This is a genomic window from Sphingomonas sp. BT-65 (genome assembly GCF_026107375.2).
In the GTDB taxonomy this organism is placed as follows: domain Bacteria; phylum Pseudomonadota; class Alphaproteobacteria; order Sphingomonadales; family Sphingomonadaceae; genus Sphingomonas.
Map to the genome: position 1 here is coordinate 225486 of NZ_JAPCIA010000001.1, position 55911 is coordinate 281396.

The following is a 55911-nucleotide window of genomic DNA, read 5'->3' on the forward strand; positions in this document are numbered from 1 at the left end:
CCGGTCGATACCAGCGACCTGCGCGACCATGTCGTGCTGGTCGGCTTCGGCCGGGTCGGCAAGCTGATCGCGCGCGACCTGCTGGCGAAGCAGCGGCGCTTCATCCTGATCGAGGACCAGGCGGATATGGCGCGCGATGCTAAGGCCGAGGGGTTCGATGTGGTGCGCGGCAACGCGGTCGATCCCGAGGCGCTCAAGGCCGCCGGGGTCGAGCGCGCCGCCAGGCTGCTGATCGCGATCCCTGAAGGGTTCGAGGGCGGCGCGGTGGTGGAGGCGGCGCGCGCGATCAACCCCGGCATCGCCATCGTCGCGCGCGCGCATTCGGACGCCGAGGTCGAGCATCTCGAAGCCAAGGGCGCGGGCGAGGTGGTGATGGGCGAGCGCGAGATCGCCTCGCGCATGCTCAGCTTGTGTGCCGTGCCGGGCGCACGCCGACGCAGCAGGGCTGGGAAGCGATGAGCCGCAATTTCCGCAAGGAGATCGACCGCCGCATCGCCCTGCTCGAGCGAACCCGCGACACGCTCGACAATTGCATCGGCTGCGGTCGCCTGTCGCTGAAAAAAATGCGGACTGTTCAACCCGGGGACCGGCTGGGCGCCGAGGGGCCGGGACCGCGTCAGGTGCTCGGTCGCCTCTGATTGCATTGGATACTTTACGCGCACGCGTCGAGGCCCGATAGCCGGCGCATCGACACAAATATGAGCGGGTTGCGGGATGTGGAAAGCTGTGGTGGGTGGATTGGTGGCAATGGCGGGGGCGATGGCAATGCCGGCTGAGGCGCAACAGACCGCGCAGCCGCTCACGCTTGAACGCATCTTCGCCAGCCCCGACCTCGCCGGCACCACGCCACGCGCACTCAAGCTCTCGCCCGACGGCAAATATGTGACGGTGCTGCGCAACCGCACTGAGGACCGCGACCGGTTCGACCTGTGGGCGATGGACACCGCCAGCGGCGAATGGCGGATGCTGGTCGACAGCAAGAAGGTGGGCACCGGCGCCGAACTGTCCGAGGCCGAAAAGATGCAGCGCGAGCGCGCGCGGATCGGTGGCACGCGCGGGATCGTCGCTTATGACTGGGCGCCCGACGGCAGGTCGATCCTGGTGCCGCTCGACGGCGACCTTTATCTTGCCACGCTCGGCGGGGAGGTGCGCCGCCTGACGCAGAGCGAGGCTGGCGAGCTCAATCCCGAGATCAGTCCGCGCGGCGGTTTCGCGAGCTTCGTGCGCGACCAGAACCTCGTCGTGCTCGACCTCGCCACCGGCAAGGAGGCTAAGGCGACCAGCGAGGGCAAGGGCACCGCCTATTTCGGTGAAGCCGAGTTCGTCGCGCAGGAGGAGATGGGCCGCAAGACCGGTTATTGGTGGTCGCCCGAAGACAAGCGCATCGCCGTGCAGCGCTTCGACGAGGCGCCGGTCGGCATTGTGAGCCGCGCGGCGATCGGGGCGGAGGGCACCAAGGTCTACGACCAGCGCTACCCCAAGGCCGGCACCGCCAACGTGCTGGTCGAGCTCTATGTGATGAACCCCGACGGCAGCGGCCGGGTGAAGGCGGATCTCGGCAGCGAAACCGACATCTATCTCGCCCGCGTCGACTGGACGCCCGATGGGAAGACGCTGCTCATCCAGCGCCAGAACCGCGCGCAGACCGTGCTCGACATGCTCGCGGTCGATCCCGCGACTGGCAAGTCGCGCGTGCTGTTCAGCGAGAAATCGGGCGAGCGCAGCTGGATCAACCTCTCCGACGCCTATCGCCCGCTCAAGGACGGCAGCCTGATCTGGTGGTCCGAGCGTGACGGGCACGGCCATCTCTATCGCTTCCGCGACGGCAACTGGACCCAGCTGACCAAGGGCGACTGGGAAGTGGCCGAGCTGGTCGGGGTCGATGAGGCGAAGGGGCGGGTGACCTTCCTCGGCAACAAGGACGGCGTGCTCGAACGGCATCTCTACACGCTTGATCTCGACAAGCCGGGCGCGGTGACGCGGATCAGCGAGGCGGGCTATTGGTATGCCGCGAAGACCAACGACGCCGCGAACCGGATCGTCGTCACCCGCTCCAAGGGCGACCAGCCGCCGCAAGTGATGCTCACCGATGCGGCGGGCAAGCGCCTCGCCTGGATCGACGAGAATGCAGTGAAGGGCGATCATCCCTATGCGCCCTATCTCGCCAGCCATCGCGAGAAGCAGTTCGGCACGATCAAGGCAGCCGATGGCACGATCCTGCACTGGGAGATGATCACGCCGGCGCTGAGGCCGTCATATCGCTATCCGGTATTCTTCCATCACTATGGCGGCCCGCATTCGCAGCAGGTGAGCAAGGCGTGGGGCGGCGCGCTGCAGCAATATATCGTCGATCAGGGTTATATCTGGTTCGCACTCGACAATCGCGGCGCGGCCAATCGCGGCAAGGCGTTCGAGGATCATCTGTTCCAGGCGATGGGTGGAGTCGAGGTCGAGGACCAGATGGCCGGCGCGGCATATCTCAAGACGCTCGACTTCGTCGATCCCCTCAAGATCACCACCTATGGCTGGTCGTACGGCGGCTATATGACGCTCAAGCTGCTGGAAGCGGCGCCCGGGGTGTTCGCGGCCGGCGTCGCGGGTGCGCCGGTGAGCAAGTGGGAACTCTACGACACCCATTATACCGAGCGTTACATGGGCGACCCGCGCCAGGTGCAGGCGGCGTACGACAAGGCCAACACGGTCGCCGACGCGCTCAGGATCGCGGATCCGCTGCTGCTGATCCACGGCATGGCCGACGACAATGTCGTGCTCGAGCATTCGACCGTGATGATGGCGAAGCTCCAGGCCGGCGCGGTGCCGTTCGAAACGATGCTCTACCCCGGCCAGACCCACAAGGTCGGCGGACCCGGCGTCAGCGTCCATTTGTGGAAGACGATTATCGAGTTCCTCAATCGCAGCATTGCCGCGTCGGACATAGTCGCGCATTGAATTGACGGTGCGGGCGGCGAGGCCAACCTCGCACCGATAGGAGGGCAGGACGATGCGCAGGATGATCGTGGCGGCGGCATTGCTCGCCGGCTGGCCGGCCGCGGGGGAGGTGACCAAGTCCGAGCCGGGCGGGTTCGTCTCGACTCACAAGCTGGTCATCGCCGCGCCGCCCGAGAAGGTGTGGGACACGATCGTCCGGCCGTCGCTGTGGTGGAGCAAGGATCATAGTTACTCCGGCGACGCCGCCAACCTTTCGATCGATCCGCGGCCGGGCGGCTGCTGGTGCGAGAAGCTGACGGGCGGCACGATCGAGCATGCGCGAGTGCTCTATGCCGATCGCGGCAAGGTGCTGCGCATCGATGGCGCCTTTGGCCCGCTGCAGAGCGGCGCCGTGACCGGCAGGCTGACCTTTGCGCTCAAGCCGGAAGGGCAGGGGACGGTGGTGACCGTCACCTATATCGTCGGCGGCTGGCACCCCAGCGGCCTCGCCACCTTCGCGCAGCCGGTGGACGGCGTGTTCGCCGCGCAATGGCCCGCGCTCAAGAAGGCCGCCGAGCAGGGCGGTTGATCGTCATTCGCTTGGCCGCGCCCGCTGGATGGTGTATAGGGACCTAATGCGAAATCCCTTCGCCCCCGGTGCTTGACAGCCCGGGCGCGACTGCATATGTCGCGCATCTTCCGAAACCCGTCCGACCGGCAGCGCTCTCAAGCGTGTGCCGCGCGTATGCGTTTCGGGTCAACGCGACGAGATGGGGTTTGCTGCCATGCACGCCCCGTGGAGCTGGGAGAACAAGATTCATGGCACGTATTGCGGGCGTTAACCTGCCCACCAACAAGCGCGTTCTGATCGCGCTTCAGTATATCCACGGCATCGGCCCTGCGAAGGCCAAGGAAATCACGACCAAGCTGGGCATCGCCGCCGAGCGCCGCGTGCAGGACCTGACCGACCAGGAAGTGCTTCAGATCCGCGAGACCATCGACGGCGCCTACACCGTCGAGGGCGATCTTCGTCGCGAAACCGCGATGAACATCAAACGCCTGATGGACCTGGCCTGCTATCGCGGCCTGCGCCATCGCAAGGGGCTCCCCGTCCGCGGTCAGCGCACGCACACCAATGCGCGCACCCGCAAGGGCAAGGCAAAGCCGATCGCCGGCAAGAAGAAGTAAGCCGCTGGGCCGCCGACAAGCGGCCCGCCTGCTTCGCATTTCGAAGGATTACTGAACAATGGCACAAGCACCGCAGCGTCTTCGCCGTCGCGAACGCAAGAACATCACCGCCGGCGTCGCCCATGTGAACGCCAGCTTCAACAACACCATGATCACGATCACGGACGCGCAGGGCAATGCGATCAGCTGGTCGTCGGCCGGCATGATGGGCTTCAAGGGCTCGCGCAAGTCGACCCCGTATGCCGCGCAGGTCGCCGCCGAGGATGCGGGCCGCAAGGCTGCCGAGCACGGCGTGCGCACGCTCGAGGTCGAGGTCAAGGGTCCCGGTTCGGGCCGCGAGAGCGCTCTTCGTGCGCTTCAGGCGGTCGGTTTCCAGATCACCTCGATCCGCGACGTGACCTCGATCCCGCACAACGGCGTGCGTCCGTCAAAGCGTCGCCGCGTCTGATTTGCCTTTCCGCGTTGCCCGCGGGTCCGGGGTGCCGGGTCTGGGGCAGGGCGGCTCTATTTTCTGGCAGGATACCCCCCGTCCTGCCCAACCCAGGGGAAGCCCGTGTCTGTCAATGCAAAGAACTGGCAGGAACTGAAGAAGCCGAACGGCCTTGAGAAAAAGGGCGGTGACGGCAAGCGCAAGGCGACCTTCGTCGCCGAACCGCTGGAGCGCGGCTTCGGCCTGACGCTCGGCAACGCGCTGCGCCGCGTGCTGCTCTCGTCGCTCCAGGGCGCGGCGGTGACTTCGATCAAGATCGAGAACGTCCTTCACGAGTTCTCGAGCCTCGCCGGCGTGCGCGAGGACGTGACCGATCTCGTGCTCAACGTGAAGCAGATCGCGCTCAGGATGCAGGGCGAGGGCGCCAAGCGCCTCCAGCTCAGCGCCACCGGCCCGGCCGAGGTCAAGGCCGGCGACATCGCCGTGTCGGGCGACATCGAGGTGATGAACCCCGAGCTCGTCTTGTGCCACCTCGACGACGGCGCGACGCTCAACATGGAGCTGACCGCGGACACCGGCAAGGGCTATGTCCCCGCCGCCGCCAACCGTCCGGCCGATGCGCCGATCGGCCTGATCCCGGTCGACGCGCTCTACTCGCCGGTGCGGCAGGTCTCGTACAAGGTCGAGAACACCCGCGTCGGGCAGGAGCTCGATTACGACAAGCTCAGCCTGTCGATCGAGACCGATGGCACCGTGACCCCCGAGGATGCGCTCGCCTATGCCGCGCGCATCCTGCAGGACCAGCTGGCGCTGTTCGTCCACTTCGACGATTCGGCGATCACGCGTTCGGCGCCGATCGGCGTCGCCGCTCCGGCCGCTGCTGAAGCGGGTGCGGGCGACACCGCGACGATCAACCGCTATCTGCTCAAGAAGGTGGACGAGCTCGAGCTGTCGGTCCGTTCGGCCAACTGCCTCAAGAACGACAACATCATCTATATCGGCGATCTGGTCCAGAAGACCGAGGCCGAGATGCTGCGCACCCCGAACTTCGGCCGCAAGTCCTTGAACGAGATCAAGGAAGTGCTGTCGAGCATGGGCCTGCGCCTCGGCATGGAAATCCCGGGCTGGCCGCCTGAGAACATCGAGGAGATGGCCAAGAAGCTCGAGCAGGAGATCATGGGCTGAGCCCGGCGTCCGGGATTAGCGTGAGCTAATCCCGGGTTGATCGCCGGGCCCGGCCAGCGGGGCCGAAGGCTCCGACTGACGACGCGGCTTTGCCGCGGCGGCCATACCAAGGGTTATCGGCAGCCACCCCAAGCGCTGCCTGGTATGGGGTACCTTGCACGGCCCCCTAACGAACGAAGGACTAGAAATCATGCGCCATAAGTACGGCGGCCGTAAGCTTCAGCGTACCTCGGCCCATCGCGCCGCGCTGTTCCGCAACATGTCGGCCGCGCTGATCAAGCACGAGCAGATCACCACCACCGTCGCCAAGGCGAAGGAGCTTCGCCCCTATGTCGAGAAGCTGGTGACGCTGGCCAAGAAGGGCGGTCTCTCGAACCGCCGTCTCGCCCATGCCCGCTTACTCGACGACGCGCAGCTGGTGAAGCTGTTCGACGTGCTCGCGTCGCGCTATGCCGACCGCAACGGCGGCTATACCCGCATCATCAAGGCGGGCCCGCGCGCTTCGGACGCGTCGCCGATGGCGATCATCGAGTTCGTCGACCGCGACGTCTCGGCCAAGGGCCAGGATTCGGGTCCGGTGATGACCGACGAGGATTTCGACGAAGCCGCCTGATCGGCGCTCGTCGCGAGACAAGAGGAAAGGGCGGTCGCAGCGATGCGGCCGCCCTTTTTCTATTCGCAGCGTCCGGTGAGCCCCTTGCCGGCACGATACTGGACCTGGCGCGGCAGGTACTCGGGGAAGCGACAGGCGAACCAGTGGATGCGCCGCGCGCCGCGATAGATCGCCGGCGCCTCGCCGCCCGGCTTGAGGTCGTAGCTGCCGACCTGACCCTTGGCGCAGTCGAAGAACAGGTGCGTATCCCGCCGCGGCGGGCCGACGACGCACATATAGGCGACGACGCGGTAGTCGCAGCGGTTGCGCAGCGGGGCGACGATTGCACCGCCATCGGATGTCGGGACGACGCATGCATTTGCGTTCGCAGCGGATAGGGGCGCTGCCTGAAGGAGTGCCGGGATGATCAGGGCGAGCGGACCGGTCATGCCCGCATCCTGCACAATCCGCCGGATCGAAGCCAACGTTGCGAACCCGAAAGAATAACTGCGCTTTGGTGCGGGCCGCGGCTTCCCATCTTCACCTTCGAAACAAGATTCCGAGGACGAAATGAAGACGAACAGGCAATCCGGTGTGAGTGGCGCCGTGGCGATCGGCTTCGCCACGCTGCCGCTCGTCGTCATGGGCTGGGCGAGCTACGCGACGTCGGTGGGTCCGTTCGCCTGAGCGGGTAGCGTGAACGCTTGACCGCGCGCCGTGCCGCAATAGGGTGCGGCGCTTCCGTCTCAGGAGATACCAATGCGCCGCGCGCCGCTTCTCGCTCTCCCGCTGCTCTTCGCCGCCCCTGTTGTTCACGCCAGTCCGGAGTCGCCGACGACGATGCCTGCCCCGATCGCCTATCCCGAGACCAAGCGCGACGCCGTGACCGAGGAGGTGTTCGGACAGAAGGTCGCCGATCCGTTCCGCTGGCTCGAGAACGACGTGCGCAACGACAAGGAGGTCGCGGCCTGGGTCGAGGCGCAGAACAAGGTCACCGACGCCTATCTCGCGACGCTGCCCGGCCGCGATATCTTCAAGAACCGCATCAAGCAGCTGTTCGACTATGAGCGGTTCGGCGTGCCGACACGCAAGGGCGGCCGCTATTTCTACAGCCACAATACGGGCCTGCAGAACCAGGCGGTGCTGTGGGTGCGCGACAGCCTCGACGGCGCCGGCCGCGTGCTGATCGACCCGAACACATGGGCCAAGGACGGCGCCACCGCATTGTCTGAGTGGGTCCCGTCGGAGGACGGTAAGCTGCTCGTCTACGGCATCCAGGACGGCGGCACCGACTGGCGCACGGTCAAGGTGCTCGACGTCGCCACCGGCAAGACGCTGGACGACGAGGTCAAGTGGATCAAGTTCAGCAACCTCGCCTGGGCGAAGGACGGATCGGGCTTCTATTATTCGCGCTTCCCTGCGCCTGCCGAAGGCCAGGCGTTCCAGCAGCTTAACGAGAACCAGTCGGTCTATTTCCACAAGATCGGCACGCCGCAGAGCGCCGACACGCTGATCTACGCGACGCCCGAGACCCCCAAGCGCGGCCATTTCGCGCAGGTGACCGAGGACGGCAACTGGCTGGTCATCACCACGACCGAGGGCACCGACGACCGCTATGAGATCACTTTGCTCGACCTCAGGACCGCCGGCGCCAAGCCGCGCAAGCTGATCGCGGGACTCGAGAACAACTGGACCCTCGCCGGCAATGTCGGCACGCGCTTCTACTGGACGACCAACAAGGGCGCGCCGAAGATCAAATTGGTGACGATGGACGTCGCGCAAGCGAACCCGGTCGCGACCGACCTGATCCCCGAGGACGCCGCAACGCTCGAAGGCGCGGGCATCGTCGGCGGCCAGCTGTTCGTCAGCTATATGGTCGACGCCAAGGACGAGATGCGGCGCTACTCGATCGACGGCAAGCTGCTCGGCAAGGTTGCCACGCCGGGCATCGGCAGCGTCGCGGGCTTCAGCGGCGATCCGGACGAGAGCGAGGCGTTCTACGCCTTCACCAGCTTCAACATGCCCACCACCGTCTATCGCTATGACGTGAAGACCGGCGAGGCGAAGGCATGGGCGCAGCCCAAGGTGGCGTTCGATCCGGCGAAGTACAGCGTCGAGCAGCGCTTCTTCGCGTCGAAGGACGGCACCAGGGTGCCGATGTTCATCGTCAAGCGGAAGGACGTGACCGGCCCTGCGCCAACCCTGCTGTGGGGCTATGGCGGGTTCAACGTCAGCTACGGCCCGGCCTTCTCCTCGTCGCGGCTGGCGTGGATGGAGCAGGGCGGTGTGTTCGTGCTCGCCAACATCCGTGGCGGCGGTGAGTATGGCAAGGCGTGGCACGATGGCGGCCGCCTCGCCAACAAGCAGAACACGTTCGACGACTTCATCGGCGCGGGCGAGTATCTGATCGCGCAGGGCATCACGAAGAAGGACGGCCTTGCCATCCAGGGCGGATCGAACGGCGGCTTGCTCGTCGGCGCGGTGGTCAACCAGCGGCCCGACCTGTTCGCCGCGGCGTTGCCCGCGGTGGGCGTGATGGACATGCTGCGTTTCGACCGCTGGACCGCCGGCCGCTACTGGGTCGACGACTATGGCCACCCCTCCAAGGAAGCCGACTGGAAGATACTGCGCGCCTATTCGCCCTATCACAACATCGTGGCGGGCAAGGCCTATCCGGCGATCCTCGCCACCACCGCGGACACCGATGACCGCGTGGTGCCGGGTCACACCTTCAAATACACTGCGGCGCTGCAGGCGGCCGACATCGGGCCGAAGCCGCATCTGGTGCGGATCGAGACCCGCGCTGGTCACGGCACGGGCAAGCCGACCGACAAGGTGATCGAGGAAACCTCCGATCTCTGGGCGTTCGCCGCCAAGTGGACCGGGCTCGACGTCAAGCCGGTCAATTAAACCCGGCCTTGCACTGGGGCTGCCAGTCGATAGGTTCCGTTCACTCATCCGTGGACGGAGCCTTCGATGCGTTTGATCGGCCTGCCTTTTCTCGCCCTCGCCCTGGCGAGCTGCGCACCCACCGTCGCGCAGGAGACCGCTCCGGCGCCCTCGCTGCACCAGCGGCTGATGACGCTCGACACGCATCTCGACACGCCGGTGTGGTTCTCCAACCCGCACTGGAAGTTCGGCGACCGGCACGACTGGCGCACCGACCTGGCGCAGGTCGATCTCGGGCGGATGGAGACGGGCGCGCTCGATGGCGGGATGTTCGTCATCTACACCCGTCAAGGTCCGCTGACGCCGCAGGGCTTTGCCGACGCCAAGGCATTCGCGCTCAAGCGGCTCGATGAGATCCACCAGACGATCGCCGCCTATCCCAGCCGGATCGAACCGGTCACCACCGCCGACCAGGCGGTGCGCGCCAACAAGGCGGGGCTGCGCTTCGCCTTCATCAGCATCGAGAACAGCTATCCGCTGGGCGAGGACCTCTCGCTGCTGCAGAAATTCTACGATGGCGGCGTGCGCATGGCCGGGCCGGTGCATTCCAAGGACAACCAGTTCGCCGACAGCGCGACCGGGACGGCGACCTGGAAGGGCCTGTCGCCGCTCGGCCGGAAGTGGGTCGCCGAGATGAACCGGCTCGGCATGGTGATCGACGGCAGCCATTCCTCCGACGCGACGTTCGACCAGATGCTCGATCTCAGCAAGGTGCCGATCATCCTGTCGCATTCCGGGCCGAAGGCGATGTGGGATCACAACCGCAACATCGACGACGACCGCATCCGCAAGCTCGCGGCGAAGGGCGGGGCGGTGTGCATGAACAGCGTGTTCCTGACCAAGATGACTTATACCGCCGAGCGCAACCGCCTCTCCGATCTTGCCGACAACATCGCCACGCTCTCGGCGGCGGAGCAGGCCAAGCTCACCGCCGACATCCGCAAGCTCGACGAGACCGCGCCGGTGCAGGACACCGATTTCGAGACGTTCATGCGCAACCTGCTCCACCTGCTCAAGGTCGCGGGCCCCGACCATGTATGCATCGGCGCCGATTGGGACGGCGGCGGCGGTGTGCGCGGGTTCGAGGACATCACCGCATTGCCCAAGGTGACCGAGCGGCTGGTCGCCGCGGGCTATTCGGAGGCGGACATCGCCAAGATCTGGTCGGGCAATGTGCTGCGCATCCTGCGCGCCGCGGACGCGGCCAAGGGCGGGTGATCGGTATGCGAATCGCGCACGCCGCGCTCGCGGAAGCTGTCAAAGCTCACACTACGTACCCCCCGGTTTCCCCTGGGGACAGTATCTGCTGCCGACGATGAGAAAGAGCGGGCGCGTGCCAAGCCATGCTGGAACATATGCAGAACAAATCCAACATCGCAAGTATCAGCGTGATCAGGGCACGCGGCGTACGCTGAGGATCTTCACCTTGGGCTCGAGCATCTGGCCCTTCATCACGCCCTCGCCCTTGGTGGGCGAGGTGGGGGCGTCGAGGATCTTCCAGATCACGTCCATCCCCTCGACCACCTTGCCGAACGCGGCATAGCCGAGATTGTCGCCCGGCGCCGACGGATTGGCGTCGAGCGAGGTCTGGTCGCCGACGCTGATCGTGAACTCGCCGCGCGCCGTGCCGGGCGCGAGCCGTGCGGTCGAGATCGCGCCGTTGACGTGCTTGACGCCGGTCTTGGTGGTCGGCTCATGTGCGATCGGGGGCAAGGCGCGCTTGGGATTGCCCTCGATCCCGAACTGGACGAAGCCGAATTTGTCCGCGACCTTGACCGAGCGGTAGAAGGCGATGCCGTCGAGCCGTTTCTGGTCGGCATAGCGCAGGAAGTTGCGCGCGGTGATCGGCGCGCGCTCGGTCTCGAGCTCGAGCACGAAGCGGCCCATGTTGGTCTCGATCGCCACCTTCTGCGTCGCCGGCTTGGGCGCAACCGCTGGAGCGGGTGCAGTGGTAGGCGCTGGTGTCGATGTCGTCTGGGCGAGCGCGGCGACGGGGGCGAGGAGGGCGCCAAAGAGCAAGGGGGCGAGCAGGGTGCGGCGGATCATCATGCGGTCAGCTTCGCGCAAGCCGGGCTGGGCTTCAACCGGCTTTCGTCCACAACAGAATCGCTTTGCTGGCGCGGGGGCGACCGCCACCCATGTTGCGAAAGGCGATGCCGTTCCCCTAGATGCGGCATCGCTTGCTATTTGGGCCACAAGGCCCTGGGGCCAACAGGACGTAGAATGACCGCGACGCACTCGACCCGCATGCTGATCCTCGGTTCCGGTCCGGCCGGCCTCAGCGCCGCCATCTATGGTGCGCGCGCCGGGCTCGCGCCGATCGTGGTGCAGGGCATCCAGCCGGGCGGGCAGTTGATGACCACCACCGATGTCGAGAATTATCCCGGCTTCCGCGAGGTGATCCAGGGCCCGTGGCTGATGGAGGAGATGCAGGCCCAGGCCGAGCATGTCGGCGCGCAGATGATGTACGACACGATCGTCGAGGTCGACCTGACCCAGCGTCCGTTCCGCATGGTCGGTGACGGCGGCACCGTCTATCTCGGCGATACGCTGGTGATCGCGACGGGCGCGCAGGCCAAGTGGCTCGGCCTCGACAGCGAGGAGGCGATGAAGGGCAAGGGCGCGAGTGCCTGCGCGACCTGCGACGGCTTCTTCTACCGCGGCAAGAAGGTGGCGGTGATCGGCGGCGGCAACACCGCGGTCGAAGAGGCGCTCTACCTCACCAACCACAGCCATGACGTCACGCTGATCCACCGCCGCGACACGCTGCGCGCCGAGAAGATCCTGCAGCAGCGGTTGTTCGCCAACCCCAAGATCAAGACGCTGTGGAACAAGGAAGTCGTCGAGTTCGTCGGCGGCGGCGATCCAGAGGGGCTGGTCGGCCTCAAGCTCAAGGACACGGTGACCGGCGAGCTCTCCGACATCGATGTCGAGGGCGGCTTCGTCGCGATCGGCCATCACCCGGCGACCGAGCTGTTCCGCGGGCATCTGAAGCTCGACGCCGACAGCTATATCGAGGTCGAGACCGGCACCACGCGCACCAGCGTGCCGGGCGTGTTCGCGTGCGGCGACGTGATGGACAAGGTGTATCGCCAGGCGATCACCGCGGCGGGGACGGGTTGCATGGCGGCGCTGGATGCCGAGCGGTTCCTGGCCGAGGCCGATTTCGAGGCGGTCGCCGAAGCCGCGGAGTGAGCGGCCGAAGTTGACGAAGCTACGCGGAACGCCTGCCAAACTGTCACCTTTGTCGCTTGACGAAGTTGACAAGAATGCGGGGTTTGTAGCGATTGCGCCTGTGAAGCGACTGGATCGCGCCGGGTTTGAATCCGTCGCCCCACTCACGCGCCGCCGCTGTGCCGGTGGCGCGACAGGGTGCGGGTTGGGTTCGAGGAGTCCGATGATCCATCGACCAGGGTAGATCAGATGAAATCCAACATTGGAAGGGGGCGGGCTCAGCCGTTGAGGTATCCGCTAACGACCCCATTGCGGACGCCGAGATGGCCTTTAATTTGCGGCAGTGGAGACTTGGATGTCGCAAGCTGACCGTATGAACTCTGCGTCGAATTCTTGGGAAGCTGATCCGTGGGACGCTTCCGACATACTTGCCGACGCTCAACTCGCCGGTTTTCAGGAAAGAGCGACCAAACCGATTGAGTGGGCTTCGATACGAAAAGCTGGCTCGTCAGTCTTTGGTATCGAACGACAGAAGCTGACCAGTGGCGATGTCGAATTTTATGCCACCCATGATGGCGAGGACCTGCTGTTGATGCAATTAGCTTGGCACGGCTTCCCTGACCCGCCTGAGTGGCGGTTGGCAAGCCGCCCGAGCGGTAGCGACGGGCCTTGGGAGTCATGGGGATATTTTGACGATTTGCCGGGACATTGGCGGATACCGTCAAACGGCAGCTAACCACCCCATAGCAAACCCACATCGCGGAGTTCCAGGAGAGGGTATGCGGCACGCCAATCCGGTGCCCTCAGCTCGCGCGGATGATCGTGGCCGCCATGCGGTTGAGCGGCGCGTCGATGCCGTGGCGGACGCCGAGCCGGACGATGACCTCGTTGCGCGCGTCGATCTCGGTCTCGCGACCGGCGAGGCGGTCGGCGTGGATCGAGTTGATCGAGTCCGCCGGCCCCGTCCGATAGCCCTCGACCACCTTGTCGGCGACCTCGTCGTCGAGCACGGCGCCCTCCGCCCGGCCGACCGCGATGCACTCGCGCACCAGCCCGCGCATCAGCTCGGCGATGTCGGGATCGTGCGCGATGCCCGCTGGCTTGAGCGTCAGCGCGCTGACCACGCCCGCACAGTTGATCGCCAGCTTCTGCCACGCGGCGGTCAGCCAGTCGTCGGTCAGCCGCAGCTCGATCGGGGTGGTGGCGAAGAGCACGGCGAAGGCGTCGCTCGCGGGGCCCGCGGGGATGGTGAGGCTGCCGGTCCGGCGCTGGACGACATCGCCGGGCGCTCGGCGCTCGGCCGGGATGTCGACGACCACCGGGACGATCCGGCTGGGATCGATCTGCGGAAAGCGCGAGAGATGCTCGACGCCATTCTGCAGGATGGCGACGCGCGTGCCGTCATGCACCAGCCGGTCGAGCCAGCGTGACGCGCCCGCCGCGTCATAGGTCTTGGTCGCGACGATCACCCAGTCCACCGGGTCGGCCGTGTCCGGATCGGTGAGGAGCAGGGGCTGGCTCTCGAGATCGCCGTCCGGCGTTTGCACGCGCAGGCGCTCGAACGGCGTGCGTGCGCACAGCGTGACGTCCAGCGCCGGATCGGCGATCAGCCAGGCGGCGATGGTCGCGCCGATCGCGCCCGTGCCGACGACTGCAATCTTCGTCATGCGTAGCTCCGAATTTCAGCTCTTGAGCGCCGCCAGCACCCGCTGCGTCAGCCAGGCCTTGTCCTGCGGGCGGGCGAAGCTGTGGCTGTCGGTATCGCAGATGTCGAGCGTGCGGCGGGCGCGAGCCTTGGTGAAGGCGTCGCCCTGCCAGTGATCGGCGAAGGCGAGGGCGGTGTTGTCGGCCTTGGCGAGCAGGATTGTGACCGGGGTCTCGCTGGCGTCGAGCCCGGCAGCGAGACGGGCGGGGAGGCTGGCGGGCGGTTGCGATTGCTTGGCAGATGCTTTCAACAAACCACTGACTAGCTTACGGATATTCACGCCGCCCGTGAACAGGCGGAGCAGCTCGCGCGGGTTCTTGAGCTTCTCGACATAGCGCGAGCGGATCGCGGCGGCGGGCGGGAGATCGTCGATCGCCTCGATCGTCCAGGGATTGGTGAGGACAAGCGCGTCGATACCGGTGTTCGTTTGGAACAGGATCAGCGCGCTCGCGGCGTCGCAATTGCCGAAGGCGACGATGCGCGTGAGGTGCGGTGCTTCGTGGCGGAAGGCGGCCACCGCTTCGCGGATGTCCTCAGCCGTGGACTCGAAGCCGTTGTTTTCACCAGTGGAATCGCCGATGCCGCGGCGGTCGTAGCGGAACGCCGGGTGGCCCGCGGCAGCGACGCTCGCGGCCAGTTCGGCCATGCCGCGATGCGCGCCGATGCGGATCTCGTTCCCCCCCGAGACGATCAGCAGGCCGGTACTGCCCGGCGCTTCATCGAGCGTGGCGGCGAGGGTTTCGCCCGCGCATGGGAAACTGGTCAGCCTGCGCATGTGGCGATCCAGGCGGCGATGTCGCCGGCGACGGCGCTGGCGAAGGCGAGGTCGTTGTCAGGCTCGGCGCGGCGCCAGAGCGGGCTGCCGGGGAGCTTGGCGTCGGCCGGCTTGGCCTCGGTCTCGAGACGGACGGTGCGGACGGCTTCGGTGGAGGGCGCCGCGGCGGACAGCTCGGCAAGGAAGGCGGGGGCGATCAGATTGCCCGCCAGCTCGACCGGTTCGGTCGCGGTATCGATCGCGGCCGGATCGAACGCCTCGCCCGCTTCGCGCGACGACGCCTGGCGTGCCCGGACCAGTTCGCGGCGCAGGTCGGCGCCGGTCATCGGCGAGAGGTGGTAGCGGCCGGCGATCTGCGCATCGCCATCGAGCAGCGCGCCGCTGCGAATGGCGAAGGTGAAGACAGGCACGCCCAGGCTCGCGGCTGCGGCGGCGAACCCCGCCCGCAGCTTGGCCAGGTCGGTCTCGTGGGTGGGAAGCAGGCTCTCGCCTTGACCCGGCAGGTCGGGCAGCAGGCCCACGATTCCGCGCTCGGCCAGCGCACGCAGAATCGTCACCGCGAAGGCGCGAGTGCGGTTGGCTTCCTCGAACAGCGGCAATGCGGCGACCACCACCGGGCCCTCGGCAGGCCCGAAGCGAAGCATCGCCTCGCGCCCGCCGGGCCAGTCGTAATGGCCGAACGCGGTCAGGTCAGCGCCTTGGCGGCGGCGAAGCGGACCAGCGCGCCGAAGGTCTCGAGCATCTCGCCGTCGACCTCGTCATCCTCGATGATGATGCCCAGGCGATCCTCGATCTCGGTGAGCACGCCGGCCACCGCCATCGAATCGAGCTCGGGCAGCGCGCCGAACAGCGGGGTCGCCTCGTCGAACGCGGCGGCGCGCTCGGCGCTGATCCCCAGCACGTCGCGCAGCACGCCGCGCACGGTTTCCTCGACCTCGTGAAATCCTTCCGGCTGCAACGCCCTTCCCCCTGCTATTTTTGTGTCCCGTTACCGGTTGCGGACCGGGCTGCCAAGTGCTGCACCTGCTAACATGCGACTTGGCACTGCATCGTTAACCGATGCGGGGTAAGGAGGCGCCATGGTGGAACTCGACCCGAATCCGCGCCCGATTGACGCGCTGTCCGCTCTTGGCGCGCCCGACGATATCGCGCTCGAGGACCGCGCGGGCGCCCTGACCTATGCCGAGCTTGAGGCCGCGGTGGGCGCGCTGGCGCTGTGGCTCAGGTCCGACGGGCTCGAGCCCGGCGCGCGCGTCGCGACCTGGCTGCCCAAGACGCGGCTCGCCTGCCTGATGCCGCTCGCCGCGGCGCGCGCGGGGCTGGTGCATGTGCCGGTCAATCCAGTGCTCAAGCGCGCGCAGGTGGCGCATATCCTCGCCGATAGCGGCGCTTCGCTGCTGCTCACCCAGCCGGCGCGATCGATGACCCTCGAAAGCGGCGACTTGCCCGATCACTGCCGGATCGCCGGGGACGACGAGGCGGGGCTGGAGGGGGAGGGGCTGCCGCCGTCGGACGCCGATCCGCAAGCGCTGGCGGCGATCCTCTACACCTCGGGCTCGACGGGGCGGCCCAAGGGGGTGATGCTGAGCCATGCGAACATGTGGCTGGGGGCGATCAGCGTCGCGCATTATCTCCGGATCACGCCCGCCGACCGCGTGCTGGGCGTGCTGCCGCTGAGCTTCGACTATGGCCAGAACCAGCTTTTCTCGACCTGGGCCGGCGGGGGGCGGGTGATCCCGCTCGACTATCTGACCGCGCGCGACGTGATCAAGGCGGCCGAGCGGCACGACATCACCACCGTTGCCGGCGTGCCGCCGCTGTGGGTGCAACTGCTCGACGCCGAATGGCCCGAGCTGGTCGCGCGCAGGCTCAGACGGCTGACCAATTCGGGCGGCGCGCTGACCACCCCTATGGTGCGCGGGTTGCGCGCGAAGTTCCCGAATGCGAACCTCTATCCGATGTACGGGCTGACCGAGGCGTTCCGCTCGACCTATCTCGACCCGTCGCTGGTCGACGCCAATCCGGACTCGATGGGCCGCGCGATCCCCTTTGCCGAGATCATGGTGGTGCGGCCCGACGGCACCCGCGCCGATCCCGGTGAGCCGGGCGAGCTGGTGCATGCCGGGCCGCTGGTGGCGCAGGGCTATTGGCAGGATCCTGAGCGGACGGCGCAGCGTTTCAAGCCGGCGCCTAGCTTCTCCGAATATGGCGGGATGGCGGTGTTCTCGGGCGACACGGTGACTGAAGGGGCGGACGGGCTGCTGCGCTTCGTCGGGCGCGACGACGAGATGATCAAGTCCGCCGGCAACCGCATCAGCCCGACCGAGGTCGAGGAAGCGGTGCTCGCCGGGGGCGAAGCGCGCGAGGCGGCGGCGTTCGGGGTCAAGGACGAGCGGCTGGGGCAGGCGATCGTGGTGGTCGCGGTGGCGCGGGGCGAGGCGGCGGTGGCCGAGGCGGCGCTGCGCGAGCGGCTGCGGCGCGAGCTGCCGAGCTTCATGCAGCCCGCACGCTACGAATGGCGCGAGAGCCTGCCGCGCAACGCCAATGGCAAGTTCGATCGTTCGGGTCTGAAGGCGGAGCTGACGTCATGAAGCCAATGGGGCCGATTCCTCCGTATTTCGCGGACCAGCGCGAACTGACGGTTGCGGGCAAACGCGCCGTGGACTGGGTTGCGGAGGCCGGATCGCCGCTGTTCGTCTATGATGTCGGCATCGTGCGCGAACGGCTGGCAAGGCTGCGTGCCGCGCTGCCGCCGGCGTGCGAGATCCATTTCGCGATCAAGGCCAACCCCTTGCCGGCGTTCCTCGAGGCCGTGGCGCCGCTGGTCGGCGGGCTCGACGTCGCGTCAGGCGGCGAATTGGCCAAGGCGCTCGCGGTCAAGGACGCGGCGCACATCAGCTTTGCCGGACCGGGCAAGCGCGATTGGGAATTGGAGGCGGCGATCGCGGCGGGCGCGACGCTCAATCTCGAGTCCGAGGGAGAGACCGGGCGCGCGCTGGCGATCGGCGAGCGGCTCGGCGTCGCGCCCAAGCTCGCGGTGCGGGTGAACCCGGACTTCGAGCTGCGAGGATCGGGGATGAAGATGGGCGGGCGCGCCTCGCCCTTCGGGGTCGATGCGGCGCGCGTGCCCGCGCTGGTCAAGCGGCTGATCGAAGCGGGTGCGGACTGGCGCGGCTTCCATATCTTCGCCGGATCGCAGTCGCTCGACACTGCGGCGATCGTCGAGACGCAGGCGGCGACGGTGGCGCTGGCGGCGCGGCTGGCGGACGAAGCGGGTGCGCAGCCGACGCTCGTGAACCTCGGCGGCGGGTTCGGCATCCCCTATTTCGCCGGGGATGTGCCCGTCGACGTCGAGGCAGTCGGCGCGGCGCTGGGTGACGCGCTGGCGGCGCGGCCGTCGGTGCTCGTCAACTCGGCTTTTGCGATCGAGCTTGGACGCTGGATCGCAGGCGAGTGCGGCGTCTATCTGATGACCGTGATCGACAAGAAGACGAGCGGGGAGGAGACGTTCCTGGTGTGCGACGGCGGGCTGCACCACCAGCTCGCCGCCTCGGGCAATTTCGGAACGGTGGTACGGCGCAACTATCCAGTGGCGGTGGCGGGAAAATTGGGTTCGGAACCGATCGAAACCGTCTCCATTGTGGGTCCGCTTTGCACGCCGCTCGACCGGCTTGCCGATCGCGTGGCCATGCCCGAAGCCGGGCCGGGCGACGTCATCGCGGTGTTCCTGGCGGGTGCCTATGGCGCGAGCGCGAGCCCGGCGGCATTCCTGGGGCATGGTCCCGCAGCCGAGATCGTCGCCGGCGGCTGATCAGGCGGAGCGCAGGCCGATCCGCAGGAAGTCGCGGGGGCGCGCGTCGCCCGCCGCGCCGCCACCGAACAAGGCGCCACCCACGCGTCCGACATCCATTCCCATCGGCAGCAGCACGAGCTGGGCGAGCGCGGTGCAGAGCAGGCCCCACCACGCCATCACCTCCTGCTCTTGGATCAATGACAGGGCGTCGCAGGCGAGCATCGGCACGAACATCACCCAGGCGGCCAGGCACCATTCGTTGCGTAGATAGCGGCTGCCGATCACGAAGGCCGCGAGGTGCTGGGCGAGGTTGACCCAAGGCATCGGCATTCCCAGCCACCACGCGAACTCGCCCGCCAGCCAGCTGAGCACGATCACGCGCGCCAGCGGGCTGAACGGGGCGACGAACAGCCCGGTCAGCAGGATGCCGATATAGTAGAGGTGCCCCGGTCCCATCCGTGTAAGGTCAGCCCTGGGGCTTCTGCGGACCCGGCCGCGGTCCGGGCGTCGGCGGCGAGGAGGGTCCCGGCGGCGGTGGCGGCGGCGCGGGCGGATAGCCGCCATGCTGTCCGCTGGAAGTGACCGGCTTGCGAATATCGATCATGTGCCCATCTCCCGCTTCGATACGGCCCCGTAACCGAATCGGGCCGCGTGGTGAATGTCATAACGCATGTCCCGGTCGAGTCCCGCGCTCTTCTTTCCTAACGGTATCTTTACCTCTGACACCCATAGCAATCGTTGAAATGTGCGTGGATTGCGGGGGCGGGACGCCGGTCCTCCGCGCACGGTACGGAGGTTTGGGGCAATGCGTTTTCGGCATGGTGCGCGGGTTCTGACGGCGGCGTCGATCGCAGCGGTCGCGCTTTCGAGCTGCGCGGGGGGCGGCAGCCGCCCGGAACTGCCGGCCACCACCTTCGTCGCCAGCCGCGAAGGGCCGGGCGAGGAATATGTCATCGGCCCGCTCGACAGCCTGCAGATCTTCGTGTGGCGCAATCCCGAGCTGTCGGCCAAGGTGCAGGTGCGCCCCGACGGCCGCATCACCACGCCGCTGATCAGCGACATGCCCGCGGTCGGCAAGACCCCGGCGATGCTGGCCGACGACCTCAAGATCGCGCTCGGCGAATATATCAAGGATCCGATCGTCTCGGTCATCGTCGAGAATTTCAGCGGCACCTACAGCCAGCAGATCCGCGTGGTCGGCGCGACCGAGAAGCCGGCGTCGATCCCGTATCGCGCCAACATGACCCTGCTCGACGCGATGATCGCGGTCGGCGGGCTCAACGAGTTCGCGGCGGGCAACCGCGCGCGACTGGTGCGCTTCGACAAGAATTCGGCGCGCCAGCGCGAATATCGCGTGCGCCTGTCGGACCTGCTCAAGAACGGGGATACGAGCGCGAACGTGCGGCTTGAGCCGGGCGACGTGATCATCATCCCCGAGAGCATGTTCTGAGGGGCCGCGGCTGATGGGGGGCCTTTGGGAAGAAGTGCGGACTGCGGTCCATGGCGTGTGGCAGCGGCGCTGGCTCGCCGCGGCGGTCGCCTGGGCGATCTGCCTGCTCGGCTGGCTGGTCGTGTCGCAGATCCCGAACCAGTATGAGAGCCGCGCGCGGGTGTTCGTGCAGCTGCGCCAGATCCTGCCGGGCGAAGGCCTCGCCAGCCAGCAGGAGCAGCAGAAGGACATCGACCGCGTCCGCCAGACGCTGGCCAGCGCGATCAACCTCGAGAAGGTGGTGCGCGGCACCGCGCTCGCCAACACCGTCGCCACCGACCGTGACGTCGCGGATCGCGTGGCCGGGCTGCAGCAGAAGATCAAGGTCACCGCGCAGCAGGACAATCTGTTCGAGATCACCGCGACCGCGGGCAACGGCAAGCTGTCGCGCGACATCGTGCAGAAGCTGATCGACATCTTTGTCGAGGACAATCTGACCCAGGGCCGGGACGAGGCGAGCCAGTCGCTCACCTTCCTCGACCAGCAGCTCGCCCAGCGCCAGAAGGCGCTCCAGGAGGCCGAAGGCAAGCAGGCCGAGTTCCAGGCGCGCTACCTCGGCTCGCTGCCCGGCACCGGCTCGCTCACCGAGCGGGTGGCGGCGGCGCGCAGCCAGCTGGCGCAGGTCAATGCCGATCTTGCCGCGGCCCAGAGCGGGCTGGCGGCGGTCAACGGCCAGATGGCGGGTACTTCCGCCTCGGTCTCCGGTCCGGGCGGCGGTGCCGTCGCGGGGCCGGCGCGCGCGCGTGTTTCGGCCATTCAGGGACAGCTGGCCGAAGCCCGCGCGCGCGGATGGACCGACGCCCATCCCGACGTGATCGCGCTCAAGAGCCAGCTCTCGGCGGCGCAGACCGCGGCGCGGGGTGAGCCGGTGTCGATGGCGGGTGGCGGCGCCAACGCCAATCCGCTCTATTTGAGCCTTCGCGCGATGCAGGCCGACAAGGCGGCGCAGGTCGCCGCGCTGACCAACCGCAAGGCGCAGATCGAGGCTGACATCAACGCGTTCGACCAGAAGATGGCCGGCGATCCCGCCGCCGCGCAGGAACAGGCCGAGATCGATCGCAACTATCAGGTGCTCAAGACCCAGTATGACAAGCTGCTCGCCGATCGCGAGCAGGTGAAGCTGCGCAGCCAGGCGGCGAGCCAGACCGACGCGGTCAAGTTCAGCGTGATCGATCCGCCGGTCACGCCCACCGCGCCGGCCGCGCCCAACCGGCTGCTGCTGCTCACCGGCGTGCTGATCGTCGGCCTCGGCGGCGGCGTCGCGGCGGCGTTCGGCCTCAGCCAGCTCGCCGGGACCTTCCCTACCGCCAAGCGCCTCGAAAAGGCGTCGGGCATGCCGGTGATCGGATCGGTCGGCGAAGTGGTGACCGCGGCGCAGACCGCGCTGCGCAAGAAGCGGGTGCAGATGTTCGCGGCGGCGATGGGCGGGCTCGTGTTCGCCTGGGTCGCATTGCTCGGGCTGGAAATCTTCCAGCGCGGCATGGCGTGAGGGGCGAGAGATGAACGATCAGACTCCCCGCCGCTACCAGGGTTCGCTGCTCGAGCGGGCGGCCGCGCGCTATGACCTGATGCACGAGCCGCGGGTGATCCCGGCGCTGCCGCAGGAAGCGGCGGCGGTACAGCCGCAGCAGCGCGTTCAGCCTCAGCCCGAACCGGCACCGCTGCCGGTGCTCGATCTGGCCGAAGCGCCGCGCGTCGAAGCGCCCGTCCCCGCACCGGCCGCGCAGCCCGTCCACACGCCGGGAGCCCGCCCGCGCATCGCGATCGACCGCGACAAGCTCGCCGAGGAGGGCATGCTCGTGCCCGGCGCCGCGGTGACCGCGCTCGCCGAGGAATTCCGGCTGATCAAGCGCCAACTGCTCAACACCGCGCGCGCGATCCATCGCTCCGAGCCGGACAAGTCGCGCATGATCCTGGTCTGCTCGGCCAAGCCGAACGACGGCAAGACCTTCTGCGCGATCAACCTCGCGCTCTCGATGGCGGCCGAGAAGGATGTCGAGATCCTGCTGGTCGATGCCGATTTCGCCAAGCCCGACGTGCTGCACCGCCTGGGAGCGCCCGAGAGGCTGGGCCTGCTCGACGTGCTGGCCGGCGACATCGACAGCGCCGAGGCGTGCGTCCTCGACACCGATGTACCGCAACTCTCGGTGCTGCCCGCGGGCACGCGATCGAACGCGGATACCGAGCTGCTCGCCAGCGCCCGGGCGCACGACGTACTCGACGCATTGGCCGCGGCGAACCCGAACCGCATCGTGATCTTCGATTCGCCGCCCGCGCTCGCCGCGTCGCCGGCTTCGGTGCTGGCCGGGCATGTCGGGCAGGTGATGCTCGTGGTCCGTGCCGACCGCACCAGCGAGAGCGACCTGCGCGAATCCGTCGGCCTGCTCGACGGGTGCGAGCAGATCCAGCTCGTGCTCAACAGTGTATCGTTCCAGCCGGGCGGCCGCCGCTTCGGCACCTATGGCGCCTATTACGGGGAGGGTGAGGCGTGAGGCTGCTTGCCGCGGCGATCGCCGCCACCGTCATCGCCGGGCTGCCGGCCGCCGCGCAGGAGCGGCGCAAGTCGATCGAGCCCTATGTCGAGGCCGCGCAGGTCCTGGTCGCCGACTTCGATTCGGATGAGGTGCTGACCTATACCAGCGTCGGCGTCGGCATCGACGCGTCGATCCAGACGCGCCGCGTCGAGGTGCAGCTCGCCTACAAATACGAGCATCGCTTCTCCTATAATCGCGACGTCGCCGACGGCGACACGCATAGCGGCCTCGCCCGCGCAGCGATCCGGGTGACCCCACATCTGACGCTCGAGGGCGGCGCGCTCGCCACGCGCACGCGCAGCGACATCCGCGGCGACGCGCCGGGCAACCTCGCGGGCAATGTGCGCAACGTCAGCCAGGTCTATTCGGCCTATGCCGGCCCGACCTTCCAGGCCGGCAACGGCCCGATCGACGTCAGCGCCGCCTATCGCTTCGGTTACACCAAGGTCGAGGAGCCGGACATCTCCGGCGTCGATCCGACCCAGCCGCCGGTCGATCTCTACGACTCCGCCACCAGCCATCTTGCCCAGGTCACCGCCGGGGTGAAGGCGGGGACGGTGCTTCCCGTCGGCCTCAGCGTCGCGGGCGCGTGGCAGCGCGAGGAGATGAGCCAGCTCGACCAGACCTATGACGGCAAGTTCGCGCGCGTCGATGCGGTGCTGCCGGTCGGCGCCGGTCTCGCCGTGGTCGGCGGCGTCGGCTACGAGAAGATCAAGATCACGCAGAAGGACCCGCTGCGCGACGCCGATGGCGACATCGTGCGCGACGGCAATGGCCGCTTCGTCACCGATCCGGCCTCGCCGCCGCGCATCGCCTATGACGTCGACGGCGTGTTCTGGGACGCGGGCGTGATCTACAAGCCGAGCTCGCGCCTGATGCTCGAGGCGCGCATCGGCCGCCGCTATGAATCGATGAGCTATACCGGGTCGCTGCAGTGGCAGATCTCGCGGCGCTCGGGGCTGCAGATCGGCGTGTACGACCATGTCGACAGCTTCGGCCGACAGCTCCAGCGCGACCTCGCGGCGCTGCCGACCAGCTTCCGCACCCCGGTCGATCCGTTCGGGGACACCTATAATGGCTGCGTGTTCGGCGACACCGGCACCGCCGCGGGCGGGTGCCTGACCGACGCTTTGAGCTCGATCGCCAGCGTCAATTATCGCGCGCGCGGCGTGGTCGGCGTGCTGTCGATGAACGCCGGGCCGACCACGCTGGGCTTCGGCGCAGGCTATGCCAACCGCCGCTACCATGTGCCGCCGGGCAGCTCGATCATCGCCGGCACCAGCGACGACACCTGGTACGCGCAGTTCTTCGCGTCGCAGGCGCTGGACTCGGTGTCGAGCGTCAGCGGCAACGTCTACGCCAATTATTTCGAGAGCGGCATTCCGGGCGCGCCGGGCGTGTTCGGGGCTGGCGCCAACGGTTCATACTATCGTAGCTTCGGTGCGCTCAGCGCGACGGCGACGCTCGGTATCTCGACATTCGATATCGAAGGCGAGGGCAACACGTCTGCACAGGCGCTGCTCGGCCTGCGGTACGGCTTCTAACGGGTGGGATGATGTACGACGAGCATTATGGCCTGAGCGGACGCCCGTTCCAGCTGACGCCGGATTCGGCGTTCTGGTTCGACACCGCCACGCATCGCAAGGCGATGGCCTATCTCGGCTATGGCCTGAGCCAAGGCGAGGGCTTCATCGTCATCACCGGCGCTCCGGGCGCGGGCAAGACCACGTTGGTCGGCCACCTGATGGACAATATCGACCGCGAGCGGCTGAACGTCATCCGCATCGTGACCAGCCAGGTGAAGTCGGAGGATCTGCTCCACCTCGTCGCCGCGGGGCTCGGCACCGACACCACCGGCCTCGCCAAGGCGCAGACGCTGGCGGCGATCGAGAAGGGGCTCCACGCCGTCGCGCGCTCCGGCAAGCGCACGCTGCTGATCGTCGACGAGGCGCAGGCGCTGCCGATGGAGAGCCTGGAGGAGCTGCGCATGCTCTCCAACTTCCAGGCCGGCGGCTATCCGCTGCTGCAGATCTTCCTGCTCGGCCAGCCCGAGTTCCGCGAGTTGTTCGCCGATCCGCGGCTGGAGCAGCTGCGCCAGCGCGTGATCGCGATGCATCAGCTCGACCCGATGGGACTGGAGGAGCTCGAGCCCTATCTCGTCCACCGCCTCTCGGTGGTCGGCTGGAACGGCCGTCCGCGCTTCGAGAAGGACGCGATCGCGGCGATCCACCGCTGGTCGGGCGGCATTCCGCGCAAGGTCAACCAGCTCGCCGGCCGCGTGATGCTGTTCGGCGCGATCGAGCAGCTCGACAGCTTCAGCGGCGGCGACGTCGCGACGGTGATCGCCGATCTCGATAACGATACCGTGGTCGCGGGGCGTCCGCTGGCGGCGGCTGCGGCTGCGCCCGTCCAGCCGGTCGAGGCAGCGCCTCAGCCGGTCACGGCGTCGATCCGCGAGGCTGTGACGCCCGCCCCGGACAGCGCGGCGATCGATGCGCTGTCGGCGCGGATCGCGCGGCTCGAGGCGCGGCTGGAGGAGCAGGACGCCGCGCTGCGCCGCGTGCTGACGCTGATGGTCGATTTCATTGAGGGCGAAGAGGATCGGGTGCCGCGGCGCGAAACCGCCGCCTGGCAATGACCGCGTCCGCGCCCGTCAACGCGCTCTCGGTCGACGTCGAGGACTGGTTCCAGGTCGGCGCGTTCGAGAAGGTGATCGCGCGCGGCGACTGGGATGCGCTCGACCACCGTGTCGAAGCAAATACTGACAAGGTGTTGGAATTGTTCGACGCGGGTGGGGTCAAGGCGACCTTCTTCACGCTCGGCTGGGTGGCGGACAAATATCCCGCGCTGATGCGCCGCATTGCCGATGCCGGGCATGAGGTGGCGAGCCATGGCTGGGACCACCAGCGCGTGTTCAACCTCACGCCCGATCAGTTCCGCGACGACATCGCCCGGGCTCGCGTGGCGCTGGAGGATGCGAGCGGGCAGCGGGTGGCGGGCTATCGCGCGCCGAGCTTCTCGATCGATATCCGCACACCGTGGGCGCACGAGATCCTCGCCGAGGCGGGCTATGCCTATTCGTCGAGCGTCGCGCCGATCGGGCACGATCATTATGGCTGGGCCGATGCGCCGCGCGGCGCCTACCGCCCGGTCGCAGGGAGCGAGCTGATCGAGCTGCCGGTGACCACGGCGAAGTTCCTTGGCAAGGAAGTGACCACCGGCGGCGGCTTTTTCCGCCTGTTGCCCGGCAATGTGATCTACCGCGCGATCGACGCGCTCAACGGCGCAGGCCGGCCGGCGATCTTCTACTTCCACCCGTGGGAGGTCGATCCCGGCCAGCCGCGCGTCGCCGGTGCGCCGCTCAAATCGAAGCTGCGCCACTATAGCCGGCTCGGCGCGATGGCGGGCAAGCTGCGCACGCTGATGGCCAAGCATCGCTGGGACCGCACCGATCGCGTCGCGGCGACCGAGGCGGCGAAGCTCCCGTGAACGCGCCTATGCGCCTGCGGTCGACGACATTGCGCGTCGCCGATCTCGCTGATCCGGCCGAGCGGGCGCGGATCGGTGCTTATGTCGACGCGCATCCCGACGGTACACCGTTCCACCTGGCGGCGTGGAGCGCGGCGGTCGAGAAGGGCTGCGGACAGAAGGCGCATTATCTGGTTGCCGAGCGCGGCGAACTCGGCATCGTCGGCGTGGTGCCGCTGACCGAGCTGCATTCGCCGCTGTTCGGCCGCGTGCTCGCTTCGGCCGGGTTTGGCGTGGGCGGCGGTATCCTGACCGACAAGCCCGAAGTGAAGCGGCTGCTCGCCGAGGAATGCTGGCAGCTCGCGGTGCGGCTGAGCTGCCCCAGCGCCGAGCTGCGCGGCGGGCCGCGTCCCGGGCGCGAGTGGAGCGTGGACGACACCCATTATCTCGGCTTCGCGCGCGATCTCGCCGCGGACGACGAGGCCGAACTGCTCCAGATCCCACGCAAGCAGCGCGCCGAGGTGCGCAAATCGCTCGGCTATGATCTCGACATTTCGGCGGGGCAGGATCCAGCCGACATCGCCGCCCATTATGCGGTCTATGCCGAATCGGTCCGCAATCTCGGCACCCCGGTCTTTCCGCGCCGCCTGTTCACAGAAATGTTGCATGAGTTTGGCAGTGCTGCGGACGTCCTGATCGTACGGGACGGGGGGAATGCGGTGGCTGGCGTATTGAGCCTGTATTGGCGTGGAACGGTCTATCCCTATTGGGGCGGCGGAACGGCGGACGCGCGGCGGCTGCGCGCTAACGACCGGATGTATTTCGAGCTGATGCGCCACGCGCGCAAGCGCGGCTGCACGCGCTTCGACTTTGGCCGGTCGAAGGTCGGCACTGGCGCGGCGGCGTTCAAGAAGAACTGGGGGTTCGAGCCGCAGCCGCTCACCTATTACGATCGTGTCGCCGACGGCGCATCGATCCGCGACGCCAATCCGCTCAACCCGAAGTACCGGCTTCAGGTGGCTGTGTGGAGCAAGCTCCCGCTCGCCATCGCCAACCGCGTCGGCCCGTGGATTTCGCGGGGGCTCGGCTAATGGGCGATATCCTGTTCCTCGCCCACCGCGTGCCGTTTCCGCCCGACCGCGGCGACAAGATCCGCGCGTTCAACATCCTGAGTTATCTCGCGCAGCGCAAGCGCGTGCATCTGATCGCCTTCGCCGACGACCCCGCGGATCTCAAGCGCAAGGGCGGTCTCAACAAGATCACCGGCAACCGCCAGATCGTGTGGCGCCGGAAGGGGCAGGCGGCCGCGGGCGTGCAGGCGCTGGTCCAGCGGCGGCCCTTCTCGCTCACCGCGTTCGACAATCCTGAGCTGCGCCAGGCGGTGGAGAACGTCCTCGCGCGGCATTCGATCGACACGATCTACGTCTTCTCCAGCCAGATGGCGCAGTATATCCCGCACAAGCCGCGCCAGCGCGTGGTGATGGACTTTGTCGACATGGATTCGGCCAAGTTCGCGGCCTACGGCAAGACCACACGCGGTTTCTCGGGCTGGATGCTCCGCCGCGAGGCGCGGATGCTCGCGCAATATGAGAAATGGGTGGCGGGCAAGGCCGATGCCAGCCTGTTCGTGAGCGAGGCCGAGGCCGCGCTGTTTCGCGAACGCACCCGGGCGCAGCGCGTGCATGCGGTGGAGAACGGGATCGACACGGTGAATTTCGATCCCGCCGCGGCGTTCCGCCGGCTCGAGGCGGTGGCGCCGATGATCGTGTTCACCGGGCAGATGGACTATCGTCCCAATGTCGAGGCCGTGGCCTGGTTCGCGCAATCGGTATTGCCGCATGTCCGCGTGCGTCATCCCGATGCGCAGTTCGTGATCGTCGGACGCAAACCCGATGCCGCGGTGCAGGCGCTGGCGAAGCTCGAGGGCGTCACCGTGACCGGCGAGGTGCCCGACGTGCGTCCCTGGCTTGCCGCCGCGTCAGTGGTCGTCGCGCCATTGAAGCTCGCGCGCGGGGTGCAGAACAAGGTGCTCGAGGCGATGGCGATGGCGCGGCCGGTGGTGGCCTCGTCCGCGGCGGCGACGGGTATCGACCATGGCGGCACAATCGAGGTGACCGAAGGCGTCGGCGGGATGGCCGATGCGGTGAGCGCGCTGCTCGACGATCCGGAGCGCGGCGCCGAGCTCGGCAGGGCGGCGCGTGAGCGGGTGATCGACCTCTATGGCTGGGATGCCAAGCTCGCCGTGCTGGACGACATCATGGGGTTCAAGGGGCGCAGCAATCCGCAGCCGCGCCGGAAGGTGGCGGCATGACGACGGCGGTGGCCGACGGCGCATTCGAGGCGCGCGGCGTGGCGTTCGATGTGACGTGGAAGCGGCATGCGCTGCTGCTCGTCGGCGTGTGGGCGGCGCTGCTGCTGATGTTTCATCGCGACGTCGCCGATCTCGCCACGATCTACTGGACCAACACGACCTTCGGCCACTGCCTGTTCATCGCACCGGTGGTGGCGTGGCTGGTGTGGCAGCGCCGCGCGGACCTGCCCGCAGTGCGCGCCGAGGCGTGGTGGCCGGGGCTCGCGGTGGTGGCGGGCGGCGGCTTTGCCTGGCTGCTCGGCGATGCCGCAGGGGTGGCGCTGTTCCGCCATCTCGGCCTGGTCGTGATGCTGCAGGGATCGGTGATCGCGCTGCTCGGCCCCAATGTCGCGCGCGCGCTGCTCTTCCCGCTCGCCTATATGATCTTCCTCGTGCCCTTCGGCGAAGGACTCGAGAAGCCGCTGCAGGACCTGACGGTCGCGATCCTGGTGCCCTTGCTCGACCTGTTCGGCGTGCCCGCGCATGTCGACGGGGTGCTGATCACCACGCCCAACGGCTATTTCGAGGTGGCAGAGGCGTGTTCGGGCGCGAAGTTCGTGATCGCGATGGTCGCGTACGGCGCGCTGGTCGCGAACGTCTGCTATATCAGCTGGACGCGGCGCGCGGCGTTCATGGCGGTGGCGCTGATCGTGCCGATGATCGCCAACGGCATCCGCGCCTTCGGCACCGTCTATGCCGCGTACCTGACCTCGGTCGAGGCGGCGACGGGCTATGACCATATCGTCTATGGCTGGGTGTTCTTCGGCGCGGTGATGGCGGGCGTGCTGGCGATCGGCTGGAAATGGTTCGACCGTGACCCCGACGCGCCGTGGTTCGACGCGGCGAAGCTCCAGCGCCGCTGGCCGGGCGCCGCGCGGATGCCTGCGGTGGTGGCGCTCACCGGGCTGTTCATCGTGAGCCTGTTCATGGCGTGGGGCGGGGCGATCGCCGCGCGCGCCGACGCGCTGCCGGGCAAGGTTGCGCTTCCGCAGGTCGCGGGGTGGACGGAGGTGCCCTCAAGCAAGCGCGCCGAGTGGACGCCCAATTTCCCCGGTGCCGATCATTTCCTGATGGGCCGTTATTCGGACGGGATGGGCGCGCAGGTCGATCTGGTGCTCGCTGTCTATGGCAGCCAGCGCGAGGGCAAGGAGCTGGTCGGCTTCGGCCAAGGCGCAATCCGCGAGAATGACAAATGGGTGCGGATCGAGGATCTGCCCGAGCTCGACGGCGGCGGCGCGATGCGCATGACCGCGCCCGGCCCGGTCGAGCGCGAGGTCGTCACCTGGTATCGCATCGGGGATGAGCTTACGCCGAACGAATCGCGCGTGAAGGCAGAAACGCTCAAGGCCAAGCTGCTGGGCGGGAAGCAGCGCGCGGTGGCGGTGATGGTCTCGGCCGAGAAGGGCGAATTGCCCGCGCGTGCGGCGATCAAGCGATTCCTGGGCGCGCTGGGCCCGGTCGACCGGGTCGCCGACCGCGCAGCCGGGGCGGATTGAGCACGGTCCGTCGCGGGCGGCGCTTGCACCTTGACGCCATCCCCGCAAAAGCGGGAGCAATGCTGCGATACGGGGCGGGAACGATTAGCTGATGTGCGGGATTGCGGGGCTCTACTATCCGGGCGTGCCCAAGCCGGTGGACCCGGCGCGCGTCAAGGCGATGGCCGACGCACTGGCGCATCGCGGCCCCGACGGATCGGGGGTGTGGACCGCGCCAGGGGTGGGGCTGGGCCACCGCCGTCTCTCGATCATCGACCTTGCCGGCGGCGCACAGCCGATGGCGACGCCCGAGGGCGACGTGATCGTCAGCTACAATGGCGAGATCTACAATTTCCAGGAGGTCCGCGCGGAGCTGGAGGCCAAGGGCGCGAAGTTCCTGAGCAACAGCGATACCGAGGTGCTGTTGCATGGCTGGCGCGCCTGGGGACCGGCAATGCTGGGCAAGCTCAACGGCATGTTCGCGGTGGCGCTCTATGACGCGCGGAAACAGCTGCTGCTGCTGGCGCGCGACCGGCTCGGGGTGAAGCCGCTCCATTATGTCGAACTGTCCGACGGCGCGGTCGCATTCGCCTCGGAGATCAAGGGGTTGCTGGCGCATCCTCTGCTTCGGCGGCAACCCGATTTCAGCGCGGTCGAGGATTTCCTGGGGCTTGGCTATGTGCCCGACGATGCCTCGGTGTTGGCGGGGGTGAAGAAGCTGCCGGCAGGCCATTATCTGCTGCTGGAACGCGGCAAGCCGGTGCCCACGTCGACCGAATGGTGGGACGTCGATTTCTCGAAGCGCGCCAGGGGATCGGCGCGCGACCTCGAAGCGGATCTGGTCGAGCATCTGCGCGCGGCGGTGCGCTCGCGGATGATCGCCGACGTGCCGCTCGGCGCGTTCCTGTCGGGCGGGGTGGATTCGAGCGCGGTCGTTGCGCTGATGGCCGAGGCGAGCCGCAATGCGGTCAAGACCTGCACGATCGGCTTCGACGAGACGGGCCATGACGAGCGCGTCTATGCCCGCGCGGTCGCCGAGCGATTCCGCACCGAGCATCGCACCCGCACCGTGGCGGCGGACGATTTCCAGCTGATCGACACGCTGGTCCATCATTTCGACGAGCCGTTCGCCGACGCGTCGGCGCTGGCGACCTATCGCGTGTGCGAGCTGGCGCGGGAGACGGTGACGGTGGCGCTGTCGGGGGATGGCGCGGACGAGGCGCTGGCCGGATACCGCCGCTACAAGTTCCACGCTGCCGAGGAGCGCGTGCGCGGCCTGCTCCCCGCTTCGGTGCGGCAGGGCGTGTTCGGCACGTTCGGGCGGCTCTATCCCAAGGCCGACTGGGCGCCGCGCCCGCTGCGCGCCAGGACGACCTTGCTTGCGCTCGCCGAAGATAGTGGTGCGGCATATGCCAAGGCGGTGGGGGTCACCACGCCGGACGTTCGCTTCGGCCTCTACACCGACTCCGCGCGCGCGCAGCTGGGCGGGCATCGCGCGGAGACGCGCTATGTCGAGACGATGCGTGCGGCCCCGGCACGCGACGGGCTCGACCGCGCGCAATATGCCGATTTCAAGCACTGGCTGCCCGGCGACATCCTGACCAAGATGGACCGCACCAGCATGGCCGTCAGCCTCGAGGCGCGCGAGCCATTGCTCGACTATCGCTTCGTGGAGTTCGCCGCGACCTTGCCCGCATCGATGCGCATCCGCGGCGGGCAGGGCAAATGGCTGATGAAGAAGGCGCTGGAGCCGTGGCTGCCGAAGGACATCCTCTATCGCCCCAAGATGGGGTTCGTGACCCCGGTTTCGGCGTGGTTCCGCAAGGCGCTGGCGGACGAGGCGGCGGCGCTGTCGCGCTCCGCGGTGCTCGCCGGGAGCGGCTGGTTCGAGCCCAAGGCGATCGCCCGCCTCGCCGAGGAACATCGCAGCGGCCGCGCCGAGCATGGCCGCACCTTGTGGCAGCTGATGATGCTCGAACGCAGCCTGTCGCGCTTGTTCGCCTAGTGGAAGCTTAGCCCCCAGAACCCCATCGCGGCGTGAACAGTGAGCATCACCAGTGGGATCGTCGCCAGCGTGAACAATGTGAAGCGCACCATGACGCGGTTGACCGTCGCCTGCACGATGCTGTGGGCGATGCGCAGGATGACATAGACCCAGGCGATCGTGGCGTTGAGATTGTCGCCCTGGCCGATCAGCGCCAGCGTCAGGCAGACCGCGTAGAAGATCGTCGGCTGCTCCATCAGGTGGTTGTAATTGTCCGCCGGCCACTGGCTCTTCGCCGGGATCACCTGTTTGAGATCGGGACCGGTGCCGCCGGTGAGCTTGCCGATATCGATCTTCGCCGCCTTCATCGCCGGGATGCGGCGGGCGTAAAGCCAGACCCACATCACCAGCGACCATCCGACCAGCGCGATCACCGGCCCCAGAATCTGACTGTGCATTGCTCGTCCTCCCCCGAAGTGTCGCGCGAAGCTGCACCAGCGCGCGCCGCTTGGAAAGATTTCGTTTCACAACGGAAAGGGTGGTGAAATCCGCCGGCCCGTGTCCGATATTAGCCATCTTCGCCGTCGGTAGGGGTTCGGACATGAAGCGCGCATCGATCGTCATTGCCGCCGCGGCGATCATCGTTACCATCGCGATGGGCGTGCGCCAGGCGTTCGGCCTGTTCCTGCCCGACATGAGCACCGGCCTCGGCATCGGCCGCTCGAGCTTCGGCCTCGCGCTCGCGATCCAGAATTTGCTGTTCGGCCTCGTCCAGCCGTTCGTCGGCGCGCTCGGCGACCGATATGGCGCGGGCCGCGTCGTCGCAGTCGGCACGCTGGTCTATATCGCGGGTCTGATCGGCGCTTCGCTGGCGACCAATGCGATCGGCCTCCACCTCTCGTTCGGCGTGCTGGTCGGCATGGCGCTGTCGGCGACCACCTTCGTGGTTGTGCTCGGCGCGGTCGGGCGCGTGGTGCCGCCCGAGAAGCGCAGCATGGCGTTCGGTATCGTCACCGCGGGCGGCTCGCTCGGCCAGTTCCTGCTCGTGCCGACCGGCCAGCTGCTGATCGGCGAGCTCGGCTGGCGCCTCGCGCTGGTTGCGATGGCCGGGATCGTCGCGGTGATGTTCGTGCTGGCGCTTGGCGTCGCGGGCAAGCCGGCAGCGCAGGCGGCGAGGGGCGAAGCGCCGACCCAGTCGCTCGGCGAGGCACTGCGCGAGGCTGCGGCGCATCGCGGCTTCTGGCTGCTCAACGCCGGCTTCTTCGTCTGCGGCTTCCACATCGCGTTCATCGCGACGCATTTCCCCGCCTATCTCACCGACAAGGGACTCGGCCTGTCGATCGGCGCCAACGCGCTGGCATTGGTCGGCCTGTTCAACATCTTCGGCTCCTATCTGTTCGGCGTTTGGGGCGACAAGCGCAGCAAGAAGTACCTGCTGAGCATCCTCTATGCCGCGCGCAGCGTGGTGATGATCGCCTTCCTCGCCTTACCGCTCACGCCCTTCACTGCGCTCGCCTTTGCCGCGGCGATGGGGTTCCTGTGGCTCGGCACCGTGCCGCTCACCAGCGGGCTGATCGGGCAGATCTTCGGGATCCGCTATCTCTCGACGCTCTACGGCATCGTATTCCTGAGCCATCAGGTCGGCAGCTTCTTCGGCGCGTGGCTGGGGGGGCTGATGTTCGACTTGACCGGCAGCTATGACAGCATCTGGGTAGCATCGGTCGCGCTCGGCTTCATGGCGGCCTTGGTCCACATGCCGATCCCCGACCGGCCGGTACCGCGCCTGCGCGAGGCGACTGCGTGAAGGCGCTTGGCCTGATCGCCCTTGCGGCCGTGCTCGCCGCCGGCTGGTGGCTGTGGCAGAGCGTCGGGCCCGACGTGCTGCTCGGCGCCGCGATCCAGTGGTGCGGGTAGCGGTCTGCGGCAGCTGGCGACGCGCTCGCTTCAATTAATCACATTATTGCTTGTGCGCTTGGCCCCGCGCATCGATGATGCCGGGGACGGACCCGCATGATTGGGGGAGAGCTGCGCCGTGACGACCGCGAGGAAGAAGGGCGCGATCGCCGCGCTGTTGCTGACCTGTCCTCTGCCCGGCGCCGTTTCGGCGCAGACCGCCGCGCCGCAAGCGCCGATTTCCTCGTCGGCCGACGACGCGACCGTCATCGGCCGGCGCCGCCCGGCCGCGGAGGCGCCCAAGTCGGCGACCTGCGAGATGCTGGCCCGCGACCCATTCTTCCGCGCGCAACTCGATGCCATCCGCCAGGCGGGCGGGGACTTGCTTGGCCCGCCGGTGCTGCTGCCGACGCGCATGCCGCGCAATCCCGATTACGCAGCGCCGCCGCGCGTAGCGGCGGGCTCGCCCTTGCCCGATCTCGGCAAATCGCGCTTCGGCGCCGAGCAGGTCTATACGGAAGAGGGGCCAGCGGTCGAATTCGAGGACGTGACGTCGGCGGTGGCCGCGGCGAACGATGCCTCGGTCGCGGATTCGAGCGCGGTCAGCACCGGAATGAGCATCGACGCGGCGCGCTCCGCCTGTCGCTCCACCTACAGCCGCGGCAGCGCGGTGGATGCCGGCGGCCGCGCGACCATCGCGAGCCGGGACGAGACGCTCCCGATGGCCTTCGCGCTGTTCGACCAGGGCCGCTACGCCGAGTCGCTCGACTGGTTCCGGAAGGCCGAACGCAAGCTGCCCTATGAGAGCGGCGGAGACGAGGCGGCCCTGTTCATCGGCAAGCTCTACCTCCAGGGACTCGGCGCGCAGTCGGATCCCGCTAAAGGCGTCGAGTGGCTCAAAAAGGCGGCGACCGCGCCGTTCAACTCGACCCGCGACACGCCGATCTTCGATCCCGCCCAGCCGGAGATGAACACCGCGGTGGGCGAGGCGGCGGTGATGCTCGGCAACATCTATCGCCGCGGCTACGGCCCGGTCGGGCGCAACCTCGGCGAGGCGCGTAAATGGTATCAGCGCGCCTATGACGTCGGCCATATCGCCGCGGCCAAGGCGATGGGCGATCTCTATTTCAGCGGTGCCGGCATGCCGCGCGACGCCAGGCAGGCGGCCAGCTGGTACCGCAAGGGCGCGCAGTTCGGCCACGCCTCCGCCCAGTTCGCGCTGGCGGAACTGCTCTATGACGGCGACGAGGGCGTGGCGCAGGACAAGAAGGCGGCCTTCACCTGGTACAAGGCTGCGGCCAAGGCCGAGCATCCCGGCGCGCTCTATGCGCTGGCGCGGGCCTATGATCTGGGCGAGGAGACCGCGCCCGATCCCAAGCGCGCGATCGTGCTCTACAAGGGCGCGGCGCTGCTCGGCAACGGGGCGGCGCAGGTGGCGATCGGAACCTATTTCTACGAGGGCAAGGAGATCGCCAAGGACGACGCCACCGCGCGCAAGTGGTTCGAGACCGCGGCCAAGCAGGGCGACCGCGACGGCATGTTCAACTTGGGCGCGATGATGGCGCGGGGCGAGGGCGGCGCGAAGGACGTGCCGCGCGCCTGGGCATGGCTGCGCGAGGCGGCGAAGCTCGGCCACGCCAATGCCCCGCGCGCGATGGCGGCGCTCGAGCAGCGGATGAGCGAACCCGAGCGCCAGGCGGTGGCAGCGATGCGGGCGGGACGCTAGGCAGGGCTCACCGCTGCTTCGTCAGCCTCGCGCTCGCCGCCGAGCGCGCGCTGGCCGAGCGTGACGACCAGCAGCGCGAGCACCGCGGCGGCGATCGAGACCCAGAAGCCGTTCTGCGCGCCGAAGCTGTCGACCACCCAGCCGGCGACGAACGCGCCCAGCGCCATGCCGATGCCGATCCCGGTCATCACCCAAGTCACCCCCTCGGTCAGCACCTCGGGCGGCACGCGGCGCTCGACGAGGCCGAAGGCGGTGATGAAGGTCGGCGAGACCGCAACGCCGCTGACGAAGATCGCGATGGCGAGCGCGGGCACGCTGCCGACCAGCAGCAGGGGCAGGGTGGTGAGCAGCAGCACGCCGAGCACCACCAGCAGCTGGCGATGGAGCGGGAAACGCAGGTTGAGCGCGCCGATGATCAGCCCCACCACGAACGAACCGAGTGCATAGACCCCGATCACCAGGCTCGCCGCGCCGGGCTGGCCGAAATCGCGGGTCAGCGCGACGGTGGTGACCTCGGCGGTGGCGAAGATCGATCCGACGAAGATCAGCGCGAGCGTCACCAGCTGCACCGGGCGCAGCAGGATCGCCGAGCGATGCGGGGCTCCCCCGACCGCGCGGACCTTGGGCGCGGTGGAGCGCTGGAGCACGAAGGCGGTCATGCCGAGCGCGAGCAGCAAGGTCGAAACGAGCACGCCCGCCTCGGGGAACAGCGCGACGCTGAGGCCCACCGAGAGCGAGGCCCCGGCGATATAGACCAGCTCGTCCGCCACCGATTCGAAGGCGAAGGCGGTATTGAGCTCGGGCCTGTCGCGGAAGATCTCGGTCCAGCGTGCGCGGACCATCGCCGGCATGCTCGGCATCGCCGCAGCGGCGAGCGCGGAGGCGAACAGTGTCCAGGCCGGCCAGCCGAGATGCGTCGCCAACATCAACAGCGCGAAGGCGATGACCGCGACGGCGGTGGTCGGCACCAGCAACCGGCTCTGGCCGTAGCGATCGACCAGCCGCGAGATCTGCGGCGCGGCGAAGGCGTTGGTCAGCGTGAAGGTCGCGGCGATCGCGCCCGCCAGCCAGTAACCGCTGCCCGATTGCGCGAGCATCGTCACGATCCCGATCGGCGCCATCGCGATGGGCAGGCGGGCGACGAACCCGGCGGCGGCGAATCCCTTGGTTCCGGGAGCGCGGAAGATCTCGCGATACGTGGCGAACATTGCCTAGACCTTTCGACTCTGGAAATGCAGGCCTTCACGGCTTACATACGCTTCGTATGCGAGTGAGGTGGTGACATACGCGTCGTATGTCAATGCAGCGTTCGAGAAAAAAGTTCGAGGAATTGAATGTCGCGCAGATCGCGCCCTGAGATGATCGCCGAGACCCGCGCCAAGCTGATCGCTGCGGCGCGCAAGGCGTTCGCCGCGCACGGCTATGCCGAAGCGTCAATGGACGATCTCACCGCCGCTGCGGGGCTGACGCGTGGCGCGCTCTATCACCATTTCGGGGGCAAGCAGGGACTGCTCGAGGCGGTGATCGAACAGATCGATGCCGAGATGGCCGAGCGGCTCGCCGCAGTCGCCGCGGCGGCGCCGACGCGCTGGGAGGGGCTGGTGCAGGAGAATATCGGCTATATCGAGCTTGCGCTGGAGCCCGACGTCCAGCGCATCATGCTGCGCGACGGTCCGGCGGTGCTCGGCGATCCGGCGAACTGGCCGAGCGCGCTCGCCTGCATCGCCTCGATCCGCCGCAATATCAAGGAGCTCCAGGCCGACGGCGTGGTCCGCGCCGATCTCGATGCCGAGGCGGCGGCGCGAATGATCACAGGTTCCTCGACTGACGCGGCGCTGTGGATCGCCAACTCGCCTGATCCCGCCGCGACCTCGCGCCGCGTGATCCCGGCGTTCAAGGCGATGCTGGAGGGGCTGCTGCTGCGCGATTGAGCGTGCGCGCTTCGGCCCAGCGATGCGCGAGGCGGCGGCCGATCAGGAACAGCGCGAGCACCACGGCCACCCCCAGCAGCAGATGCTCGATCAGCCGCAGCTCGCCCAGCACGAACTCCATGCTGTTGCCGAGCGCATAGCCAAGGCCGGTGAAGGCGTTGGACCACAGGATCGAGGCGATCGCGTTGAGCAGCGCGAAGCGCGTGCCGCTGATCGCGGTGGTGCCGATCGCGAGCGGACTGATCGCCTGGAAACCCGGCAGGAAGTGATAGCCGATCATGAAGCTGCCGGGGTGTCGCTCGAACAGCGCCTTGGCACGCGCGAAACCCGGCCGCGCGATCATCCGCCGCACGAAGGCATGGTCGCGCAGGCTGCGCCCGAGAAAGAAGAAGCCCTGGCTCGACGAAAAGGCTGCAAGCGACCCCGCGCCGATCGCACCGCTCGCCGACACCACGTCCTGATGCACGAGCACGCCGCCCATCGCCACCGCCAGCTCACCCTGGAACAGCGCGCTCACCAGGATCGCGAACACGCCATATTCGGCGAGGAAGGATTCCATCGATGGCCCCCTGTTCGTGCGGCCTAGCGCTCCGTAAGCCGCGGCATCAACTCGACGAAGTTGCAGGGTTTGTAACGGCTGTCGAGCTGATGCGCGAGGATGCCGTCCCAGCCGTCGCGCACCGCGCCGGTCGAGCCGGGCAGCGCGAAGATATAGGTGCCGCGCGCGACGCAGGCGGTGGCGCGCGACTGGATCGTCGAGGTGCCGATCTTGGCGTAGCTCAGGAACCGGAACAGTTCGCCGAAGCCGGGGATCATCTTGTCGGCGACGCGCTCCAGCGCCTCGGGCGTGACATCGCGCCCGGTCACGCCGGTGCCGCCGGTGGTGATCACGCAATCGACTTGCGCATCGTCGATCCAGGCATGGAGCTTGCCGACGATCAGTTCGGGATCGTCGGCAACGATCGCGCGGTCGGCAAGTTCGTGGCCGGCTGCGGTCAGCAGCTCGACCAGCGTATCGCCCGACTTGTCGTTCGCGTGGGTGCGCGTGTCGGAGACGGTGAGCACCGCGATCCGCACCGGGCGGAACGCGGCATCAGGGTCAATTGGCACCGATGGTGCTCGCCACGCTCGCGGCCGAGGCCTGCATGCGCACCGCGCCGCCGCCGTCCCGGCCCGGCACCTTGGGCCATAGCCCCTGGGCGATCGCCGCGCGGCTCGCGCTCTCGCGGCCGTCGTTCTTCTCGTACATCCAGTAGTTGCGCAGCACCGTCATGACATAGCCGCGCGTCTCCCAATAGGGGATGCTCTCGATGTAGAGCAGCGGGTCGCCATTGTCGCGGATCTGGTAGTTCCAGTTGGTCACCGGGGTCGGCCCGGCATTGTAGGCCGCGATCACCTTGGGCAGCAGCCCGCCGGTGAAGGGCTGGTCGCGCAATTGCTCGATATAGGATTGCCCGACTTCCATGTTGGTCGAGGGACGCGAGAGGTCGCCGCGACCGATCGTCACGCCGCGGCGGCGGCCAACGTCGATCGCTGCGCCGCTCTTGATCTGCATCAGGCCATAGGCGCCCGCCGGACTCTCGACCGTGCGGTTGAAGCGCGATTCCTGCAGCGTGTGGGCGAACACCAGCGACTTGTCGATCCGCCAGCCGCCATCGGGGGTCCAGTTGGGTGCCGGGTAGCGTGCTTCCTCGAGCGGTTGCGCGCCCGGCGGGCAATTGTGGGTGAGCCACAGCTGGATCGCCGGGAGCGCGAGACGCCCGGCGAGGCGGGTCAGCGCGGCATGCTCGCGCGCGTCGCCGATCCTGGCCTGGTGCTTGATCACCTCGGCGGCGAGGCTGTCCTCGCCGATCTCGACCAGCGCGGTCGCGACGCGGACATTCGGGCGGCGCTCGATCGTCTTCCAGTCGGCCGACACGAACTTCTCGGTGCGTGCCGGCACTTCCTTCATGCCCAGCGCCTGGCGCGCGAGCAGGCCGTAGAAGGTCTCGCCATGCTGTGCCGCGCTCTTGAGCCGCGTGCTGACCAGGTCGGGGCGGCCGCACGCCATGTCGGCGCGCGAGGCCCAATAGAGGCCGGCGGTGCGCTTCTCGGTATCCCCGGCGCGCTGCGCGACCGAGGTGAACGCCGCCTGGGCCGCCGCGCAATCCTTCTGCCGCCACGCCGCGAGGCCCTGCACCCAGTCGGCGAGCGGGGCGAATTCGCCCTGGCCGACCTGCGCCTTGGCGGCGACGCGGCGCGCATCGGCATCGCGGCCGGTGGTGTAATACATCCAGGCGACGCGCTGGCGCCATTCGGTGAGCACCTCGGGCGCGAGTTCGGCGCTGCGCGACTCGAGCAAGGTCTCGGCGTTCGTCGCGTCGTCCGCCTTGATCAGCGGCTGCATCTCCACGACCAGCCGCATCGCCGCGGAATCGGCGGCGGGGGTCGAGCGGTGGCGGATGCGCGCGGGCGGCGCGTCGTACCAGATCATGCGCTGTGCCACGGGCAGCCCGGGAAGCTCGATCGCGCCGCGTGTCCGGGCGAGACGGGCGATCTGTTCGGCCTGGGGCAGCTCGGGCGCCTCGCCGAGCAGCGCCAGCAATTGCGGCAGCTCGGCGCGGGGCGAGCCCTTGGCGAGATAGAGTTCCGCGCGCGCCGTCGCGTGAAGCAGGCCGGGCCGCATCGAATCGAGGCGAAGCTGCGCGTCGGCCCAGCGCTGCGCGCGGATCGCCGCGAACACCGCGCGATAGGCTTCGCGCTCCGACGGGTCGAGCTGGGCGGGGACACCGTCGCTGGCCTCGCGCTTCTCGAAGCGCTCGGCCGCCTTCTCGTCGGATGCATGCGCGACGGCGGGAAGGGCAAGGGCAATTGCGGTGGCGGCAAACAGGATACGCGGGTTCACTTTTGCCCCCCAAGAAGCAACTGCAGGTCTTTCCAGGCATCGGCCTTCGCTGCGGGCCTGGTCAGCAGGAACCGCGGGTGGAAGGTCGCGACCACCAGCGATTGTCCATTTGCTTGGTTAACGGGCTCTAAACGACCACGCTGCAGCCCGCCCTCGGACCCGATAACCGCACGGCTCACCGTCTGGCCGAGCAGCAGCAGCTTCTGCGGCGCGGCAAGCGCGATGTGATGGCGCACCAGCTCGCCGAGCCGTGCCTCGGCCTCGCGCGGCACCTGGCCGGTGATCGGGCGCGCGGCGCACAGCGGCGCGAGATAGACGGAGTCGCGGTCGAGCCCGATCGCGGCGAGCATGCGGTCGAACAGCCGTCCTGCGCCGTTGCCGAGCAGACCGGGTGCCTCGCCCTCGAACTCGGGGAGGTCGGTGATCACCATCAGCGGTGCGGCGGGATTTCCGCTCGGCGCGACGATCGGTTCGCCCCAGCTCGCTTCCGGGGCGCCGCTGCCGAAGCGCCAGTCGATGAACGCTTCCAGCGTGGCGGGGAGCGGCGCTTCGGGCTCGGGTTCCGCCAGCGGGGCATGTTGGCCAGGGCTCGCCGTAGCGGCAGGCGCCGCCTCGCGTACGGTCCAGTCGCGCGGCGCTTCGTCCACGAGCATGTCCACGCCCGCGTCCTGCCACCATTGCAGCGCGCTGGCGGCTTCGGCCCGCCAATCCATTGCCCCCGCAATGCCCATGGATTTCACAGAGTCATGCCTTGACGCCATGGTCAATCTACCGCCATCGGAGGAGGGACAGGACGCGCCGCGCGTGCGACGACATGAGGGGACGCGTCCGCCAGGGGAGACGAAGAGTGAGCGAACGCGAGTCGATGCCATATGACGTCGTGATCGTCGGTGCGGGGCCTGCCGGCCTTACCGCTGCGATCCGGCTCAAGCAGCTGGCGGCCGAGGCCGGCGGCGAGATCAGCGTGTGCATCCTCGAAAAGGGATCGGAGGTCGGCGCGCACATCCTGTCGGGCGCGGTGATCGATCCGCGTTCGCTCGACGAGCTGCTGCCCGAATGGCGCACCGCCGGCTGCCCGCTGGCGGAGGTGCCGGTCCACGACAACCAGCACTGGCTGTTGTCGAAGAAGGGCAAGTGGAACGTCCCGCACCGCCTCATGCCGCGCTTCATGCACAATGAGGGCACCTACACCGGCAGCCTCGGCAACCTTTGTCGCTGGCTCGCCGAGCAGGCCGAAGGGCTGGGAGTCGAGATCTTCCCGGGCTTCGCCGCTGCCGAGATCCTCTACCACGAGGATGGGTCGGTGAAGGGCGTCGCCACCGGCGACATGGGCGTGGCGTGCGACGGCACGCACAAGCCCGACTATCAGCCCGGGCTCGAGCTGCACGCGCGCTATACCTTCTTCGGCGAGGGCGTGCGCGGGCATCTCTCCAAGCAGCTCCAGCGCCAGTTCGGGCTGTGCGAGGGCGTCGAGCCGCAGATCTACGGCCTCGGCGTCAAGGAATTGTGGGACATCGATCCCGAGCTGCACGTGCCCGGCCGCGTCATCCATACCCAGGGCTGGCCGCTCAATGAGACGCGGGGATCGAATGGCGGCGGCTTCCTCTACCACCAGGCCAATGGGCAGGTGGCGTTGGGCTTCGTCACCTGGCTCAACTACACCAACCCCTATCTCTCGCCCTTCCAGGAGATGCAGCGCTGGAAGACTCACCCGGCGATCGCCGAGATCCTGAAGGGCGGCAAGCGCGTCTCCTATGGCGCGCGCGCGATCAGCGACGGCGGGTTGCAGGCGATTCCCAAGCTCACCTTCCCCGGCGGCGTGCTGATCGGCGACAGCGCGGGCTTCCTCAACGTGCCGCGGATCAAGGGCACGCACACCGCGATGAAGAGCGGCATGCTCGCGGCCGAGGCGGCGTTCGCGGCGGTGCAGGCGGATCGCTCGAGCGACGAGCTCATCGCCTATCCGGAGGCGTTCCGGGCGAGCTGGGCGTACAAGGAGCTCAGCATCGTCCGTAACGTCGCGCCGCTGGTGAAGAAGTTCGGCGACCTGATCGGATCGGGCCTCGCCAACGTCACCATGTTCCTCGAGAGCTGGGGCGTGAAGATGCCCTTCACCATGGGCCACAAGCCCGATCACGAGAGCCTGTGGCGCAAGGACCTGGTCCAGCCGATCGACTATCCCAAGCCCGACGGCGTGCTGACCTTCGACCGGCTCTCCTCGGTGTTCCTGTCGAACACCAATCACGAGGAGGACCAGCCGGTCCATCTGACGCTCAAGGATCCGGATATCCCGGTCGAATATGATCTGCCCCTTTATGACGAGCCGGCGCAGCGTTATTGTCCGGCGGGCGTTTACGAGATCGTGGGCGAGGCGGAAGGGACGCCGAAGTTCGTGATCAACGCGCAGAACTGCGTCCATTGCAAGACATGCGACATCAAGGACCCCACGCAGAACATCAACTGGGTGGTGCCCGAGGGCGGTGGAGGACCGAATTATCCCAACATGTAAGCGCCCGAAGCATCTCGGTGCTCCAAATTCCTCCCCCGGAGGGGGAGGGGGACCAGCGCAGCTGGTGGAGGGGTATTCTCCGCTCGCTAGCCGGTTCTTTGGTGGCGACTACCCCTCCACCGCGCAAGCGCGGTCCCCCTCCCCCTCCGGGGGAGGAATTGGATGTCAGCGTGCACTGCTCCTGTCGCTTGCGATAACGGGACTCCTCCTCCCCAACGCCGCCCATGCCGATGCGCGCGACTATGTCCGCGCCCGCGCCGCGGCGGAGGATGGTGCGGTGGGCGTCGCGGCGGCGGGCTATGCCGCGGTGATGGCGACCGCGCCCGATGACGAGGTCGTGGCGATCCGCGCCTATCGCAACGCGCTGGCGGCGGGCGACATCGCGCTGGCGCGCCGCGCGGCCGCGGTGCTCACCCGCTCGGGCGTCGCGCCGGCGGACGTCGCGATCCTCGACTTCGCCGAGGCGCTGCGCAAGCGCGATCAGGCGGCGGCCGACGATGCGCTCGGCGGGATCGGGGCGGGCCCGCTCGATTTCCTCGCCCCGGTGCTGCGCGCCTGGCTCGCGCATGACCGCGGCGCCGATCCCTTCCCGATCCTCGATAATGCCAGCGAAAGCGGGCTCGCCCGCCGCTACATCGCCGAGCATCGCGCGCTGCTGCTGATCGCATCGGACCGGATCGAGGACGGCATCGCGGCATTGCGCGCAGCGGTCGGCGCCGATCCGGGCAGCATCGACCTGCGCTGGAACGCCGCGACGCTGCTCGCGGCGAAGGGCCGGCGCGACACCGCGCTGTCGCTGCTCGCCGGCGACGATCCGGTGCTGTCCGGGCTTCGTGCGCGCCTGAAGAAGGGGCCCAAGCCAGGCGCGGCGTTCGGCGCCAGCCGCGCCTTCACCCGGCTCGCCTCCGATCTTGCGGGGCAGGAGACGCAGGCGCTGTCGATCCTGCTCACGCGCTCGGCGCTGATGCTCGACCCAGGCGACGATCGCGCGCGGTTGCTGCTCGCCGACGCACTGGCAGGCGAACAGGCCTATGAGCGCGCGCAGGCCGCGCTGGATTCGGTCAAGAAGGACAGCCCCTTCTACGCCGCCGCGCTGACCGAGCGGGTCGGGCTGCGCGACAAGCAGGGCGACGATGCCGGGGCGCTTGCGCTCGCGGCGACGCTGGCGCGCGCGCGTGATGCGAGCATCGCCGATCGCCAGCGCTATGCCGACCTGCTGTCCGAGCAGGGGCGCGAGGCCGAGGCGGCCGGCATCTATGCCCAGGCGCTGGCCCAGGCCGGCGACGGCGCGACCTGGATCCAGCACCTCCAGCTCGGCGGCGCGCTCGAGCGCGCGGGCCGTTGGGACGAGGCGCTGCTGCATCTGCGCAAGGCGGTCGAGCTCGCGCCCGAACAGGCGGTCGCGCTCAACTATCTGGGCTATGCGCAGATCGAGCGCGGGGTGAATCTCGGCGAGGCGACCGCATTGCTGGAGCGCGCGAGCAAGCTGCGTCCCGATGACGCCGCGATCACCGACTCGCTCGGCTGGGCCTATTTCCGCCAGGGCGAGGTCGCCAAGGCACTGCCGCTGCTCGAAAAGGCCGCGCAGAGCGAGCCTGGCAGCGCGACGATCAATGAGCATCTCGGCGATGTCTATTGGCGGACCGGGCGGCGGTTCGAGGCGCGCTACGCTTGGCGCGCGGCCGCGCTCTATGCCGAGGGCGAGCAGAAGACGCGGCTCTCGGCCAAGCTCGCCGACGGCATCGGCCAGAGGACCGCGGCAAACTGATTCTGACCGAGCCTGCGCCCGCCAAGCTCAACCTTGCGCTGCATGTACGGCGGCGGCGCGAGGACGGCTATCACGAGCTGGAGACACTGTTCGCCTTCGTCGCCGACGGCGACGCGGTGACGCTGGGCGAGGGGCAGGGGTTCGCGGTGAACGGCCCGTTTGCCGCTGCGCTGCTAGGGGAGGACGACAATCTCGTCACCCGCGCCGCCGCGCGATTCGCGCAGGTTTTCGACCTGCCCGTGCCGGGGCGCATCACGCTGACCAAGCGGCTGCCCGTTGCATCCGGGCTGGGCGGGGGCTCGGCCGACGCCGCCGCGACGCTGCGCCTGCTCGCGCGCCATCACGGCATCGCGCTCGACGATCCGCGGTTGTTCGACTGCGCCGATGCGCTGGGATCGGATGTACCCGCCTGCCTCTACAGCCGCACCGCGATCGGACGCGGGCGCGGCGAGCAGCTCGTCCCGGTGGCGGGCGCGCCGGGGACGCCGGTGCTGCTGGTCAATCCGGGCGTGGCGGTGTCGACCGCCGAGGTGTTCCGCCGCTGGGACGGCATTGATCGCGGCACGCTGCGAGAGGGCGATTTGCTCGCGGCCGCGCGAGCCGGGCGCAACGATCTCGAGCCGCCCGCGCTGGCGATCGCTCCGGTGATCGGGGAGGTGCTGGAACTGCTCGGCGCGCAGCCGGGCGCGACGCTGGCGCGCATGTCCGGATCGGGCGCCACCTGTTTCGCGCTGTTCGACAGCCTCGCGGCGCGTACCTCGGCGACGGAGGCAGTCAGGGGCGCACAGCCCGGCTGGTGGTGTCTCGAAACGGTGCTGTTGTGACACTTATCTGTCCCATTTTGGCACAGTCCGGTCCGTCTAGTACAGGCGCTCTCTGGGGAACGGCAATTGGCCCCGGTCTTGCGAGGCATGGCTTGCGGGCCAGGCGCCGGGAGCGAAACGTCCGTGGATGGCCCCCGCTCGCTTCGGCGGGCGGGCGCTATCCTCGCTTACGAGGCCGGCGATGATCGCCTGGCAACTCCACGACCATATCGCGATCCTCACCCTCGAGCGTGGTGGGGCGCGCAATGCGATCCCGATCGCGGGCTGGGACGCGCTCGCCGACGCCGCACGCGCCATCGCCGCATCGGATGCCCGCGCGGTGATCCTGCGCTCGGCGATGCCCGGAGTCTTCTCCGCCGGCGCCGATCTCGCCGAATTCCGCGACCTGGTCGAGCAACCCGGCCTGCGCATCCGTTTCCGCGAGGCGATGGCGGCCGCGATCGAAGCCGTCGCCGCGCTCCCCATGCCAGTGATCGCCGCGGTCGATGGCAGCTGCTTCGGCGCCGCGGTCGCGCTGACGCTGGCGTGCGACATCGTGGTCGCGGGCGACGAGGCGGTGTTCGCCACCACGCCCGCCAAGCTCGGCCTGACCTACCCGGCGACCGACGTCGCCCGGCTCGCTGCGCGGGTGGGCGAGGGGCAGGCGGCACTGATGCTGTTCACCGGCGCGCGCATCGATGCCGACGAGGCCCCGCGTATCGGCCTCGCGCATCGCCGCGTCGCCCATGCCCAGCCCGCCGCGCATGAGCTCGCCAACGCCATTGCCGCCAACGTCCCCGAGGCGGTGCGCGCGCTCAAGGCGGTCCTCCGCGATCCCGCTGGGGCGGGGCATGCACGCACGTTCGACGATGCGTTCGGCTCTGAACCCTTCCGCACCCGCCTCGACGCATTCCTTGAGGGCAAGAGATGACCGCCGCGCATTTCATCGATGGCGCGGCGGATATCCTGATCCTCTGTGATCACGCCTCCAATGCCGTGCCATCCGACATCGATCTCGGCATTGCGCCCGCCCTGCTCGGCAAGCACATCGCCGTCGACATCGGCGCCGCCGCGGTCAGTGAGGCGCTCGCCGTGTACCTTGGCGCCCCCGCAATCCTCGCCACCATCTCGCGCCTCGTCATCGACCTCAACCGCGAGCCCGACAGCGCTGGGCTGATCCCGCACATCAGCGATGGCCACGCCATCCCCGGCAACGGCACCGCCGACCGCGCCGAGCGTATCGCCCGTTTTCACGCGCCCTATCACCGCGCGATCGCCGACACGATTCGCGCCCGCCGCCCCGAGCTGCTGGTCTCGGTCCACAGCTTCACGCCCCGGCTCGAACAGCATGACGGCCCGTCGCGCCCGTGGGAGATCGGCATCCTCTACAATCGCGACGCCCGTGCCGCGCGCCTCGGCATCCCGCTGCTAGAGGCGGCCGGCGTCGTCACCGGCGACAACGAGCCCTATTCGGGCCGCCTGCTCAACGCGACGATGAACCGCCACGCCGAGGGCAACGGCATCCCCTATCTCGGCATCGAGCTGCGCAACGACCTCATCTCCGACCCCGCCGGTGTGGCGCATTGGGCGCAGCTTCTCGCGTCGATAGTAAAAGACGTGCGCAACTCTCTTGCGCAAACGGGGTCCCCGGCGACATAGGCGTTCGCGCCATGACCAACCGTTTCGACAAGTCCCGCTTGCCCTCGCGCCACGTCTCCGTCGGCCCCGAGCGCGCCCCGCACCGCAGCTATTACTACGCCATGGGGATTTCCGAAGAGGATATCGCCAAGCCCTTCGTCGCGCTCGCCAGCGCGGGCAATGACAGCGCACCGTGCAACACCACGCTCGACGCGCAGGCCGATGCCGCGCGCAAGGGCGTGATCGACAATGGCGGCATGCCGCGCCGCTTCAACACGATCACCGTCACCGACGGCATCGCGATGGGCCACCAGGGGATGAAGTCCTCGCTGGTCAGCCGTGAGGTGATCGCGGATTCGGTCGAGCTCTCGGTGCGCGGCCATTGCTACGACGCGCTGGTCGGCTTCGCCGGGTGCGACAAGTCGCTGCCCGGCATGATGATGGCGATGCTGCGCCTCAATATTCCGTCGATCTTCGTCTATGGCGGCTCGATCCTCCCTGGGCGCTACCAGGACCGCGACGTCACCGTGGTCGACGTGTTCGAGGTGGTCGGCAAGTTCGCCGCCGGCACCTGTCCGATCAGCGAAGTCCATGCGCTGGAGAAGGTCGCGTGCCCCGGCCATGGGGCGTGCGGCGGGCAATATACCGCCAACACCATGGCATGCGTCGGCGAGGCGATCGGGCTGTCGCTGCCCAACAGCAATATGGTCCCCGCGCCCTATACCAGCCGCGAGCAGATCGCGGTCGCCGCGGGCTGGCAGGTGATGGAGTTGCTGGAGAAGAACATCCGCCCGCGCGACATCTGCACGCGTGAGGCGTTCATCAACGCCGCGCGCATCGTCGCCGCGACCGGCGGCTCGACCAATGGCGCGCTGCACCTGCCTGCAATGGCGAGCGAGGCGGGGATCGACTTCGATCTGTTCGACGTTGCCGAGATCTTCAAATCAACGCCTTACATCGCGGATTTGAAACCGGGCGGTAAGTATGTCGCCAAGGACATGTACGAGGCCGGTGGCGTCTACATGCTGATGAAAACGTTGCTCGCGAACGATCTGCTCGACGGCAACTGCCTCACGGTGACTGGCAAGACGCTGGGCGAGAATATCGACCAAGTCACCTGGAACCCCGACCAGAAGGTGATCTACGACGTCAAGGCGCCGCTCACCCCCACCGGTGGCGTGGTCGGCCTGCGCGGCAGCCTCGCTCCCAACGGCGCGATCGTGAAGGTCGCTGGCATGCACCGCCTGCAGTTCGAGGGGCCTGCGCGCTGCTTTGATTGCGAGGAGGACGCCTTCGCCGCGGTCGAGAGGCGCGAGATCCGCGAGGGCGAGGTCGTCATCATCCGCTACGAAGGACCCAAGGGCGGCCCCGGCATGCGCGAGATGCTGTCGACCACCGCCGCGCTCTATGGCCTCGGCATGGGCGAGAAGGTGGCGCTGATCACCGATGGGCGCTTCTCGGGCGCGACCCGGGGTTTCTGCATCGGCCATGTCGGACCCGAGGCGGCCGAATGCGGCCCAATCGCGCTGGTCGAGGATGGCGACATCATCCGCATCGATGCCGAGGCGGGGACGATCGATCTCGACGTGGCCGAGGATGTGCTGGCCGAACGCCGCGCGCGCTGGCAGCCGCGCGAGAATGCGTATCAATCCGGGGCATTGTGGCGCTATGCGCAGAATGTCGGACCGGCCTATAAGGGTGCGGTGACGCACCCGGGGGCGAAGTCCGAAAAGCATGTCTACGCGGATATCTGAAGTCCTGGCGACGACGGCGTTGCTGTCGCTCGCCGCCTGCGGAACCCAGGTCGAGACCGACGCCGAGCGCGCCGCGCGCGCCAAGGCCGAACTCGCACGTGCCGAGGCCGAGGGGCGTATCCCCTGCGCGGTCGGCGGCGCGGCCGAGTTCACGACCAACTGCACGATCGACCGTGCGCGCACGCAGGACGGGCTGATCCTCACCGTGCGCCATCCCGATGGCGGCTTCCACCGCCTGCGCGTCACCACCGACGGCCGCGGCGTGGTTGCGGCGGACGGTGCGCGCCAGGCGACCGTGTCGGTGATCGACAAGGACGCGATCGAGGTCGCGATCGAGGATGCGCGCTACCGCCTGCCCGCGCGGGTCAAGGGCGGCAGCTAGCCGCCGATTTGCGCCGCGCGCGCTTTCCACCTATCTCAGGCTCGCCAGAGGGCCGGGCGGCCGCGTTGCGCGCAAGCGTACCGAGGAAAGTCCGGGCTCCACGGGAACACGGTGCCGGGTAACGCCCGGCGGTCCCGGACTCGTTCCGGGATCAGGGAAAGTGCCACAGAGAGCAGACCGCTCACCGCTCTTCGGAGCAGGAGCAAGGGTGAAAGGGTGCGGCAAGAGCGCACCGCGCGACCGGCAACGGAAGCGGCACGGCAAACCCCACCGGGAGCAAGATCGAATAGGGGCCGCACATGGGGAGTTCCGCCTCGCGGCCCGGGTTGATTGCTTGAGCCCGCATGCGAGTGCGGGCCTAGAGGAATGGCCGCCCATCGCGCGCACCTCCGCAAGGAAAGGGCCGCGTGGACAGAACCCGGCTTACAGGCCCTCTGGCACTTTCGCCTTGCGCCGCGACGGGCTAACCGCACCGCCATGCGCATTCTCCTGACAGGCTCGTCCGGCTGGCTCGGCCGCTATCTCGCGCCCATGCTCCGCGACGCAGGGCACGAGGTCACCGGCCTCGACGTCGCGCCGGGCGCCGACACCGGCGTGATCGGCACCGTCGCCGACGCAGATCTCATCGAGCGCACGTTCGGCGAACACGGCATCGAGGCCGTGATCCACGGCGGCGCGCTGCACAAGCCCGACATCGCCCGCTATCCCAAGCAGGCATTCGTCGACGTCAACATCACCGGCACATTCAACCTGCTCGAGGCCGCGGCGATGGCCGGCCACGACCGCTTCGTATTCACATCGACCACTTCGCTGATGATCAGCCAGGCGATCCGCGACGAGGCGGGCGACGCCGCGGTGTGGCTCGACGAGACATCGGGCCCGATCGAGCCGCGCAACATCTATGGTGCCACCAAATACGCCGCCGAGCAGCTCTGCCGCCTGTTCCGCGCCGAGCATGGCCTCAACGCGATCGTCCTGCGCACCGGCCGCTTCTTCCCCGAGGACGATGATACCCACAGCCATCCGCCCGGCGAGAACCTCAAGGCCAACGAGTTCCTCCACCGCCGTCTAACGGTGGAAGACGCCGCCCGCGCGCACCTCGCCGCGCTGGAGAAAGCACCAGCGATCGGTTTCGGCGCGTATATCGTTTCCGCGCCCACGCCGTTCGCCCGCGCCGACGCTGCCGAGCTCAAGCACGATGCTGCCGCCGTCATCGCGCGCTATTTCCCCGAGGCGCCCGGCCTCTACGCCGCCCGTAACTGGGTGCTCCCGGAGCGGATCGGTCGCGTCTATGACAGCGCCCGTATCACCCGCGATCTCGGTTTCACCTTCGACACCGGCTTCGCCCAGATCCTCGCCGCGCTCCGCGACGGCGCTCCGCTGCCCTTCGCGCACGATGCGGACTATGTCTCGCCCAAGGAAGTCGCCTAGCAACACCGCTTGCTGCGCACCCCTGACAGGCGTAGCGTTTCGTCCATGTTCGCGTGGTTCCGCCGCCGCTATCTCGACCTTCTGTGCTCGATCTACATCTATAACGAGCATCGCGGCTACACGAGCATCGACCGCGTGCTGGAGGCGGTGCGGGCGCGTTCGCCGGACGATCACGCGCTGATCGCCGCGATCGAGAAGCACCGCGCCGACGAGCACAAGCACTACACGATGTTCAAGCGCTGGTTCGAGCTGCGCGGCGAGATGCCGCTCAAGGTCGATCGCACCTGCGGCCATATCGACCGCTTCGTCGAGATCATGTTCCGCCAGACGATCGACGATCTTGATACCAAGGCGATCATCGCCCGCGACGACCTGTTCGAGAAGCTGTGCCGCGTCATCTCGCTCACCGAGCAGCGCGGCTTCCGCCAGGTCGAGATCCTGCTGCGCCACCCGCTGGTGCGCCACGACCGCGCGCTGATCCGCATCTTCGAGGTGATCCACCGCGACGAGCCGAGCCACTGGGCGCCCTATGACGGCTGGCTCAAGGCGAATGGCAAGCGCGACCCGCGCTGGTGGGAGCGGGGGATCGACAGCTTCATCCATTCCGAGCTGCTGTTCCTCAAGCTCCCCGCGCTGTTCCTCAACCCCTGGCTGGGGCGCCGCGAGACCTGGGCCGATGCGGGGGACGCCGCGCCGCTTCGCGCCTGACGCCGATCGCATCCCGGAGCCTTGCCATGACGCCCACCATCACCGCCTTCGAAAACTCGCCCGATCGCGGCAAGGGCCTCGCGCGCGACATGCGCGTCCGCTGGGCGTTCGAGGAAGTGGGCCAGCCCTATGACGTGCGTCTCGTCTCGTTCCGAGGGCTAAAGGGGGCAGAACATCGTGCCCGCAATCCGTTCGGCCAGATTCCGACCTATGAAGAGGGTGATCTGACCCTGTTCGAGTCCGGTTCGATCGTGTTCCACATCGCCGAGCGCGATGGGGGCTTGCTGCCCAACGAGCCGAACGCCCGAGCGCGCGCGATCACCTGGATGTTCGCCGCACTGAACACCGTGGAGCCGCCGATCTTCGACCGCTCCCTCCTCAGGATCCTCGACCATGACAAGCCCTGGTTCGAGCAGCGCCTGCAGGCGCTCGACAAGAGCATCCGGCGATATCTGGACGACCTTTCCCGCCACCTCGGCGATTCCGACTGGCTCGACGGCGCGTTCAGCGCGGGCGACCTGCTGATGATCACGGTGCTGCGCCGGCTTGAAGGATCGGACCTGCTGGAGGTGTATCCGAATATCTCCGCCTATGTCGTCCGCGGCGAGGCGCGGCCCGCCTACCAACGCGCGTTCGCCGCGCAACAGGCGGTGTTCGAGGCGGCATCGGCGGGCTGACCGCCAACCCCAGCTTCACGCACGAAAATGCCGCCTGTGCTTGCTCCTGCGCAACAAAGGCGTAAGTGAGCCCCGTCATGGCCAGTAAACCGCTCACCCTGTACGAGAAGATCTGGGCCGCGCACGTCGTGGAACGCCGCGACGACGGCACGTGCCTGATCTATATCGACCGCCATTTGGTCCACGAAGTCACCAGCCCGCAGGCGTTCGAGGGGCTTCGCGCCAATGGCCGGCGCGTGCGGCGGCCCGATCTCACGCTCGCCGTGCCCGATCACAATCTCCCGACCACCCCGCGCGTCGACGCCGCGGGCAACCGCCTGCCGATCGCCGACCGCGAGAGCGCGCAGCAGCTCGCCGCGCTGGAGCGCAACGTCGCCGAGTTCGGCATCGACTATTTCGGCGCGACCGCGGCCGAGCAGGGCATCGTCCATGTCGTGGGGCCCGAGCAGGGCTTCACGCTCCCCGGCACCACGCTGGTGTGCGGCGACAGCCACACTTCGGCGCATGGCGCGCTCGGCGCGCTGGCGTTCGGCATCGGCACCAGCGAGGTCGAGCATGTGCTCGCCACCCAGACGCTGCTGCTCGCCCAGTCCAAGACAATGGAGATCCGCGTCGACGGCACGCTGGGCTTCGGCGTCTCGGCTAAGGACGTCGTCCTCGCGATCATCGGCAAGACCGGCGCCGCGGGCGGCACCGGCTATGTCGTCGAATATACCGGCGAGGTGATCCGCGCGCTCTCGATCGAGGGGCGGCTGACCGTCAGCAACATGTCGATCGAGGGCGGCGCGCGCTCGGGCCTGATCGCGCCCGACGAGAAGACCTTCGCGTACCTCAAGGGCCGCCCGATGGCGCCCAAGGGCGAGCAATGGGACCAGGCGGTGGCGTGGTGGAAGACGCTGCCGACCGATCCCGGCGCGGCGTACGACCGCGTCGTCACGCTCAACGGCAGCGACATCGCGCCCTCGCTTACCTGGGGCACCAGCCCTGAGGATGTCGTGCCAATCACCGGCGTCGTCCCCGATCCCGAGAGCTTCGCCGATCCGGCCAAGCGCGTCGCCGCGCAGAAGTCGCTCGACTATATGGGCCTCGCCCCCGGCACGCGGATGCAGGACATCGCGGTCGAGAACATCTTCATCGGCAGCTGCACCAACAGCCGGATCGAGGATCTGCGCGCCGCCGCCGATGTGGTGAAGGGCCGCCATGTCGCCGACGGTATCCGCCAGGCGCTGATCGTACCCGGCTCGGGGCTGGTCAAGCGCCAGGCCGAGGCCGAGGGGCTCGACCGCATCTTCCTCGAGGCCGGCTTCGAATGGCGTGAGCCGGGCTGCTCGATGTGCCTGGCGATGAACCCGGACAAGGTTCCCCCCGGCGAACGCTGCGCTTCCACTTCGAATCGGAATTTTGTAGGGAGGCAGGGTCCGGGGGCCCGAACCCATCTGGTTTCGCCTGCCATGGCGGCGGCGGCTGCGGTGACGGGAAGGCTCACGGACGTGCGTGACCTTGTAGGGGGATGACCAGTGAAGCGCGTATTGGTGTTGCTGGTGGCGGGTACGGCGTTGAGCGGAGCCGCGGCGGTCTATGCCGCCGCGAACGTCCAGGCGAGCGAGCCGGGCCAGAAGCCCGCGACCGCGAAGGACACGGTTCGCCGCTGATCCTGACGTGCCGGCGCGTTGCCGGCCGCGACTTGGTTCCTGCGCGGACGCGGCGTATCGATGCGATGCGCCGCCCGGGAGGACCGTCATGCTGAAAGCTGTGTTCGCTGCAACCGCCGCGCTTGCGCTGGCCGGCCAGGCTGCGCCGCCCGCGCCCGCGATCCAGCTCTACGCCTTCGAATGCGGCAAGCTGCAGGAGGACCTGAGCTGGTATTCGGACACCTTCCGCTTCGAAGGACAGAAGCGCGAGTTCGTCGCCGGCTGCTTCCTGATCCGCCATCCCAAGGGGGTGCTGCTGTGGGATACGGGCCTCACGCCTGACCTGATCGGCAAGCCGACGCCCGAGCAGAGCCTTGCCGCGACGATCCCGGATCGCCTCAAGGCGCTCGGCCTCACGCCCGCGGCGGTCACTTATGTCGGGATCAGCCACTATCACGCTGACCACACCGGCGGCGCGCGCGACTTCCCCAATGCCGAGTTGCTGATCGGCGCACGCGATTGGGAGGCGCTCAGGGCGCTGAAGGACAATCATCCGCGCGCCGCGCCACTCGCACACTGGCGCGGCGGCAAGGGCAAGATGCAAGCGATCCCGGGCGATCACGATGTATTCGGCGATGGCGCGGTGCAGATGCTCGCCATGCCCGGCCACACGCCGGGCCACACCGCCTTGCTCGTCAAGCTGCCGCGCACCGGCGCTGTGCTGCTGAGCGGCGACGAATATCATTTCCGCGAGAACCGCGCGCTGCTCGGGGTTCCCAAGTTCAACACCAGCCGGGCCGAGACATTGGCGTCGCATGCCCGCTTCGAGGAGATAGCGAAGGTGCTGAAGGCAAAGGTGATCATCCAGCACGACGCGCGTGACCTCGCGCTACTGCCGGCCTTCCCGAAGGCGGCCGAGTGATGGAACCGGTCAAGAAGGTCGAGGGGCGCGCCTATCCCTGGGGCGCCAAGAATATCGACACCGACATCATCATCCCCGCGCACTGGCTCAAGACGATCAGCCGCGAGGGCCTCGGCAAGGGCGCGTTCGAGAGCGTGCGCGCCGAGCCCGGCAATATCTTCGACGATGAGCGCTATGCCGGCTCGCCGATCCTGATCGCGGGGGAGAATTTCGGCTGCGGGTCGAGTCGCGAGCACGCCGCCTGGGCGCTCAAGGACATGGGCATCACCGCGGTGATCGCGCCGAGCTATTCCGACATCTTCTCGGGCAACGCGTTCAAGAACGGCATTGTCGCCGTGGTGCTCCCGCAGGAAGCGATCGACCGGCTGGTCGAGGTCGCCAAGACCGATCCCGTGACGATCGACCTCGAGACGATGACCGTCACCACGCCCTTCCAGGACCGCTTCACCTTCGAGATGGACCCGTTCCGCCGTGATTGCCTGATGCAAGGGCTGGACGAGGTCGGCCTGACGCTGGCAAAGGATACCGCGATTTCGAAATACGAATCGACGGTCGCCGAGCAGCGCCCGTGGATCGCGCGGGAGAGAGCTGATGCGGGCGTTGCTGTCGAATGAGATCGGCGGACCTGAAACTCTAACGATCGGCGAATTGCCCGATCCCGTCGCCAAGCCGGGCGAGGTGGTGGTCGCGATCAAGGCCTGCGCGATCAACTATCCCGACGTCCTGATCATCGAGGACAAATACCAGTTCAAGCCGCCGCGCCCCTTCGCCCCGGGCGGCGAGATCGCCGGCATCGTCGAAGCGGTGGGCGAGGGCGTCACCGACCTCGCGCCGGGCGACCGCGTGCTCGGTTCCACCGGCTGGAACGGCCTCGCCGAGAAGGCCGCGGTCGACCGCCGTCGCCTCTACCGCCTGCCCGAGGGCAAGAGCTTCGCGCAGGGCGCGTCGCTGCTGATGACCTATGGCACCAGCATCCACGCGCTGCTCGACCGCGGGCATCTGAAGGAAGGCGACACGCTGCTCGTGCTCGGCGCGGCGGGCGGCATCGGCCTGTCGGTGGTCGAGCTCGGCAAGGCGTTCGGCGCGCGCGTCGTCGCTGCCGTCTCGAGCGAGGAGAAGGCGGCCGCCGCCAGGGCCGCTGGCGCCGACGAGACCGTGATCTACGGCCGTGCGCCCTTCGACAAGGACCAGTCCAAGGCGCTCGCCGAGCAGTTCAAGGCCGCGGTCGGCCCCGA

Annotated in this window: 56 protein-coding genes and 1 other RNA gene (2 of these 57 running past the window's edge); 43 read left to right on the forward strand and 14 right to left on the reverse strand. The window is 68.1% G+C overall.

Translation table 11 applies throughout. From position 1 onward, the window contains the following. The 8 genes from ybaL to rplQ form a co-directional block, all read left to right on the forward strand. On the forward strand, positions 1-459 hold the end of the coding sequence (ybaL, locus tag OK349_RS01085; protein ID WP_372340527.1) for a cation:proton antiporter domain-containing protein. The gene continues 1200 nt to the left of window position 1, outside the view; the window shows 459 of its 1659 coding nt (coding positions 1201-1659); the start codon falls outside the window, past its left edge; its stop codon occupies positions 457-459. After that, the gene (locus OK349_RS01090; RefSeq protein WP_265115989.1) at positions 456-638 is read left to right on the forward strand and encodes a MerR family transcriptional regulator; all 183 of its coding nucleotides are present in this window, start codon (positions 456-458) and stop codon (positions 636-638) included. Before ybaL ends, OK349_RS01090 begins: the two co-directional genes overlap by 4 nt. A 121-nt stretch (positions 639-759) precedes the next feature. Continuing rightward, the gene (locus OK349_RS01095) at positions 760-2949 is read left to right on the forward strand and encodes a S9 family peptidase (protein ID WP_265115990.1); all 2190 of its coding nucleotides are present in this window, start codon (positions 760-762) and stop codon (positions 2947-2949) included. A gap of 52 nt (positions 2950-3001) precedes the next feature. Then, complete coding sequence (locus OK349_RS01100; protein WP_265115991.1) at positions 3002-3517, forward strand: SRPBCC family protein; 516 nt, start codon at positions 3002-3004, stop codon at positions 3515-3517. 230 nt (positions 3518-3747) lie between these two features. Beyond that, complete coding sequence (gene rpsM / locus OK349_RS01105; protein ID WP_265115992.1) at positions 3748-4116, forward strand: 30S ribosomal protein S13; 369 nt, start codon at positions 3748-3750, stop codon at positions 4114-4116. Positions 4117-4174: 58 nt separating this feature from the next. Beyond that, positions 4175-4564, forward strand: a complete 390-nt coding sequence (gene rpsK / locus OK349_RS01110; RefSeq protein WP_066579261.1) for a 30S ribosomal protein S11 — start codon at positions 4175-4177, stop codon at positions 4562-4564. A gap of 105 nt (positions 4565-4669) precedes the next feature. Further along, a complete protein-coding gene (locus OK349_RS01115; protein WP_265115993.1) occupies positions 4670-5731 on the forward strand; it encodes a DNA-directed RNA polymerase subunit alpha in 1062 nt (353 codons plus the stop codon). A 190-nt stretch (positions 5732-5921) separates the two neighbouring features. Then, positions 5922-6344, forward strand: a complete 423-nt coding sequence (rplQ, locus tag OK349_RS01120) for a 50S ribosomal protein L17 (RefSeq protein ID WP_265115994.1) — start codon at positions 5922-5924, stop codon at positions 6342-6344. 59 nt (positions 6345-6403) lie between these two features. Here the strand turns inward: rplQ and OK349_RS01125 are convergent, their stop codons facing one another. After that, the gene (locus tag OK349_RS01125; protein ID WP_265115995.1) at positions 6404-6772 is read right to left on the reverse strand and encodes a hypothetical protein; all 369 of its coding nucleotides are present in this window, start codon (positions 6770-6772) and stop codon (positions 6404-6406) included. Between the two features lie 310 nt (positions 6773-7082). Here OK349_RS01125 and OK349_RS01130 point away from each other — a divergent pair, with 310 nt between their 5' ends. Both OK349_RS01130 and OK349_RS01135 read left to right on the forward strand, forming a co-directional pair. Next, on the forward strand, positions 7083-9233 hold the full coding sequence (locus OK349_RS01130; protein ID WP_372340528.1) for a prolyl oligopeptidase family serine peptidase: 2151 nt from the start codon (positions 7083-7085) through the stop codon (positions 9231-9233). Positions 9234-9299: 66 nt separating this feature from the next. Next, on the forward strand, positions 9300-10490 hold the full coding sequence (locus OK349_RS01135) for a dipeptidase (RefSeq protein WP_265115996.1): 1191 nt from the start codon (positions 9300-9302) through the stop codon (positions 10488-10490). 174 nt (positions 10491-10664) lie between these two features. Here OK349_RS01135 and OK349_RS01140 read toward each other — a convergent pair whose 3' ends face one another. Continuing rightward, positions 10665-11321, reverse strand: coding sequence for a peptidylprolyl isomerase (locus OK349_RS01140; protein ID WP_265115997.1), 657 nt, complete (start codon positions 11319-11321; stop codon positions 10665-10667). A gap of 174 nt (positions 11322-11495) precedes the next feature. Here OK349_RS01140 and trxB point away from each other — a divergent pair, with 174 nt between their 5' ends. Together trxB and OK349_RS01150 are read left to right on the forward strand one after the other, a co-directional pair. Then, positions 11496-12467, forward strand: coding sequence for a thioredoxin-disulfide reductase (gene trxB, locus OK349_RS01145; RefSeq protein ID WP_265115998.1), 972 nt, complete (start codon positions 11496-11498; stop codon positions 12465-12467). Positions 12468-12801: 334 nt separating this feature from the next. Then, a complete protein-coding gene (locus OK349_RS01150) occupies positions 12802-13182 on the forward strand; it encodes a hypothetical protein (RefSeq protein ID WP_265115999.1) in 381 nt (126 codons plus the stop codon). A gap of 67 nt (positions 13183-13249) precedes the next feature. Here the strand turns inward: OK349_RS01150 and OK349_RS01155 are convergent, their stop codons facing one another. From OK349_RS01155 to OK349_RS01170, 4 genes are read right to left on the reverse strand one after another with little or no spacing between them, the layout of a single operon-like run. Then, positions 13250-14113 carry a 2-dehydropantoate 2-reductase gene (locus tag OK349_RS01155; protein ID WP_265116000.1) on the reverse strand — a complete coding sequence of 288 codons (864 nt, stop codon included), beginning with the start codon at positions 14111-14113 and terminating at the stop codon, positions 13250-13252. A gap of 15 nt (positions 14114-14128) precedes the next feature. After that, positions 14129-14926, reverse strand: a complete 798-nt coding sequence (locus OK349_RS01160; protein WP_265116001.1) for a hydrolase 1, exosortase A system-associated — start codon at positions 14924-14926, stop codon at positions 14129-14131. Further along, positions 14914-15570 (reverse strand): alpha/beta hydrolase family protein, encoded by a 657-nt coding sequence (locus tag OK349_RS01165; RefSeq protein WP_265116002.1) that lies wholly within the window; start codon positions 15568-15570, stop codon positions 14914-14916. Before OK349_RS01165 ends, OK349_RS01160 begins: the two co-directional genes overlap by 13 nt. Before the next feature lie 41 nt (positions 15571-15611). Further along, positions 15612-15884 (reverse strand): acyl carrier protein, encoded by a 273-nt coding sequence (locus tag OK349_RS01170; protein ID WP_265116003.1) that lies wholly within the window; start codon positions 15882-15884, stop codon positions 15612-15614. A gap of 121 nt (positions 15885-16005) precedes the next feature. On the opposite strand from OK349_RS01170, the gene OK349_RS01175 reads away from it, so the two are divergent. Both OK349_RS01175 and OK349_RS01180 read left to right on the forward strand, forming a co-directional pair. Further along, on the forward strand, positions 16006-17517 hold the full coding sequence (locus tag OK349_RS01175; RefSeq protein ID WP_265116004.1) for an acyl-CoA ligase (AMP-forming), exosortase A system-associated: 1512 nt from the start codon (positions 16006-16008) through the stop codon (positions 17515-17517). Continuing rightward, on the forward strand, positions 17514-18737 hold the full coding sequence (locus OK349_RS01180) for a pyridoxal-dependent decarboxylase, exosortase A system-associated (protein WP_265116005.1): 1224 nt from the start codon (positions 17514-17516) through the stop codon (positions 18735-18737). The genes OK349_RS01175 and OK349_RS01180 overlap by 4 nt, the downstream gene beginning before the upstream one ends. Here the strand turns inward: OK349_RS01180 and OK349_RS01185 are convergent, their stop codons facing one another. After that, on the reverse strand, positions 18738-19175 hold the full coding sequence (locus OK349_RS01185) for a hypothetical protein (protein WP_265116006.1): 438 nt from the start codon (positions 19173-19175) through the stop codon (positions 18738-18740). Positions 19176-19185: 10 nt separating this feature from the next. After that, positions 19186-19323 (reverse strand): hypothetical protein, encoded by a 138-nt coding sequence (locus OK349_RS01190; protein WP_265116007.1) that lies wholly within the window; start codon positions 19321-19323, stop codon positions 19186-19188. A gap of 201 nt (positions 19324-19524) precedes the next feature. Here OK349_RS01190 and OK349_RS01195 point away from each other — a divergent pair, with 201 nt between their 5' ends. From OK349_RS01195 to OK349_RS01240, 10 genes are all read left to right on the forward strand, one after another. Further along, on the forward strand, positions 19525-20169 hold the full coding sequence (locus OK349_RS01195; RefSeq protein ID WP_265116008.1) for an XrtA/PEP-CTERM system exopolysaccharide export protein: 645 nt from the start codon (positions 19525-19527) through the stop codon (positions 20167-20169). A 13-nt stretch (positions 20170-20182) separates the two neighbouring features. After that, entirely contained in the window at positions 20183-21697 is a 1515-nt protein-coding gene (locus tag OK349_RS01200; protein WP_265116009.1) for an XrtA system polysaccharide chain length determinant, read from the forward strand. A 10-nt stretch (positions 21698-21707) separates the two neighbouring features. Beyond that, on the forward strand, positions 21708-22700 hold the full coding sequence (locus OK349_RS01205; RefSeq protein ID WP_265116010.1) for an AAA family ATPase: 993 nt from the start codon (positions 21708-21710) through the stop codon (positions 22698-22700). Next, positions 22697-24286 (forward strand): porin family protein, encoded by a 1590-nt coding sequence (locus OK349_RS01210; RefSeq protein ID WP_265116011.1) that lies wholly within the window; start codon positions 22697-22699, stop codon positions 24284-24286. The genes OK349_RS01205 and OK349_RS01210 overlap by 4 nt, the downstream gene beginning before the upstream one ends. 11 nt (positions 24287-24297) lie before the next feature. After that, a complete protein-coding gene (locus OK349_RS01215) occupies positions 24298-25380 on the forward strand; it encodes an AAA family ATPase (protein ID WP_265116012.1) in 1083 nt (360 codons plus the stop codon). Further along, positions 25377-26231: an XrtA system polysaccharide deacetylase gene (locus OK349_RS01220; protein ID WP_265116013.1), complete on the forward strand. Its 855-nt coding sequence runs from the start codon at positions 25377-25379 to the stop codon at positions 26229-26231. The genes OK349_RS01215 and OK349_RS01220 overlap by 4 nt, the downstream gene beginning before the upstream one ends. Positions 26232-26239: 8 nt before the next feature. After that, positions 26240-27301 (forward strand): FemAB family XrtA/PEP-CTERM system-associated protein, encoded by a 1062-nt coding sequence (locus tag OK349_RS01225; protein ID WP_265116014.1) that lies wholly within the window; start codon positions 26240-26242, stop codon positions 27299-27301. Beyond that, positions 27301-28521, forward strand: coding sequence for a TIGR03087 family PEP-CTERM/XrtA system glycosyltransferase (locus tag OK349_RS01230; protein ID WP_265116015.1), 1221 nt, complete (start codon positions 27301-27303; stop codon positions 28519-28521). Before OK349_RS01225 ends, OK349_RS01230 begins: the two co-directional genes overlap by 1 nt. Further along, positions 28518-30056, forward strand: coding sequence for an exosortase A (gene xrtA, locus OK349_RS01235; RefSeq protein WP_265116016.1), 1539 nt, complete (start codon positions 28518-28520; stop codon positions 30054-30056). Before OK349_RS01230 ends, xrtA begins: the two co-directional genes overlap by 4 nt. A 91-nt stretch (positions 30057-30147) precedes the next feature. Then, positions 30148-32040 (forward strand): XrtA/PEP-CTERM system amidotransferase, encoded by a 1893-nt coding sequence (locus OK349_RS01240; RefSeq protein ID WP_265116017.1) that lies wholly within the window; start codon positions 30148-30150, stop codon positions 32038-32040. On the opposite strand, the gene OK349_RS01245 is transcribed toward OK349_RS01240, so the two are convergent. After that, positions 32037-32477 (reverse strand): MAPEG family protein, encoded by a 441-nt coding sequence (locus OK349_RS01245; RefSeq protein ID WP_265116018.1) that lies wholly within the window; start codon positions 32475-32477, stop codon positions 32037-32039. The two genes, OK349_RS01240 and OK349_RS01245, sit on opposite strands and share 4 nt — an antisense overlap. Positions 32478-32620: 143 nt before the next feature. On the opposite strand from OK349_RS01245, the gene OK349_RS01250 reads away from it, so the two are divergent. Continuing rightward, on the forward strand, positions 32621-33823 hold the full coding sequence (locus OK349_RS01250; RefSeq protein WP_265116019.1) for an MFS transporter: 1203 nt from the start codon (positions 32621-32623) through the stop codon (positions 33821-33823). 228 nt (positions 33824-34051) lie between these two features. Further along, positions 34052-35638, forward strand: a complete 1587-nt coding sequence (locus OK349_RS01255) for an SEL1-like repeat protein (RefSeq protein WP_265116020.1) — start codon at positions 34052-34054, stop codon at positions 35636-35638. Here OK349_RS01255 and OK349_RS01260 read toward each other — a convergent pair. After that, the gene (locus tag OK349_RS01260; protein ID WP_265116021.1) at positions 35635-36846 is read right to left on the reverse strand and encodes an MFS transporter; all 1212 of its coding nucleotides are present in this window, start codon (positions 36844-36846) and stop codon (positions 35635-35637) included. The genes OK349_RS01255 and OK349_RS01260 overlap by 4 nt on opposite strands. A gap of 126 nt (positions 36847-36972) precedes the next feature. Here OK349_RS01260 and OK349_RS01265 point away from each other — a divergent pair, with 126 nt between their 5' ends. After that, a complete protein-coding gene (locus OK349_RS01265) occupies positions 36973-37569 on the forward strand; it encodes a TetR/AcrR family transcriptional regulator (protein WP_265116022.1) in 597 nt (198 codons plus the stop codon). On the opposite strand, the gene OK349_RS01270 is transcribed toward OK349_RS01265, so the two are convergent. Genes OK349_RS01270 through OK349_RS01285 form a run of 4 tightly spaced genes read right to left on the reverse strand, consistent with a single transcriptional unit; the run spans position 37532 to position 41166 of the window. Beyond that, on the reverse strand, positions 37532-38128 hold the full coding sequence (locus tag OK349_RS01270; RefSeq protein ID WP_265116023.1) for a DedA family protein: 597 nt from the start codon (positions 38126-38128) through the stop codon (positions 37532-37534). The two genes, OK349_RS01265 and OK349_RS01270, sit on opposite strands and share 38 nt — an antisense overlap. Before the next feature lie 23 nt (positions 38129-38151). Continuing rightward, positions 38152-38679 carry a molybdenum cofactor biosynthesis protein B gene (moaB, locus tag OK349_RS01275; protein ID WP_265116024.1) on the reverse strand — a complete coding sequence of 176 codons (528 nt, stop codon included), beginning with the start codon at positions 38677-38679 and terminating at the stop codon, positions 38152-38154. Beyond that, a complete protein-coding gene (locus tag OK349_RS01280; RefSeq protein ID WP_265116025.1) occupies positions 38669-40453 on the reverse strand; it encodes a lytic transglycosylase domain-containing protein in 1785 nt (594 codons plus the stop codon). The genes moaB and OK349_RS01280 overlap by 11 nt, the downstream gene beginning before the upstream one ends. Then, a complete protein-coding gene (locus tag OK349_RS01285) occupies positions 40450-41166 on the reverse strand; it encodes a uracil-DNA glycosylase (protein WP_265116026.1) in 717 nt (238 codons plus the stop codon). The genes OK349_RS01280 and OK349_RS01285 overlap by 4 nt, the downstream gene beginning before the upstream one ends. Positions 41167-41300: 134 nt before the next feature. Between OK349_RS01285 and OK349_RS01290 the strand changes: the two genes are divergently transcribed. The 16 genes from OK349_RS01290 to OK349_RS01365 all read left to right on the forward strand — a co-directional run. Then, positions 41301-42962 carry an electron transfer flavoprotein-ubiquinone oxidoreductase gene (locus OK349_RS01290; protein WP_265116027.1) on the forward strand — a complete coding sequence of 554 codons (1662 nt, stop codon included), beginning with the start codon at positions 41301-41303 and terminating at the stop codon, positions 42960-42962. Positions 42963-43239: 277 nt separating this feature from the next. Continuing rightward, positions 43240-44730 (forward strand): tetratricopeptide repeat protein, encoded by a 1491-nt coding sequence (locus tag OK349_RS01295; protein ID WP_265116028.1) that lies wholly within the window; start codon positions 43240-43242, stop codon positions 44728-44730. After that, positions 44730-45554 carry a 4-(cytidine 5'-diphospho)-2-C-methyl-D-erythritol kinase gene (locus tag OK349_RS01300; protein WP_265118507.1) on the forward strand — a complete coding sequence of 275 codons (825 nt, stop codon included), beginning with the start codon at positions 44730-44732 and terminating at the stop codon, positions 45552-45554. The genes OK349_RS01295 and OK349_RS01300 overlap by 1 nt, the downstream gene beginning before the upstream one ends. A gap of 181 nt (positions 45555-45735) precedes the next feature. Then, a complete protein-coding gene (locus tag OK349_RS01305) occupies positions 45736-46464 on the forward strand; it encodes an enoyl-CoA hydratase/isomerase family protein (RefSeq protein WP_265116029.1) in 729 nt (242 codons plus the stop codon). Then, complete coding sequence (locus OK349_RS01310) at positions 46461-47192, forward strand: N-formylglutamate amidohydrolase (protein ID WP_265116030.1); 732 nt, start codon at positions 46461-46463, stop codon at positions 47190-47192. Before OK349_RS01305 ends, OK349_RS01310 begins: the two co-directional genes overlap by 4 nt. 11 nt (positions 47193-47203) lie before the next feature. Beyond that, positions 47204-48925 carry a dihydroxy-acid dehydratase gene (ilvD, locus tag OK349_RS01315; protein ID WP_265116031.1) on the forward strand — a complete coding sequence of 574 codons (1722 nt, stop codon included), beginning with the start codon at positions 47204-47206 and terminating at the stop codon, positions 48923-48925. After that, a complete protein-coding gene (locus OK349_RS01320; RefSeq protein WP_265116032.1) occupies positions 48906-49307 on the forward strand; it encodes a hypothetical protein in 402 nt (133 codons plus the stop codon). The genes ilvD and OK349_RS01320 overlap by 20 nt, the downstream gene beginning before the upstream one ends. A gap of 44 nt (positions 49308-49351) precedes the next feature. After that, positions 49352-49749: RNase P RNA component class A (gene rnpB / locus OK349_RS01325), an RNA gene on the forward strand. A 35-nt stretch (positions 49750-49784) separates the two neighbouring features. After that, entirely contained in the window at positions 49785-50738 is a 954-nt protein-coding gene (locus OK349_RS01330; protein ID WP_265116033.1) for an NAD-dependent epimerase/dehydratase family protein, read from the forward strand. Positions 50739-50783: 45 nt separating this feature from the next. After that, positions 50784-51446 carry a ferritin-like domain-containing protein gene (locus OK349_RS01335; protein WP_265116034.1) on the forward strand — a complete coding sequence of 221 codons (663 nt, stop codon included), beginning with the start codon at positions 50784-50786 and terminating at the stop codon, positions 51444-51446. A gap of 26 nt (positions 51447-51472) precedes the next feature. Then, positions 51473-52123: a glutathione S-transferase family protein gene (locus OK349_RS01340; protein ID WP_265116035.1), complete on the forward strand. Its 651-nt coding sequence runs from the start codon at positions 51473-51475 to the stop codon at positions 52121-52123. A 77-nt stretch (positions 52124-52200) separates the two neighbouring features. Beyond that, positions 52201-53637 (forward strand): 3-isopropylmalate dehydratase large subunit, encoded by a 1437-nt coding sequence (leuC, locus tag OK349_RS01345; protein WP_265116036.1) that lies wholly within the window; start codon positions 52201-52203, stop codon positions 53635-53637. Positions 53638-53640: 3 nt separating this feature from the next. Next, positions 53641-53775: a hypothetical protein gene (locus OK349_RS01350; protein WP_265116037.1), complete on the forward strand. Its 135-nt coding sequence runs from the start codon at positions 53641-53643 to the stop codon at positions 53773-53775. Positions 53776-53863: 88 nt separating this feature from the next. Beyond that, entirely contained in the window at positions 53864-54676 is an 813-nt protein-coding gene (locus tag OK349_RS01355; RefSeq protein ID WP_265116038.1) for an N-acyl homoserine lactonase family protein, read from the forward strand. Further along, positions 54676-55290, forward strand: coding sequence for a 3-isopropylmalate dehydratase small subunit (leuD, locus tag OK349_RS01360; protein WP_265116039.1), 615 nt, complete (start codon positions 54676-54678; stop codon positions 55288-55290). The genes OK349_RS01355 and leuD overlap by 1 nt, the downstream gene beginning before the upstream one ends. Continuing rightward, positions 55268-55911, forward strand: the 5' portion of a protein-coding gene (locus OK349_RS01365) for an NADPH:quinone oxidoreductase family protein (RefSeq protein ID WP_265116040.1). Its footprint extends 358 nt past the window's final position; 644 of the gene's 1002 nt are visible here — the first part of the coding sequence; its start codon is at positions 55268-55270; the stop codon falls past the right edge of the window. The genes leuD and OK349_RS01365 overlap by 23 nt, the downstream gene beginning before the upstream one ends.

Bases quoted from the DNA above. Each gene is read 5' to 3' on its own strand.
- OK349_RS01090 (WP_265115989.1), top strand. From the start codon at position 456: ATGAGCCGCAATTTCCGCAAGGAGATCGACCGCCGCATCGCCCTGCTC.
- OK349_RS01095 (WP_265115990.1), top strand. From the start codon at position 760: ATGGCAATGCCGGCTGAGGCGCAACAGACCGCGCAGCCGCTCACGCTT.
- OK349_RS01100 (WP_265115991.1), top strand. From the start codon at position 3,002: ATGCGCAGGATGATCGTGGCGGCGGCATTGCTCGCCGGCTGGCCGGCC.
- rpsM (WP_265115992.1), top strand. From the start codon at position 3,748: ATGGCACGTATTGCGGGCGTTAACCTGCCCACCAACAAGCGCGTTCTG.
- rpsK (WP_066579261.1), top strand. From the start codon at position 4,175: ATGGCACAAGCACCGCAGCGTCTTCGCCGTCGCGAACGCAAGAACATC.
- rplQ (WP_265115994.1), top strand. From the start codon at position 5,922: ATGCGCCATAAGTACGGCGGCCGTAAGCTTCAGCGTACCTCGGCCCAT.
- OK349_RS01125 (WP_265115995.1), bottom strand. From the start codon at position 6,772: ATGACCGGTCCGCTCGCCCTGATCATCCCGGCACTCCTTCAGGCAGCG.
- OK349_RS01130 (WP_372340528.1), top strand. From the start codon at position 7,083: ATGCGCCGCGCGCCGCTTCTCGCTCTCCCGCTGCTCTTCGCCGCCCCT.
- OK349_RS01135 (WP_265115996.1), top strand. From the start codon at position 9,300: ATGCGTTTGATCGGCCTGCCTTTTCTCGCCCTCGCCCTGGCGAGCTGC.
- OK349_RS01140 (WP_265115997.1), bottom strand. From the start codon at position 11,321: ATGATGATCCGCCGCACCCTGCTCGCCCCCTTGCTCTTTGGCGCCCTC.
- trxB (WP_265115998.1), top strand. From the start codon at position 11,496: ATGACCGCGACGCACTCGACCCGCATGCTGATCCTCGGTTCCGGTCCG.
- OK349_RS01150 (WP_265115999.1), top strand. From the start codon at position 12,802: ATGTCGCAAGCTGACCGTATGAACTCTGCGTCGAATTCTTGGGAAGCT.
- OK349_RS01155 (WP_265116000.1), bottom strand. From the start codon at position 14,113: ATGACGAAGATTGCAGTCGTCGGCACGGGCGCGATCGGCGCGACCATC.
- OK349_RS01160 (WP_265116001.1), bottom strand. From the start codon at position 14,926: ATGCGCAGGCTGACCAGTTTCCCATGCGCGGGCGAAACCCTCGCCGCC.
- OK349_RS01165 (WP_265116002.1), bottom strand. From the start codon at position 15,570: ATGCTTCGCTTCGGGCCTGCCGAGGGCCCGGTGGTGGTCGCCGCATTG.
- OK349_RS01175 (WP_265116004.1), top strand. From the start codon at position 16,006: ATGGTGGAACTCGACCCGAATCCGCGCCCGATTGACGCGCTGTCCGCT.
- OK349_RS01180 (WP_265116005.1), top strand. From the start codon at position 17,514: ATGAAGCCAATGGGGCCGATTCCTCCGTATTTCGCGGACCAGCGCGAA.
- OK349_RS01185 (WP_265116006.1), bottom strand. From the start codon at position 19,175: ATGGGACCGGGGCACCTCTACTATATCGGCATCCTGCTGACCGGGCTG.
- OK349_RS01190 (WP_265116007.1), bottom strand. From the start codon at position 19,323: ATGATCGATATTCGCAAGCCGGTCACTTCCAGCGGACAGCATGGCGGC.
- OK349_RS01195 (WP_265116008.1), top strand. From the start codon at position 19,525: ATGCGTTTTCGGCATGGTGCGCGGGTTCTGACGGCGGCGTCGATCGCA.
- OK349_RS01200 (WP_265116009.1), top strand. From the start codon at position 20,183: ATGGGGGGCCTTTGGGAAGAAGTGCGGACTGCGGTCCATGGCGTGTGG.
- OK349_RS01205 (WP_265116010.1), top strand. From the start codon at position 21,708: ATGAACGATCAGACTCCCCGCCGCTACCAGGGTTCGCTGCTCGAGCGG.
- OK349_RS01215 (WP_265116012.1), top strand. From the start codon at position 24,298: ATGTACGACGAGCATTATGGCCTGAGCGGACGCCCGTTCCAGCTGACG.
- OK349_RS01220 (WP_265116013.1), top strand. From the start codon at position 25,377: ATGACCGCGTCCGCGCCCGTCAACGCGCTCTCGGTCGACGTCGAGGAC.
- OK349_RS01225 (WP_265116014.1), top strand. From the start codon at position 26,240: ATGCGCCTGCGGTCGACGACATTGCGCGTCGCCGATCTCGCTGATCCG.
- OK349_RS01230 (WP_265116015.1), top strand. From the start codon at position 27,301: ATGGGCGATATCCTGTTCCTCGCCCACCGCGTGCCGTTTCCGCCCGAC.
- xrtA (WP_265116016.1), top strand. From the start codon at position 28,518: ATGACGACGGCGGTGGCCGACGGCGCATTCGAGGCGCGCGGCGTGGCG.
- OK349_RS01240 (WP_265116017.1), top strand. From the start codon at position 30,148: ATGTGCGGGATTGCGGGGCTCTACTATCCGGGCGTGCCCAAGCCGGTG.
- OK349_RS01245 (WP_265116018.1), bottom strand. From the start codon at position 32,477: ATGCACAGTCAGATTCTGGGGCCGGTGATCGCGCTGGTCGGATGGTCG.
- OK349_RS01250 (WP_265116019.1), top strand. From the start codon at position 32,621: ATGAAGCGCGCATCGATCGTCATTGCCGCCGCGGCGATCATCGTTACC.
- OK349_RS01260 (WP_265116021.1), bottom strand. From the start codon at position 36,846: ATGTTCGCCACGTATCGCGAGATCTTCCGCGCTCCCGGAACCAAGGGA.
- OK349_RS01265 (WP_265116022.1), top strand. From the start codon at position 36,973: ATGTCGCGCAGATCGCGCCCTGAGATGATCGCCGAGACCCGCGCCAAG.
- OK349_RS01270 (WP_265116023.1), bottom strand. From the start codon at position 38,128: ATGGAATCCTTCCTCGCCGAATATGGCGTGTTCGCGATCCTGGTGAGC.
- OK349_RS01285 (WP_265116026.1), bottom strand. From the start codon at position 41,166: ATGGATTGGCGGGCCGAAGCCGCCAGCGCGCTGCAATGGTGGCAGGAC.
- OK349_RS01305 (WP_265116029.1), top strand. From the start codon at position 45,736: ATGATCGCCTGGCAACTCCACGACCATATCGCGATCCTCACCCTCGAG.
- OK349_RS01310 (WP_265116030.1), top strand. From the start codon at position 46,461: ATGACCGCCGCGCATTTCATCGATGGCGCGGCGGATATCCTGATCCTC.
- ilvD (WP_265116031.1), top strand. From the start codon at position 47,204: ATGACCAACCGTTTCGACAAGTCCCGCTTGCCCTCGCGCCACGTCTCC.
- OK349_RS01320 (WP_265116032.1), top strand. From the start codon at position 48,906: ATGTCTACGCGGATATCTGAAGTCCTGGCGACGACGGCGTTGCTGTCG.
- OK349_RS01330 (WP_265116033.1), top strand. From the start codon at position 49,785: ATGCGCATTCTCCTGACAGGCTCGTCCGGCTGGCTCGGCCGCTATCTC.
- OK349_RS01335 (WP_265116034.1), top strand. From the start codon at position 50,784: ATGTTCGCGTGGTTCCGCCGCCGCTATCTCGACCTTCTGTGCTCGATC.
- OK349_RS01340 (WP_265116035.1), top strand. From the start codon at position 51,473: ATGACGCCCACCATCACCGCCTTCGAAAACTCGCCCGATCGCGGCAAG.
- leuC (WP_265116036.1), top strand. From the start codon at position 52,201: ATGGCCAGTAAACCGCTCACCCTGTACGAGAAGATCTGGGCCGCGCAC.
- OK349_RS01355 (WP_265116038.1), top strand. From the start codon at position 53,864: ATGCTGAAAGCTGTGTTCGCTGCAACCGCCGCGCTTGCGCTGGCCGGC.
- leuD (WP_265116039.1), top strand. From the start codon at position 54,676: ATGGAACCGGTCAAGAAGGTCGAGGGGCGCGCCTATCCCTGGGGCGCC.